At 54.2% G+C, this 55,091-nt stretch carries 59 protein-coding genes and 2 tRNA genes (1 of these 61 only partly in view); 32 read left to right on the top strand and 29 right to left on the bottom strand.

The window, feature by feature from the left end; all coding sequences use genetic code 11:
• On the bottom strand, positions 1 to 681 hold the 5' portion of the coding sequence (gene anmK / locus JTA15_RS05260) for an anhydro-N-acetylmuramic acid kinase (RefSeq protein ID WP_020884330.1). Its footprint begins 444 nt before the window's first position; 681 of the gene's 1,125 nt are visible here — the first part of the coding sequence; it begins with the start codon at positions 679 to 681; the stop codon falls past the left edge of the window.
• Positions 682 to 936: 255 nt separating this feature from the next.
• On the opposite strand from anmK, the gene slyB reads away from it, so the two are divergent.
• Together slyB and JTA15_RS05250 are read left to right on the top strand one after the other, a co-directional pair.
• On the top strand, positions 937 to 1,404 hold the full coding sequence (slyB, locus tag JTA15_RS05255) for an outer membrane lipoprotein SlyB (protein ID WP_014169789.1): 468 nt from the start codon (positions 937 to 939) through the stop codon (positions 1,402 to 1,404).
• Between the two features lie 248 nt (positions 1,405 to 1,652).
• The gene (locus JTA15_RS05250) at positions 1,653 to 3,014 is read left to right on the top strand and encodes a GGDEF domain-containing protein (RefSeq protein ID WP_219372932.1); all 1,362 of its coding nucleotides are present in this window, start codon (positions 1,653 to 1,655) and stop codon (positions 3,012 to 3,014) included.
• Between the two features lie 35 nt (positions 3,015 to 3,049).
• Here the strand turns inward: JTA15_RS05250 and slyA are convergent, their stop codons facing one another.
• Complete coding sequence (slyA, locus tag JTA15_RS05245) at positions 3,050 to 3,490, bottom strand: transcriptional regulator SlyA (RefSeq protein ID WP_014169785.1); 441 nt, start codon at positions 3,488 to 3,490, stop codon at positions 3,050 to 3,052.
• Between the two features lie 186 nt (positions 3,491 to 3,676).
• On the opposite strand from slyA, the gene JTA15_RS05240 reads away from it, so the two are divergent.
• From JTA15_RS05240 to JTA15_RS05230, 3 genes are read left to right on the top strand one after another with little or no spacing between them, the layout of a single operon-like run.
• On the top strand, positions 3,677 to 3,913 hold the full coding sequence (locus JTA15_RS05240; RefSeq protein ID WP_020884333.1) for a DUF1656 domain-containing protein: 237 nt from the start codon (positions 3,677 to 3,679) through the stop codon (positions 3,911 to 3,913).
• Between the two features lie 2 nt (positions 3,914 to 3,915).
• Positions 3,916 to 4,776: an HlyD family secretion protein gene (locus JTA15_RS05235; RefSeq protein ID WP_219373231.1), complete on the top strand. Its 861-nt coding sequence runs from the start codon at positions 3,916 to 3,918 to the stop codon at positions 4,774 to 4,776.
• Positions 4,776 to 6,809 carry an FUSC family protein gene (locus JTA15_RS05230; RefSeq protein ID WP_219372931.1) on the top strand — a complete coding sequence of 678 codons (2,034 nt, stop codon included), beginning with the start codon at positions 4,776 to 4,778 and terminating at the stop codon, positions 6,807 to 6,809. Before JTA15_RS05235 ends, JTA15_RS05230 begins: the two co-directional genes overlap by 1 nt.
• Here the strand turns inward: JTA15_RS05230 and sodC are convergent.
• The 3 genes from sodC to JTA15_RS05215 form a co-directional block, all read right to left on the bottom strand.
• Positions 6,788 to 7,306: a superoxide dismutase [Cu-Zn] SodC gene (sodC, locus tag JTA15_RS05225; RefSeq protein WP_020884336.1), complete on the bottom strand. Its 519-nt coding sequence runs from the start codon at positions 7,304 to 7,306 to the stop codon at positions 6,788 to 6,790. The genes JTA15_RS05230 and sodC overlap by 22 nt on opposite strands.
• Before the next feature lie 79 nt (positions 7,307 to 7,385).
• Entirely contained in the window at positions 7,386 to 8,282 is an 897-nt protein-coding gene (locus JTA15_RS05220; RefSeq protein WP_014169781.1) for an aldo/keto reductase family oxidoreductase, read from the bottom strand.
• Between the two features lie 48 nt (positions 8,283 to 8,330).
• Positions 8,331 to 8,570: a DUF1289 domain-containing protein gene (locus JTA15_RS05215; protein ID WP_020884337.1), complete on the bottom strand. Its 240-nt coding sequence runs from the start codon at positions 8,568 to 8,570 to the stop codon at positions 8,331 to 8,333.
• 149 nt (positions 8,571 to 8,719) lie between these two features.
• Between JTA15_RS05215 and eptA the strand changes: the two genes are divergently transcribed.
• The 5 genes from eptA (at position 8,720) to rnt (ending at position 13,392) form a co-directional block, all read left to right on the top strand.
• Complete coding sequence (gene eptA, locus JTA15_RS05210; RefSeq protein ID WP_040017306.1) at positions 8,720 to 10,345, top strand: phosphoethanolamine transferase EptA; 1,626 nt, start codon at positions 8,720 to 8,722, stop codon at positions 10,343 to 10,345.
• 41 nt (positions 10,346 to 10,386) lie between these two features.
• Entirely contained in the window at positions 10,387 to 10,986 is a 600-nt protein-coding gene (locus tag JTA15_RS05205) for a TetR/AcrR family transcriptional regulator (protein WP_014169778.1), read from the top strand.
• Between the two features lie 53 nt (positions 10,987 to 11,039).
• A complete protein-coding gene (locus tag JTA15_RS05200) occupies positions 11,040 to 12,137 on the top strand; it encodes an alkene reductase (protein WP_020884339.1) in 1,098 nt (365 codons plus the stop codon).
• 100 nt (positions 12,138 to 12,237) lie between these two features.
• Positions 12,238 to 12,645, top strand: coding sequence for a lactoylglutathione lyase (gloA, locus tag JTA15_RS05195; RefSeq protein ID WP_020884340.1), 408 nt, complete (start codon positions 12,238 to 12,240; stop codon positions 12,643 to 12,645).
• A gap of 96 nt (positions 12,646 to 12,741) precedes the next feature.
• Complete coding sequence (gene rnt, locus JTA15_RS05190; protein WP_025204356.1) at positions 12,742 to 13,392, top strand: ribonuclease T; 651 nt, start codon at positions 12,742 to 12,744, stop codon at positions 13,390 to 13,392.
• A 45-nt stretch (positions 13,393 to 13,437) separates the two neighbouring features.
• On the opposite strand, the gene grxD is transcribed toward rnt, so the two are convergent.
• Positions 13,438 to 13,785, bottom strand: coding sequence for a monothiol glutaredoxin 4 (grxD, locus tag JTA15_RS05185; RefSeq protein WP_003832760.1), 348 nt, complete (start codon positions 13,783 to 13,785; stop codon positions 13,438 to 13,440).
• Positions 13,786 to 14,124: 339 nt separating this feature from the next.
• Between grxD and JTA15_RS05180 the strand changes: the two genes are divergently transcribed.
• Positions 14,125 to 14,898 (top strand): C40 family peptidase, encoded by a 774-nt coding sequence (locus JTA15_RS05180; RefSeq protein ID WP_014169773.1) that lies wholly within the window; start codon positions 14,125 to 14,127, stop codon positions 14,896 to 14,898.
• A gap of 122 nt (positions 14,899 to 15,020) precedes the next feature.
• On the top strand, positions 15,021 to 15,602 hold the full coding sequence (gene sodB / locus JTA15_RS05175) for a superoxide dismutase [Fe] (RefSeq protein WP_020884341.1): 582 nt from the start codon (positions 15,021 to 15,023) through the stop codon (positions 15,600 to 15,602).
• A 38-nt stretch (positions 15,603 to 15,640) separates the two neighbouring features.
• Here sodB and JTA15_RS05170 read toward each other — a convergent pair whose 3' ends face one another.
• Positions 15,641 to 16,807, bottom strand: a complete 1,167-nt coding sequence (locus JTA15_RS05170; protein ID WP_219372930.1) for an MFS transporter — start codon at positions 16,805 to 16,807, stop codon at positions 15,641 to 15,643.
• 163 nt (positions 16,808 to 16,970) lie between these two features.
• Complete coding sequence (locus JTA15_RS05165) at positions 16,971 to 17,060, bottom strand: YnhF family membrane protein (protein WP_032670423.1); 90 nt, start codon at positions 17,058 to 17,060, stop codon at positions 16,971 to 16,973.
• A gap of 297 nt (positions 17,061 to 17,357) precedes the next feature.
• On the opposite strand from JTA15_RS05165, the gene purR reads away from it, so the two are divergent.
• Positions 17,358 to 18,383 (top strand): HTH-type transcriptional repressor PurR, encoded by a 1,026-nt coding sequence (gene purR, locus JTA15_RS05160; protein ID WP_014169769.1) that lies wholly within the window; start codon positions 17,358 to 17,360, stop codon positions 18,381 to 18,383.
• A gap of 16 nt (positions 18,384 to 18,399) precedes the next feature.
• Here the strand turns inward: purR and punR are convergent, their stop codons facing one another.
• Positions 18,400 to 19,311: a DNA-binding transcriptional activator PunR gene (punR, locus tag JTA15_RS05155; RefSeq protein WP_025204357.1), complete on the bottom strand. Its 912-nt coding sequence runs from the start codon at positions 19,309 to 19,311 to the stop codon at positions 18,400 to 18,402.
• Positions 19,312 to 19,426: 115 nt separating this feature from the next.
• On the opposite strand from punR, the gene punC reads away from it, so the two are divergent.
• A complete protein-coding gene (gene punC / locus JTA15_RS05150; RefSeq protein ID WP_014169767.1) occupies positions 19,427 to 20,626 on the top strand; it encodes a purine nucleoside transporter PunC in 1,200 nt (399 codons plus the stop codon).
• Between the two features lie 299 nt (positions 20,627 to 20,925).
• A complete protein-coding gene (gene cfa / locus JTA15_RS05145) occupies positions 20,926 to 22,074 on the top strand; it encodes a cyclopropane fatty acyl phospholipid synthase (RefSeq protein WP_219372929.1) in 1,149 nt (382 codons plus the stop codon).
• A gap of 27 nt (positions 22,075 to 22,101) precedes the next feature.
• Here cfa and JTA15_RS05140 read toward each other — a convergent pair whose 3' ends face one another.
• On the bottom strand, positions 22,102 to 22,743 hold the full coding sequence (locus JTA15_RS05140; RefSeq protein WP_020884345.1) for a riboflavin synthase: 642 nt from the start codon (positions 22,741 to 22,743) through the stop codon (positions 22,102 to 22,104).
• Positions 22,744 to 22,968: 225 nt separating this feature from the next.
• Between JTA15_RS05140 and mdtK the strand changes: the two genes are divergently transcribed.
• The 4 genes from mdtK to JTA15_RS05120 all read left to right on the top strand — a co-directional run bounded on the left by mdtK (position 22,969) and on the right by JTA15_RS05120 (position 26,367).
• Entirely contained in the window at positions 22,969 to 24,342 is a 1,374-nt protein-coding gene (gene mdtK / locus JTA15_RS05135; RefSeq protein WP_014169764.1) for an MdtK family multidrug efflux MATE transporter, read from the top strand.
• Between the two features lie 153 nt (positions 24,343 to 24,495).
• Positions 24,496 to 24,572 (top strand) — tRNA-Val (locus JTA15_RS05130).
• A gap of 4 nt (positions 24,573 to 24,576) precedes the next feature.
• Positions 24,577 to 24,653 (top strand) — tRNA-Val (locus JTA15_RS05125).
• A gap of 118 nt (positions 24,654 to 24,771) precedes the next feature.
• Positions 24,772 to 26,367, top strand: coding sequence for an FAD-NAD(P)-binding protein (locus JTA15_RS05120; protein WP_219372928.1), 1,596 nt, complete (start codon positions 24,772 to 24,774; stop codon positions 26,365 to 26,367).
• Between the two features lie 28 nt (positions 26,368 to 26,395).
• Here JTA15_RS05120 and JTA15_RS05115 read toward each other — a convergent pair whose 3' ends face one another.
• Together JTA15_RS05115 and JTA15_RS05110 are read right to left on the bottom strand one after the other, a co-directional pair.
• A complete protein-coding gene (locus tag JTA15_RS05115; protein WP_014169762.1) occupies positions 26,396 to 27,031 on the bottom strand; it encodes a carbonic anhydrase in 636 nt (211 codons plus the stop codon).
• 72 nt (positions 27,032 to 27,103) lie between these two features.
• The gene (locus tag JTA15_RS05110) at positions 27,104 to 27,886 is read right to left on the bottom strand and encodes an MBL fold metallo-hydrolase (protein WP_044857174.1); all 783 of its coding nucleotides are present in this window, start codon (positions 27,884 to 27,886) and stop codon (positions 27,104 to 27,106) included.
• Positions 27,887 to 28,011: 125 nt separating this feature from the next.
• Between JTA15_RS05110 and JTA15_RS05105 the strand changes: the two genes are divergently transcribed.
• The gene (locus tag JTA15_RS05105) at positions 28,012 to 28,152 is read left to right on the top strand and encodes a hypothetical protein (protein ID WP_020884349.1); all 141 of its coding nucleotides are present in this window, start codon (positions 28,012 to 28,014) and stop codon (positions 28,150 to 28,152) included.
• A 35-nt stretch (positions 28,153 to 28,187) separates the two neighbouring features.
• Here the strand turns inward: JTA15_RS05105 and JTA15_RS05100 are convergent, their stop codons facing one another.
• The 4 genes from JTA15_RS05100 to JTA15_RS05085 form a co-directional block, all read right to left on the bottom strand.
• Positions 28,188 to 28,667 (bottom strand): heme-binding protein, encoded by a 480-nt coding sequence (locus tag JTA15_RS05100; protein WP_020884350.1) that lies wholly within the window; start codon positions 28,665 to 28,667, stop codon positions 28,188 to 28,190.
• Positions 28,668 to 28,756: 89 nt separating this feature from the next.
• Complete coding sequence (locus JTA15_RS05095; RefSeq protein ID WP_014169758.1) at positions 28,757 to 29,368, bottom strand: response regulator transcription factor; 612 nt, start codon at positions 29,366 to 29,368, stop codon at positions 28,757 to 28,759.
• Entirely contained in the window at positions 29,361 to 30,686 is a 1,326-nt protein-coding gene (locus JTA15_RS05090) for a sensor histidine kinase (RefSeq protein WP_163304236.1), read from the bottom strand. The genes JTA15_RS05095 and JTA15_RS05090 overlap by 8 nt, the downstream gene beginning before the upstream one ends.
• A gap of 107 nt (positions 30,687 to 30,793) precedes the next feature.
• Entirely contained in the window at positions 30,794 to 30,961 is a 168-nt protein-coding gene (locus JTA15_RS05085; protein WP_014169756.1) for a hypothetical protein, read from the bottom strand.
• 244 nt (positions 30,962 to 31,205) lie between these two features.
• On the opposite strand from JTA15_RS05085, the gene JTA15_RS05080 reads away from it, so the two are divergent.
• The 4 genes from JTA15_RS05080 to JTA15_RS05065 are packed head-to-tail and all read left to right on the top strand — an operon-like array spanning position 31,206 to position 34,269.
• Positions 31,206 to 32,036: an ABC transporter substrate-binding protein gene (locus JTA15_RS05080; protein ID WP_150343758.1), complete on the top strand. Its 831-nt coding sequence runs from the start codon at positions 31,206 to 31,208 to the stop codon at positions 32,034 to 32,036.
• Between the two features lies 1 nt (position 32,037).
• Positions 32,038 to 32,853 carry an amino acid ABC transporter ATP-binding protein gene (locus JTA15_RS05075; RefSeq protein ID WP_014169754.1) on the top strand — a complete coding sequence of 272 codons (816 nt, stop codon included), beginning with the start codon at positions 32,038 to 32,040 and terminating at the stop codon, positions 32,851 to 32,853.
• A complete protein-coding gene (locus JTA15_RS05070; protein WP_108648409.1) occupies positions 32,853 to 33,599 on the top strand; it encodes an amino acid ABC transporter permease in 747 nt (248 codons plus the stop codon). Before JTA15_RS05075 ends, JTA15_RS05070 begins: the two co-directional genes overlap by 1 nt.
• Positions 33,583 to 34,269: an amino acid ABC transporter permease gene (locus JTA15_RS05065; RefSeq protein ID WP_219372927.1), complete on the top strand. Its 687-nt coding sequence runs from the start codon at positions 33,583 to 33,585 to the stop codon at positions 34,267 to 34,269. Before JTA15_RS05070 ends, JTA15_RS05065 begins: the two co-directional genes overlap by 17 nt.
• Here JTA15_RS05065 and fumD read toward each other — a convergent pair.
• From fumD to JTA15_RS05045, 4 genes are all read right to left on the bottom strand, one after another.
• Positions 34,250 to 34,459 (bottom strand): fumarate hydratase FumD, encoded by a 210-nt coding sequence (gene fumD / locus JTA15_RS05060; RefSeq protein ID WP_014831602.1) that lies wholly within the window; start codon positions 34,457 to 34,459, stop codon positions 34,250 to 34,252. The two genes, JTA15_RS05065 and fumD, sit on opposite strands and share 20 nt — an antisense overlap.
• 108 nt (positions 34,460 to 34,567) lie before the next feature.
• On the bottom strand, positions 34,568 to 35,380 hold the full coding sequence (locus JTA15_RS05055; RefSeq protein WP_014169750.1) for a MetQ/NlpA family ABC transporter substrate-binding protein: 813 nt from the start codon (positions 35,378 to 35,380) through the stop codon (positions 34,568 to 34,570).
• Between the two features lie 28 nt (positions 35,381 to 35,408).
• Positions 35,409 to 36,077 (bottom strand): methionine ABC transporter permease, encoded by a 669-nt coding sequence (locus JTA15_RS05050; protein WP_025204366.1) that lies wholly within the window; start codon positions 36,075 to 36,077, stop codon positions 35,409 to 35,411.
• A complete protein-coding gene (locus JTA15_RS05045) occupies positions 36,070 to 37,092 on the bottom strand; it encodes a methionine ABC transporter ATP-binding protein (protein ID WP_020884357.1) in 1,023 nt (340 codons plus the stop codon). Before JTA15_RS05045 ends, JTA15_RS05050 begins: the two co-directional genes overlap by 8 nt.
• Before the next feature lie 399 nt (positions 37,093 to 37,491).
• Between JTA15_RS05045 and JTA15_RS05040 the strand changes: the two genes are divergently transcribed.
• The 4 genes from JTA15_RS05040 (at position 37,492) to lpp (ending at position 42,356) form a co-directional block, all read left to right on the top strand.
• Entirely contained in the window at positions 37,492 to 38,862 is a 1,371-nt protein-coding gene (locus tag JTA15_RS05040) for a pyridoxal-phosphate dependent enzyme (RefSeq protein ID WP_063435084.1), read from the top strand.
• Positions 38,863 to 38,873: 11 nt separating this feature from the next.
• Positions 38,874 to 40,019, top strand: a complete 1,146-nt coding sequence (locus JTA15_RS05035; RefSeq protein WP_041162559.1) for a PLP-dependent aspartate aminotransferase family protein — start codon at positions 38,874 to 38,876, stop codon at positions 40,017 to 40,019.
• A gap of 377 nt (positions 40,020 to 40,396) precedes the next feature.
• On the top strand, positions 40,397 to 41,809 hold the full coding sequence (pykF, locus tag JTA15_RS05030; protein WP_014169744.1) for a pyruvate kinase PykF: 1,413 nt from the start codon (positions 40,397 to 40,399) through the stop codon (positions 41,807 to 41,809).
• Between the two features lie 310 nt (positions 41,810 to 42,119).
• Positions 42,120 to 42,356, top strand: a complete 237-nt coding sequence (gene lpp / locus JTA15_RS05025) for a murein lipoprotein Lpp (protein ID WP_001082307.1) — start codon at positions 42,120 to 42,122, stop codon at positions 42,354 to 42,356.
• Positions 42,357 to 42,416: 60 nt separating this feature from the next.
• Here the strand turns inward: lpp and JTA15_RS05020 are convergent, their stop codons facing one another.
• The 9 genes from JTA15_RS05020 to JTA15_RS04980 all read right to left on the bottom strand — a co-directional run bounded on the left by JTA15_RS05020 (position 42,417) and on the right by JTA15_RS04980 (position 51,495).
• The gene (locus tag JTA15_RS05020) at positions 42,417 to 43,430 is read right to left on the bottom strand and encodes a L,D-transpeptidase family protein (RefSeq protein ID WP_014169743.1); all 1,014 of its coding nucleotides are present in this window, start codon (positions 43,428 to 43,430) and stop codon (positions 42,417 to 42,419) included.
• Positions 43,431 to 43,527: 97 nt separating this feature from the next.
• On the bottom strand, positions 43,528 to 43,944 hold the full coding sequence (sufE, locus tag JTA15_RS05015) for a cysteine desulfuration protein SufE (RefSeq protein ID WP_025204370.1): 417 nt from the start codon (positions 43,942 to 43,944) through the stop codon (positions 43,528 to 43,530).
• A 14-nt stretch (positions 43,945 to 43,958) separates the two neighbouring features.
• Positions 43,959 to 45,179 (bottom strand): cysteine desulfurase SufS, encoded by a 1,221-nt coding sequence (gene sufS, locus JTA15_RS05010; protein WP_047357328.1) that lies wholly within the window; start codon positions 45,177 to 45,179, stop codon positions 43,959 to 43,961.
• Positions 45,176 to 46,447, bottom strand: a complete 1,272-nt coding sequence (sufD, locus tag JTA15_RS05005) for a Fe-S cluster assembly protein SufD (protein ID WP_138013766.1) — start codon at positions 46,445 to 46,447, stop codon at positions 45,176 to 45,178. Before sufD ends, sufS begins: the two co-directional genes overlap by 4 nt.
• On the bottom strand, positions 46,422 to 47,168 hold the full coding sequence (sufC, locus tag JTA15_RS05000) for a Fe-S cluster assembly ATPase SufC (RefSeq protein ID WP_020884365.1): 747 nt from the start codon (positions 47,166 to 47,168) through the stop codon (positions 46,422 to 46,424). The genes sufD and sufC overlap by 26 nt, the downstream gene beginning before the upstream one ends.
• Positions 47,169 to 47,177: 9 nt before the next feature.
• Complete coding sequence (sufB, locus tag JTA15_RS04995; RefSeq protein ID WP_020884366.1) at positions 47,178 to 48,668, bottom strand: Fe-S cluster assembly protein SufB; 1,491 nt, start codon at positions 48,666 to 48,668, stop codon at positions 47,178 to 47,180.
• An 8-nt stretch (positions 48,669 to 48,676) separates the two neighbouring features.
• Positions 48,677 to 49,045, bottom strand: a complete 369-nt coding sequence (gene sufA, locus JTA15_RS04990; RefSeq protein ID WP_008500631.1) for a Fe-S cluster assembly scaffold SufA — start codon at positions 49,043 to 49,045, stop codon at positions 48,677 to 48,679.
• Positions 49,046 to 49,357: 312 nt separating this feature from the next.
• Positions 49,358 to 50,086, bottom strand: coding sequence for a MerR family transcriptional regulator (locus tag JTA15_RS04985; protein ID WP_020884367.1), 729 nt, complete (start codon positions 50,084 to 50,086; stop codon positions 49,358 to 49,360).
• Positions 50,087 to 50,274: 188 nt separating this feature from the next.
• A complete protein-coding gene (locus JTA15_RS04980; protein ID WP_014169734.1) occupies positions 50,275 to 51,495 on the bottom strand; it encodes a diguanylate phosphodiesterase in 1,221 nt (406 codons plus the stop codon).
• Between the two features lie 341 nt (positions 51,496 to 51,836).
• Between JTA15_RS04980 and ycgZ the strand changes: the two genes are divergently transcribed.
• The 4 genes from ycgZ to fdhF all read left to right on the top strand — a co-directional run bounded on the left by ycgZ (position 51,837) and on the right by fdhF (position 55,052).
• Positions 51,837 to 52,076: a regulatory protein YcgZ gene (gene ycgZ, locus JTA15_RS04975; RefSeq protein WP_020884368.1), complete on the top strand. Its 240-nt coding sequence runs from the start codon at positions 51,837 to 51,839 to the stop codon at positions 52,074 to 52,076.
• Positions 52,077 to 52,080: 4 nt separating this feature from the next.
• A complete protein-coding gene (locus JTA15_RS04970) occupies positions 52,081 to 52,401 on the top strand; it encodes a hypothetical protein (protein ID WP_020884369.1) in 321 nt (106 codons plus the stop codon).
• Between the two features lie 29 nt (positions 52,402 to 52,430).
• Complete coding sequence (locus JTA15_RS04965; RefSeq protein WP_014169732.1) at positions 52,431 to 52,709, top strand: biofilm development regulator YmgB/AriR family protein; 279 nt, start codon at positions 52,431 to 52,433, stop codon at positions 52,707 to 52,709.
• A 192-nt stretch (positions 52,710 to 52,901) separates the two neighbouring features.
• The gene (gene fdhF / locus JTA15_RS04960; RefSeq protein ID WP_020884370.1) at positions 52,902 to 55,052 is read left to right on the top strand and encodes a formate dehydrogenase subunit alpha; all 2,151 of its coding nucleotides are present in this window, start codon (positions 52,902 to 52,904) and stop codon (positions 55,050 to 55,052) included.
• The last annotated feature ends 39 nt before the right edge of the window (positions 55,053 to 55,091 follow it).

Genomic DNA, 55,091 nt, shown 5'->3' with positions numbered 1-55,091 from the left:
CATGGACTGCAACAGCGGGATGATCACTTTGCCTTCGCTGGCCCACTGCGCGTCTTTATCATACGCCTGACCACGCTGACGCCAGATCCAGGCATCCATCAGCATGTTACCCGGGCCGGTGTCATAGCCGCGTACGGGTTGATCCGGGATAAGCAGAGACAGGTTGGCAATACCGCCAATGTTCAGCACCATTCGGCGCTCTGTCGGATGGGTCAACAATGCCTGATGAAAAGCGGGCACCAGCGGCGCGCCCTGCCCGCCAAGCGCAATATCGCGACGCCGAAAATCACCGACTACGGTTACGCCCGTCTTCGCCACAATCTGGTTATTGTCGCCGATTTGCAGGGTATGCGGTGCGTCGCCGACCGGCTCATGCCAGACCGTTTGTCCGTGACAGCCGATGGCGACGACATCCTGCGGGCGAAGCTTTTCTTTATGCATCAGGGCCAGTACCGCATCGGCAAACAGCGCCCCCAGCCGCACATCAAGCTGACCAAGCTGAGAAAGCGTCAGTTGTTGCCCCTGACAGACACTGAGAATGTCCTCTTTCAGCGCCAGGGGGATAGGCCAGGTCAGGCTCGCCTGCTGTGCCACCATGTTTTCATCAATAGCGGCCAGAACGACGTCTACGCCATCCAGACTGGTACCCGACATCACACCAATGTAGCGACCCGATTTCATGCGCTTTCCTTACGTTGCGTGGGCTAATGCTCTCCACTCAACCATAAACAGCGCCGCTTTGCTATCCGGCGATAATATTTTTTAACAATCTCAGAAAGGTAACCTGCCGGGTACCCGTTTATGTCTCGTTAAGTTAAATTCAAGTACAATTTTCTTATTGTTAGTGCAAAGATATGAACTATGGCCCCTTATGCCATATAATTTAGCCATAACGGATGCCCGCCATCGGGCGTTTTTGGTGAACAGGAGATTCAAATGATTTTACGTGTACTGGGCGTTTCGCTGATCGGTTTAACCCTTGCAGGCTGTGTGAATGACAGTTCACTTTCTGGCGACGTGTACAGCGCTTCTGAAGCCAAACAGGTTCAGAGCGTCACTTACGGTACCGTTGTTAACGCACGCCCTGTACAAATTCAGGGTGGCGATGACAGCAACGTGATGGGTGCCATCGGCGGTGCTGTGCTGGGTGGCTTCCTTGGTAATACCGTGGGCGGTGGCACGGGTCGTTCGCTGGCCACGGCAGCAGGTGCCGTTGCAGGTGGTGTTGCAGGCCAGGGCGTTCAGGGTGCAATGAACAAAAGCCAGGGCGTAGAACTGGAAATCCGTAAAGATGATGGCAGCACCATCATGGTAGTACAGAAACAAGGTAATACCCGTTTCTCTGCCGGCCAGCGCGTTGTTCTGGCGAGCAACGGAAGCCAGGTCACCGTTTCTCCACGCTAATTCAAACTGGATGTGGTCATCAGACCACATCCATTTAACAAATCCGTTTAGCGAAGCCAGTAAACAAAGCCAGTAAACAAATCTATTTACATATAATATAATTATCAGCAATATATTTACAAAAAACATTCCCGCCATGAATCATTAAGCGCGGTATATCTTGTTCCTGCGCAAAGTATTTACTCTCCACGCCTGTTACTCTCTTTCTTACTTTACATTTTTTAATTTTATTATTCCGTCAAATCCCTATGCTTGCACTACAACGATATTTTAAGAACCCTTATATTACATTCTGTTTTGGATGCATCGTCGTCGTTGGAATATTACAAGGTCTCTTTGTAAAACTGGTAGAATTAGTTCCTTCATTCTCACCGCTGCTATTCCCGACACTTACCATATTTTTGCTGGTATTCCACCTGTTTATTGCCTGCTTCATGGTCATGAAATACTGGTGCGACAGACGGCGGTTGTACCTTATCGCCCTCGCCTCGGCCTTCGCCGGGTCGACGATGCTGATGGCCGGTACCCTGTCCAGCTTCCCGTCATGGCTGGATCTCTATCAGTTCAATGTTGTCGACTATAACGACGCCATGATCTTCTTTATGTTCCGTCATATTCTTATGGCGGTGCTGATAATAGTCTCAGCTTTGCTCTATTCTATTCGGGATTATCCCCTTTCACGCCCCGCGCATATTGCCGTGGTTATCGGTACAATGCTGTTTACGGTTTCAATGGTCGCCCTGGCCTGGTTCTGCTCCAGCCACTCGGCACTGATAACACTGGATCTGGTGGATAATGAAACCCGGCAATTTATGGTTCTCTGGAGCCAGGTCATAAATATCTTTTTGATTCTTCTCTGGGTTGTGGCGTTAGCAACGTTAATGACGATTACCCGGGTGCGGAATCTTTTTTGGGTTGGCGGTAATTTCTTATGTGTCTGTTATGTCCTGACGCTCTCATTACTGTTAGCCGGCGGACATGCCGAGGACACGTCCTGGTATCACGCTCGCTTATTCGAAACCGTGGCGACGCTGATGATTATTTTTGTCCTGCTGTACGACGTCTTTAACCTGTATCGCGACTCGCACATGAAGTATCAGCAGTCTTATCAGAACTCGATCCGCGACCCGCTGACGCGCCTCTACAACCGCAGTTATTTTTACGACGCCTTAAATCAGGCACTCAGCATCAGCAAAGCCAACCACCCTGTGTCGGTTATCGTCAGCGATCTCGACCGTTTTAAGCGCATCAATGACTGCTACGGCCATCTGCAGGGAGACAAAGTATTGCAGTTTGTCGCCAACCTGCTGATGGATTCCGTCCGCCCGCAGGACATCGCGGCACGTATTGGCGGGGAAGAATTTGTCCTGATGCTGACCAATACTTCGTCGGAAGCAGCGTACCAGGTGGCTGAACGCATACGGCTAAAGCTGAGCAGTTTTGATAAGGTCAGCAGCGGGGGTCAGTTACCTGAATCCATCACGATTAGCATGGGGGTATTTACCGCCACCTCTCCGACGACGACCGCTGAAGCGTGCGTGGAGAATGCTGACAAGGCGATGTATGAAGCAAAAGAGACCGGGCGTAACCGCGTCGTTGTGTCGAGGTAAAAAAGGCCTTGCTGCTGCAAGGCCTTGTGATGGTGTCAGTCGCGTGACTGCAGCTCATGGATGTTCTGCTCAAGGCGTCCAATGAGGCTGATGAGCAGTTCAAGCTCTGCGGGTGAAACCCCGGAAAGGATTTCGCCGCGCGTTTTGGTGATAACGGCTTCCATTTCAGTAATGATAGGGGCCGCTTTCTCAGTGAGCTTAATCCGCTTAGCGCGACGATCGCTGGCGCAGGTTTGCCGGGAGATGAGTCCTTTCTCTTCCAGTTGGTCAAGCGTACGTACCAGTGACGGTTGCTCAATGCCGATCGCTTTTGCCAGTTGAATTTGTGACTGGTCGGGTGGCAGCTGATGAATGTTATGCAGCGTGACCCAGTGCGTCTGTGTCAATTCCAGAGGTTTCAGGCGATGGTCAATCAGAGCACGCCAGACGCGTACCAACCTTGCCAGATCAGAACCTAATGGCGATTCCAATTTCATCTCCTTATAATTAGCTTGCTAAGTTATTATACTGATTTTAGAATAGTGTGCAGCATTTGTATTGGCAAAACAAATGCAATACTGCATTCATCGAACTTAAAAGGATGACTTACACTGAATTGTGATGTTCCATCAGATTAAGACTCGCCCTCGCGGCATTTTGTTCACTGCAAAGGATCTCTGCCCGTGACGTTTTTTCAAAGCTCCGTGGGACTCCCCCTTCAGGACCTGATTTTCGGTGCGTCAGTCTACTTTCCGCCCTTGTTTAAGGCCGTCCTGGTCGGCTTTATGATTTGGCTCATAGCCCATCGCCTGCTTCGCGACTGGATGTACTCCGGCGAGATTTGGCACCCCATGTTAATGGATCTCTCCCTGTTTGCCCTTTCCGTATGCCTGGGCCTTGCTGTCTTGATTGTGTGGTGAATATGCCCCTGAAAACGCTGAAGTACTTTTCCACGCTGATTGTTCTTGCCCTAGCCCTGGTTGCCGGGTGGTGGCTCTGGAATTTTTATATGCAGTCACCCTGGACACGTGACGGCAAAGTGCGGGCTGAGCAGGTCAGCATTACCCCACAGGTGTCGGGCAGCATTACGACGCTTGTCGTGAAAGATAACCAGTACGTTAAAAAGGGTGACGTGTTATTCCGTATCGACGACACCCCCTATCATATTGCGATCCTTAACGCCCAGGCACAGCTGGCGAAGGCCCAGTCTGATTTAGCGAAAGCCAATAACGAAGCCAATCGCCGTCGACACTTGTCGCGCAGCTACATTTCCGCAGAAGATTTAGATACTGCCAATATCAACGTTAAGGCCATGCAGGCGAGCGTGAACGTCGCGGAGGCGACGCTCAAACAGGCGCAGTGGGAGCTGACACAAACCGTTATTACCGCGCCAGTCGATGGATGGATCACCAACCTGTCAGCCCGCGTGGGGAATTATGCCACCGCCGGGCAACCCGTTTTCGCCCTTGTCGACAGCCACTCGTTCTATGTGGTGGGTTATTTTGAAGAAACCAAGCTTCGCCATATTCGCGAAGGGTCTCCCGCTACCATTACGCTTTACAGCGGTTCGCAGAGGTTACAGGGTCACGTCTCCAGCATTGGCCGCGCCATTTACGATCAGAGTGTTGAAATGGATTCAGGCCTGGTACCGGACATCAAACCGAACGTGCCGTGGGTACGTCTGGCTCAGCGCGTACCGGTTCGTGTGGAGTTTGACCATTTACCGCAGGGCATAACGCTGGTCTCCGGCACAACCTGCACCGTCGCCATCGGGACCCGTTGATGAACCTGCAGGCCTTCTCCTGGCGAAATACGCCGTGGATGAAAGCGACACGTCCGCAGTGGCGCTATGCGCTGCGTAATGGCATTGCGATGTGTCTGGCGCTGACTGTCGCCTATTACCTCAACCTTGATCAGCCCTACTGGGCAATGACCTCTGCCGCGGTGGTGAGTTTCCCCACCGTCGGCGGGGTGATCAGCAAGAGTCTTGGACGTATTGCCGGCAGCCTGTTGGGTGCCACCGCAGCGTTAATCATTGCAGGTCATACGCTGAACGATCCGTGGCTTTTTTTGTTGAGCATGGCGATATGGCTGGGCTTTTGTACCTGGGCCTGCGCGCACTTTACGAATAACGTTGCCTATGCCTTCCAGCTGGCCGGCTATACCGCCGCCATTATCGCCTTTCCGGTGGTGAATGTGCTCGATACCACCGAGCTGTGGGACATCGCTCAGGCGCGCGTCTGCGAAGTGATTGTCGGTATTCTGAGCGGCGGTTTCATGATGATGATCCTGCCGAGCACTTCCGATGGCACCGCGCTTATTACTGCCCTGAAGACCATGCATACCCGTTTACTGGAGCATGCAAGCCTGCTCTGGCAACCGGATACCAACGACGACATCCGTCTTGCGCACGAAAAGGTGATCGGCCAGATCCTGACCATGAATCTGTTACGCATTCAGGCCTTCTGGAGCCACTATCGCTTTCGTCGTCAGAACACCCTGCTGAACTATCTGTTGCATCAGCAGTTGCGTATGACCAGTTCAATCTCCAGCCTGCGCCGGATGCTGCTCAACTGGCCCACGCCCCCTGCACATACGCGCGCCGTAATTGAAACGCTGCTCGCGGCGCTTGCACGCCCGGATGCCGACATCTACACCGTCGCGAAGATTATCGCCCCGCTCGCGCCAGTAGATGAGTACGATTACCGTCACCGCGCCTTCTGGCAGCGTCTCAACTATTTTTGCCGGTTGTATCTGCGCAGCAGCCGCTGGATTAACGCCGTGGAAAATGCCACCCCGGTCACCGAGTTCGCTGTCCCCGGTAGCCCGGCGCTGGCACGACACACAGACTCGATGGAGGCACTGTGGAGTGGTTTTCGTACCTTTTGCGCGCTCACGCTGGTTGGCGCGTGGAGTATCACCCCCCAGTGGGAGTCAGGCCCTGCGGCCCTGACGCTTGCGGCTATCAGCTGCGTGCTGTACTCCGTCGCCGCGTCACCGTTCAACTCCCTCACGCTGTTGCTGCGCACCCTGGTGCTGCTCTCGCTGTTTAGTTTTGCCGTGAAGTTTGGGTTGATGGTGCAGATAAGCGACCTGTGGCAGTTCCTTCTGTTCCTGTTCCCGCTGTTAACCACCATGCAGCTGCTGAAGCTGCAAATGCCCAAACTCGCGGGGCTGTGGGGACAGCTGATTGTGTTTATGGGCTCGTTTATCTCCGTCACTAACCCGCCGGTTTATGACTACGCCGATTTTCTCAATGACAATCTGGCGAAGATCCTTGGCGTTGGGCTGGCGTGGCTGGCATTTGCGGTGTTACGTCCGGGTTCAGATGCGCGCAAGAGTCGCCGGCATATCCGCGAGTTACGCAGAGGTTTTGTCGACCAGTTGAGTCGAAAACCGCATTTACGTGAAAGTGAGTATGAATCGCTGGTCTATCACTATGTCAGCCAGCTCAATAACAGCCAGGACTCCCTTTCGCGCCGCTGGCTGTTGCGCTGGGGCGTGGTGCTGTTGAACTGCTCTCACGTGGTCTGGCAACTTAGGGCATGGGAAACACGGTCCGACCCGCTGTCGCAGGTTCGTGATGTCTGCATCACCCTGCTACGCGATGTCATGAGCGAACGCGGTGTCCAGCAGCGGCCACTGGAAACCACGCTTGCTGAACTTCAGCGAATTTGCGATACCCTTGCGCACCACCACTCGCCTGCAGCACGAGATTTAGCCTCGATAATCTGGCGCCTGCACTGCTCGCTGTCGCAGCTGGAACAGGCACCGGCTCCGGGTACAATTGGGGATCACATCACCCCGCAGGCATAGCGAGCCCCGCCACCGCCAAGCGGTTTTGGCTGATCGGACATATTGTCGCCGCCGACGTGGATCATCAGCGCCTTGCCTTTCACTTCATCCAGCTTTTTCAGCCGCGGCGCGACAACGGGATCCGTGGCTTTGCCGTCGTTATTCACCACCAGCACCGGCAAATCGCCCAGATGTCCCATGCCGTCAGGACCTTCATGCTTACCGGTATGTTGTGGGTCGAGGTGGCCGCCTGCCGCCTCCGCAGCCGAGGCTTTACCCTCTTTTAATGCGGGCTGACAGCTACCGTTGGCATGGACATGGAAACCATGTTCGCCAGGAGGAAGGGCTTTGAGATTGGGCGCGAATTCCAGTCCCTTGTCGGTTTCAGTGATTTTCACCGTGCCGATGGACTGACCTACACCCTGAGAGGTGACGAGATTCATTTCCACTTCATCACTGGCCGCCTGCGCACCTGCACAGACCACCAGCGTGACGAGAGCCAGAGTAAAACGCTTCATATGACCTCCACGGGTTGTTTTTTGCCCCTTAAGTTTATACCAGGGGCAAAGATTTCACCGGAAAGTCACGTTTTACCGGTTACGGTACGTCGTAACCCAGCGCCGCTTTGCGGATGCGGAACCACTGCTGACGGGTCATCTGCAACTCTTCCGCGGCAATGGCGGCGCGTACGCGTTCAATTTTGCCCGAGCCAATGATTGGCAGTGGTTTTGACGGCAGACGCAGGATCCACGCGTACACCACCTGTTCGATGCTTCCGGCATTCAGTTCGCGGGCAATGGTCTCAAGCTCAGTGCGCAGCGGCTGGAATTCATCATCATTAAACAGGCGTCCGCCGCCCAGGCACGACCACGCCATCGGACGGATACGCAATTGCTGAAGCTGATCGAGCGTGCCATCCAGCAGCAGCGGCTGATGAACCGGAGAAATTTCAACCTGGTTGGTGGCCAGGGTAAACGGCAGACGAGACTGCAGCAGCGCAAACTGTGCAGGGGTAAAGTTTGATACGCCGAAATGACGCACTTTGCCGCTTTGATGCAGATTCAGAAACGCTTCGGCCACCTCATCGGCATCCATCAACGGATCAGGGCGGTGGATCAGTAGCAGATCGATATGATCGGTCGCCAGATTAACCAGCGACTGTTCGGCGCTCTTAATGATGTGCGCGCTGTCGGTAATGTAATGGCCGAGAGCATGTTCCGGTTTTGCCGTCGTGGCAATCCCGCATTTGGTGACGATCTCCATGCGTTCGCGTAACGCAGGAACCAGTTTGAGTGCCTCGCCGAACGCGGCTTCACACTGATAGCCACCGTAAATATCAGCGTGATCGACCGTGGTGATCCCTAAGTCGAGATGCTCTTCAATAAAGCTTGCCAGCTGGAGGGGGGACATATTCCAGTCCATCAGGCGCCAGTAGCCCATCACAAAGCGGGAGAATTCTGGCCCCTGGGGGGCAAGGGTAATTCGCTGAACCATAACATTTTCCTCAAGGACGTGATGTCATGAGTATACGCAATTACCGTGTTAAAACAGTGAAGGTTGCTGGGGTTCTTCGGTGTCACCGGCTTTGTTTGCGCGTATTTTGCGCAGAAGTCGCTGTCGACAGAGACGGAGCACCTCCTGTTTCTGCGTGTCGCTGAAGTGTTGCCAGTTAAAACGCTCATCGCGCGTGCGCATGCAGCCACGGCAATATCCGCGTTCATCCACCTGACAAATACCCCGGCACGGGCTCTGGATGGGGAAAAACTCCAGTTGCTCTGCCACACTCACCTCCCGATAACGACTATCACCTACAGTGAAGACGCTAAACGTCCCGCGTGCAAGGGCTTTACCACAGTTTTGTGGCATTAAGGTTTCACTAATCTTCGTTCTCTATACTCGCCCCATCATTAAAATTGCAGGTTTTCTGATCGATGTGGCTAATCAAAAAGTTACAATGTAACGATATAAAATTTACTCTGGGCTGTGCACTTTTCTTTACCGTATTAAACGCGCTGTTTATTCAGCGTAGCTGGGCTATTATCGCGCCCGCGCATATCCATGACGTCCTCTTTGCCGCGTCCGTTCCACTGGTGCTGTTTTGCGGCTGGGTCATTGTTTTTAGTCTGCTTAATATCCCGTTTATCCGTAAGCCGCTGCTGATTGTCTTGACCGTCGGATGCGCCGCCGCGACTTACTTTATGTATACCTACGGCGCGGTTATCGATCAGAACATGATTGTTAACGTGTTCGAAACCAACTCTCAGGAAGCCACTGCCCTGGTGACGCCGCAGATGATCCTGTGGATTGTCGTTGCCGGTCTTGTTCCGTCCGTGGTGCTGGCCATGATCCGCATTCGCACCGGGAAATGGTGGTACGCCCTGCTGACCCGTTTTGCCGCAATGCTCGGCGCCCTGCTGGTTATCATCCTCATCGCCGCCCTGTTTTATAAAGACTACGCGTCGCTGTTTCGCAATAACAAAAGCATCGTCAAAATGGTGACCCCCGCAAACTATGTCAGCGCGATGGTCAAATACAGCAAAATGCGCTGGTTTGCAGGCGATCAAACGCTGGTCCGGATCGGTGAAGATGCCCATAAAGGGCCGCTGATTGCAGGCCAACAAAAGAAAACCGTGCTGGTGCTGGTCATCGGCGAAGCGTCACGCGCCGCGAACTACTCCTTGAATGGCTACGGGCGTGAAACAAACCCCGAGCTGAAAAAGCAGGATGTGATTAACTTCCCGCAGGCCTCCTCCTGCGGCACCGAAACAGCCGTTTCCGTGCCCTGCATGTTCTCCGGTATGACGCGCAGTAAATACGATGCCGACCTGGCCCATCACCAGGAAGGGTTGCTGGACGTGCTCGCCCATGCGGGGATCAATATGCTGTGGCGTGACAATGATGGCGGTTGTAAAGGCGCCTGCGATCGCGTTCCCCATACCGACATGACCCAGTGGAAACTCGATCAGTTCTGCAAAGACAACTCCTGCATTGACGATGTGAACTTCACCCGTCTGGACAATGTTCTGGATGGCCTGAAGCAGGACTCCGTACTGGTCATCCACCTGATGGGCAGCCACGGCCCGGCATACTATCGCCGTTATCCGGATAATTTCCGCAAATTTACGCCAACCTGCGATACCAATGAAATTCAGGATTGCGATCACCAGGCGCTGATGAATACCTATGACAACACCATCCTGTATACCGACAGCATGGTCAGTAAAACCATCGATGCCCTAAAAGCGCGTCAGGCGAGCATGAATACCGCCCTGATTTACCTTTCGGATCACGGGGAGTCGCTGGGCGAAAGCGGGATTTATCTGCACGGCACGCCGTATATGCTGGCCCCAGAGCAACAAACGCACATTCCGTTTATGTTCTGGTTATCACCAGACTATGCGAAAAATTTCGGCGTCAACGCGCAGTGTTTACGTGACCATGCAGCAAAAAATGCGGTTTCGCAGGACAATTTGTTCTCTACCGTATTGGGTATGATGGACATTAAATCAAAGGTTTACCAACAACAGCTGGATATTCTGAACGCATGTCGCCACTGAACACGCTTGCAATAGACCGAACGGTCTATTAGAGTGCGGCCATGAGCAGAAATACAGAACACGATACCCGAGAACATTTACTGGCGACCGGCGAGCGACTTTGCATGCATCGCGGGTTTACCGGTATGGGGTTGAGCGAGTTATTAAAAACCGCTGAGGTACCGAAGGGGTCGTTTTATCACTACTTCCGGTCCAAAGAGGCGTTTGGCGTGGCAATGCTGGAGCGGCACTATGCCAGCTACCATCAGCGCCTGGCAGCGCACTTCGCCACGGGCGAAGGTAATTATCGCGATCGTGTTCTGCACTTCTATCAGGAAACGCTGAACCAGTTCTGTCAGCAGGGCATCATCAGCGGTTGCCTGACGGTAAAACTTTCTGCCGAAGTGTGCGATCTTTCAGAAGATATGCGCACAGCAATGGATAAAGGGGCCCGCGGGGTTATCGCCCTCATGGCACAGGCGCTGGAGAAAGGCCGCGATGAAAAAACGCTGACTTTTCCCGGCGAACCTTTAACCCAGGCGCAGGTTTTATACGCCCTCTGGTTAGGCGCGAACCTGCAGGCCAAGATTTCACGCAGTGCGGTGCCGCTTGAAAGCGCACTGGCACATGTAAAAAGTAGCATTACTACGCCTCGCGTATAGCAGGCGTTTTTATTTACGTAATTACTAGACGACTGGTCTACTCAGGAGCCTTTATGTCCGCTGAAAAATTATTTACCCCCTTGAAAGTGGGTGCCGTTACCGCGCCAAACCGTGTGTTCATGGCCCCGCTTACCCGTCTGCGCAGCATTGAGCCGGGTGATATCCCTACCCCGTTGATGGGTGAATATTACCGTCAGCGCGCAAGCTCTGGCCTGATCATCACCGAGGCCACTCAGATTTCTGCTCAGGCTAAGGGTTACGCTGGCGCACCAGGTCTGCACAGCCCGGAACAGATTGCCGCGTGGAAAAAAATCACGGCTGGCGTTCACGCTGAAGAGGGTCGTATTGCCGTCCAGCTGTGGCATACCGGTCGTATCTCTCACAGCAGCATCCAGCCTGGCGGTCAGGCACCGGTTTCCGCCTCTGCCCTGAGCGCGAACACCCGCACCTCCCTGCGCGATGAAAACGGCAATGCGATCCGCGTTGATACGTCTATGCCGCGCGCTCTTGAACTGGACGAGATCCCGGGGATTGTTAACGATTTCCGCCAGGCCGTGGCGAATGCGCGTGAAGCCGGTTTCGACCTGGTTGAACTGCACTCCGCGCATGGTTATCTGCTGCACCAGTTCCTGTCACCGTCCTCTAACCATCGTACCGACCAGTACGGCGGCAGCGTTGAAAACCGTGCGCGCCTGGTGCTGGAAGTGGTGGATGCCGTATGTCAGGAGTGGAGCCCGGACCGCATTGGTATCCGCGTTTCCCCGATTGGTTCTTTCCAGAACGTTGATAACGGCCCGGACGAAGAAGCGGATGCCCTTTATCTGATTGAAGAGCTGGCAAAACGGGGTATCGCGTATCTGCATATGTCCGAGCCAGACTGGGCCGGTGGTCAGCCTTACACTGAAGCCTTCCGTCAGAAAGTACGCGAACGCTTCCACGGTGTGATCATCGGTGCAGGGGCATATACCCCTGAGAAAGCTGAAGATCTGATTAGCAAAGGTTTGATCGACGCCGTTGCATTTGGTCGCGATTTTATCGCTAACCCTGATCTGGTCGCCCGTCTGCAGCAGAAAGCCGCGCTGAACCCTCAGCGTCCGGAAAGCTTCTACGGCGGCGGCGCTGAAGGTTATACCGACTACCCTACCCTGTAATCTCTTCATTGCTCATTGATAGCGGCGACCTTTCGCCGCTATACTAAAACATCGTTTCTGTTCAAATAGATATTCTATTCCATTGGTTAATGAGGAAATTATGCGCCTACTTCACACCATGCTGCGCGTTGGCGATCTGCAACGTTCTGTCGATTTCTACACTAACGTACTGGGTATGAAACTGCTGCGCACCAGCGAAAACCCGGAATATAAATACTCGCTGGCGTTTGTGGGTTACGGCCCGGAAACGGACGAAGCGGTCATCGAACTGACCTACAACTGGGGCGTGGACAGCTATGAGCTGGGCACCGCTTATGGTCATATCGCGCTGGAAGTGGACAACGCAGCCGAAGCCTGTGAACGTATCCGCAGCAACGGCGGTAACGTGACGCGCGAAGCTGGCCCGGTCAAAGGCGGCACCACCGTGATCGCGTTTGTTGAAGATCCGGACGGTTACAAAATCGAGCTGATTGAAGCCAAAGACGCTGGTCGCGGTCTGGGCAACTGATCCCGCAGGGCGCAACATGCGCCCGTACTTTTACTGCATCCCCATCCAAAATTTGCCATAATGCGCACTGCTTTTTTCCCCATGTAAGAGACCCTGATGTCCGATAACGCTCAATTTAGCGGTCTGTGCGACCGTTTTCGTGGTTTTTATCCTGTTGTGATCGATGTTGAAACAGCTGGATTTAACGCTAAAACCGATGCGCTGCTTGAAATTGCCGCCATCACGCTGAAGATGGATGAACAGGGATGGCTTACACCGGACACCACGCTGCATTTCCACGTTGAACCGTTTGAAGGGGCCAACTTACAGCCCGAGGCGCTGGCCTTTAACGGCATCGATCCGCATAACCCGCTGCGTGGTGCGGTAAGTGAATATGACGCGCTGCACGCCATTTTTAAAATGGTGCGTAAAGGCATGAAAGAGAGCAACTGCAGCCGCGCCATTATGGTGGCGCATAACGCCACGTTCGATCACACCTTTACCATGGCCGCCGCCGAGCGCGCGTCGCTCAAGCGTAACCCCTTCCACCCGTTTGTGACCTTCGATACCGCGGCACTGAGCGGTCTGGCGTTGGGACAAACGGTATTATCAAAGGCCTGTATTACGGCAGGCATTGAGTTTGACGGTACGCAGGCGCATTCCGCACTTTATGACACCGAGCGGACGGCGGAGCTGTTTTGCGAAATTGTGAACCGCTGGAAGCGTCTGGGTGGCTGGCCGCTGCCGATGGGTGACAATGAAGAATAAAAAAAAGCGACCTCATGAGGTCGCTTTTTTGTCTTCGCAGATAACTTACTCCGCGTCTGGCTCTTCCGTTTTGTACTTCGCAGCCGTTTCTTTGATCAGCTGCTGCAGTTCACCGCGCTGATACATTTCGATCAGGATATCGCAACCGCCGACCAGCTCACCGTCTACCCACAGCTGTGGGAACGTCGGCCAGTTAGCGTATTTAGGCAGCTCAGCGCGGATGTCCGGGTTCTGCAGGATATCAACGTAAGCAAAACGCTCACCACAGGCAGACAGCGCCTGAACCGCTTGCGCGGAGAAGCCACAGCTTGGCAGCTTCGGAGAACCTTTCATATACAGCAGAATCGGGTTTTCAGCGATCTGGCGCTGGATTTTTTCAATAGTGGTGCTCATGTCTTGCTTCCTTTAACTTCTGTTACGGCATTCGTCTGTCATTGTAGCGGTTCAGACTGCCATCGGAAAATAACATTTTTGTCACGTCTTTCTTATTTTACCGCGAGTGATGAAAAGTTGCATTGCAAATGGTGTTTAACCCTGCGGCACTCAGGGTTTTGTTTAGGGAGTGAACAATAGTGCGACAGATTGATGAATTTTTTTGCACTTGCTAACGAAACAGGATTGTAGATTGAAAAATGCTATTAACTTATCGGGTTTTTATAGATTAGAATCGACGGGCTTTGTAAATCATTCGCGGGTATTATTGATGACCTGCATTTATCAGGGGACTGCCCAGTGGCGCGGATAAATAAAATCTCGATCACGCTCTGTGCTTTACTGTTTACAACACTCACTTTCACGCCAGTGGCGAACGCCTCTCAACAGGCGCGGCACTCTGCTGTACAAAAAACGCATCTGGCCAAAACCACAGACCGTAAGAAAAAAACCACCAGCAAGAACGACAAGAAAAAGACCACCACCCAGACTAAAAAGACCGCCTCCAGCAAGACGAAAACAAAACCTTCCCGCACTGCCCACGCAACCAAAAGCAAAGCCTCGCAAACTGCAGCTAATCTCGTGACGGAAAAATGCATCCCCCGCAAAGGTCATAAAGCGAAATGCACGAAGGTCACGAAAATAGCGGAAGTGCATAAGGTTCGCGTGCAGAAAGCGCAAAAAACGGCGTTGAATAAACTGATGGGGCAGATCGGCAAACCCTATCGCTGGGGCGGCAGCTCACCGCGTACCGGTTTCGACTGCAGCGGCCTCGTCTATTACGCCTACAAAGATCTGGTGAAGTTCCGAATTCCACGTACCGCCAATGAGATGTATCACCTGCGCGACGCGTCACCGGTCAACCGCGGTGAACTGGAGAATGGCGATCTCGTCTTCTTCCGCACTCAGGGGCGCGGCACGGCTGACCACGTTGGCGTATATGTAGGCAACGGGAAATTTATCCAGTCCCCACGTAGCGGCCAGGACATCCAGATAACCTCTCTCAGTGAAGACTACTGGGTACGTCACTATGTCGGCGCACGCCGCGTGATGACGCCAAAAACCATTCGCTAACCCCTGCCCTGCCACAGCCGTGGCAGGGTAAGTTCCTCTTTTGCATACCCTTTCAATTTGCTATTCTGTCCCTGTTGTCTGTGTGGTTATTGGCAACATAAAAAACAATAAGGAGAGAAGCAATGTCGTTCGAATTACCTGCACTACCATATGCAAAAGACGCCCTGGCCCCGCACATTTCTGCGGAAACCCTGGAGTATCACTACGGCAAACATCACCAGACGTACGTCACCAATCTGAACAACCTGATCAAGGGCACCGATTTTGAAGGCAAAACGCTGGAAGAAATCGTCCGCAGTTCAGAGGGCGGTGTCTTTAACAATGCCGCTCAGGTGTGGAACCACACCTTCTACTGGCACTGCCTGGCACCGAATGCAGGCGGCGAACCTACGGGTGAACTGGCTGGCGCGATTAACGCGGCATTTGGCAGCTTTGCTGATTTTAAAGCGAAGTTTACGGATGCTGCAGTCAAGAACTTCGGTTCTGGCTGGACGTGGCTGGTGAAAGACGCGGATGGCAAACTGGCTATCGTTTCCACCTCGAACGCGGGTACGCCACTGACCACCAGCGCAACGCCGCTGATGACCGTGGACGTCTGGGAACACGCTTACTACATTGATTACCGTAACGCACGCCCGAACTACCTGGAGCACTTCTGGGCACTGGTTAACTGGGCGTTTGTGGCGAAGAACTTCGCCGCGTAAGAGACACGCAGAAGGGTTTGCCCTTCTGCGTTTTTTCATTATTCAGCAGCGCACACTGCTTCCGGCTGTTTACGGCCAGACATCATTACTAACAGCAGGCCGAGCGCGGCAATTATCGCCCCCATCACCGGCACAAAGCTGTATCCCAGGCCACCAGAAATGACGGCACCACCGGCAGCGGCACCGAGCGCATTGCCAAGGTTAAACGCGCCAATATTGACCGACGACGAGAGACCCGGTGCCTCATGGGCAACGCGCATCACGCGCATCTGCAGCGGCGGAACCACGGCAAAGGTCGCAGCCCCCCAGACAACCATCGCCATCGCCGCCCCGACTTCATTACGCGCCAGCCACGGAATGGCGATCATGATGACAATCAGCAGCGTTAAAAAGCCTTTCAGCGTCCCGCTCACGGAACGATCGGCGAATTTCCCGCCGAGATAGTTGCCTATAGAGAACCCGACACCAATCAGCACCAGCATCGCGGTCACAAAGAGAGGCGTCGCGTGGGTGATATCGTGCAACACCGGTGAAATATAGGTGTACAGGGTAAACATGGCGCCCGCCCCCAGTACGGTGGTCAGCAGTGCGGAGAGCACCTGCGGGCACATCAGTACCGACAGCTCTTTGCGGACGTCAGGACGTTCACCAGCGCTGCCTTTCGGCAAGGAGAAGTACAACGCCACCATGGCGATAACACCCAGCACGGCCGTCGCCAGGAACGACATGCGCCAGCCGATCGCCTCACCCAGCCAGGTTGCGGCAGGTACACCGCCAATGTTGGCAATTGTCAGACCCATAAACATGGTTGCCACGGCACTCGCCTGCTTGTGTTTTGGCACTACGCTTGCGGCCACAACCGATCCCAGCCCAAAGAACGCGCCGTGGTTAAGACTGGTCAGAATGCGGGACAACATCAGGGTGGTGTAATCCGGAGCAATCGCGGAGAGCACGTTGCCCAGCGTAAATATCGCCATCAGGAAAATGAGCGCATTGCGGCGCGCGCGGTGTGAAAGCAGAAGCGTCATGAGCGGTGCCCCCACCATCACGCCAATGGCGTAGGCGCTGATGAGCATCCCGGCCGCCGGGATAGAAACATCCACGCCCCGGGCGATAACAGGCAGTAACCCCATCGGGGAGAATTCAGTGGTGCCAATCCCAAAAGCGCCAATCGCCAGGGCAAGCAGGGGAAAATTGATTTTCATGCGTCAACTCCGGATGCCGTGTCATGTCGTGACACAGAACAAAGAAGCCGAAAGCATGACATCAATCACAAAAAATGAGAAGTTAACAAATTGGCAAAAGATTTTTGCCGCAGGCGTAACAATCAGGAAAACTGAGAGGGAGAGAGCTCTCCCTCCGTGTAAATCAGTGCAATGCAGCCGTCAGACCCGCCGCAACAATCAGAGCCAGTACAATAACGGTGGTCACCAGCGAAAACTTCAGATCGTAGCTCATCAATTTTTCTCCTTTTAATCTCCCCACGAAAAGTGAGCCTGCTCATTTTTACACAGTTTAGTTCAAAAATCTTCCTGGATTTAAACTGATAACCACTTTAGCTCTTCCCCTTTTCATCAAGATAGGACAAAATTCCACGCTAAATTTATTAGCGTACCGGCCATTGACCCCCTCCTGACGTCCTGTGTCGTTTTCCCGGCGTGCCGCAATTCAAGATTGCGTGATAAGGGTGAGAGAAGGCAAACGTTTACCTTCAAGTTTTTCAGGAGTTTAGGATGTGGTCTGGAGTGACATTTAATGGCAACAATTAAAGACGTAGCAAAACGCGCAAACGTTTCCACTACAACCGTATCACATGTAATTAACAAAACCCGCTTTGTGGCGGAAGAGACGCGCAACGCCGTCTGGGCGGCAATCAAAGAATTACACTATTCACCGAGTGCGGTGGCGCGCAGCCTCAAAGTTAATCACACCAAATCCATTGGTTTGCTGGCTACCAGCAGTGAAGCGGCCTATTTTGCCGAGATCATTGAAGCGGTCGAGAAAAACTGCTTCCAGAAAGGCTATACCCTGATTCTGGGCAACGCGTGGAACAGCATTGAAAAACAGCGCGCTTATCTCTCCATGATGGCGCAAAAGCGTGTGGATGGCCTGCTGGTGATGTGTTCAGAGTATCCGGAGTCCGTGCTTTCCATGCTGGAAGAGTACCGCCATATTCCTATGGTGGTCATGGACTGGGGCGAAGCGCGTGCAGACTTCACCGACTCCGTCATCGATAACGCGTTTGAAGGCGGCTATATGGCAGGCCGTTATCTGATTGAACGCGGTCACCGTGAGATTGGTGTGATCCCGGGTCCACTGGAGCGCAACACCGGAGCCGGGCGTCTGGCCGGGTTTATGAAAGCAATGGAAGAGGCGCTGATTACCGTGCCGGAAAACTGGATCGTGCAGGGTGACTTTGAACCGGAATCCGGTTACCGCGCAATGCAGCAGATTGTCTCACAGTCGCATCGCCCGACAGCCGTTTTCTGTGGCGGTGACATTATGGCGATGGGAGCTCTCTGTGCCGCCGATGAACTGGGTCTGCGCGTGCCGCAGGACATTTCCGTGATCGGGTATGACAACGTGCGCAACGCGCGCTTCTTTACCCCGGCGCTGACCACCATCCACCAGCCAAAAGACTCGCTGGGTGAAACGGCCTTCAATATGCTGATGGACAGGATCGTCAACAAGCGTGAAGAGTCTCAGTCCATTGAAGTTCACCCGCGTCTTATCGAACGCCGTTCCGTTGCGGATGGTCCGTTCCGCGACTACCGTCGTTAATCTTTTACGGGGCCAGTTATACTGGCTCCCGTAGCCATTCCCGGTTAAGCGTCTCACTGTCCCCCAGGTAATCCAGAAGCCAGGCCATTGCGGGCGACACATCATTTTGTTGCCAGGTGAGGCAACAGGCAGCATCCGGAAAAGGATTTTCCAGCGTCAGTTCAACCCATTCACCGGTATCGATTCGGGGCCGTGCAAAATGGCCAGGGACCATGGCAACGCACAGCCCGGCGCTGAGGCATGTTGCTGAGGATTCCCAGTCCGGCGCAACCACCCGTCGCTGGTTATCCAGCAGCCAGGTAATGCGTTTGGGCAACGAACGCGAGGTATCTTCCAGCACCAGCGAGGGCCAGTTACGGAGCGTTTCGTCGCTGAGCGGCCCGTCCAGGTCAGCCAGCGGATGATCGCTTGCCACCACACATTTCCAGCTGAGCATGCCCATGTCGCGAAAGGCAAAGCGTCCTCCAACCGGAATCGCCTGCGTGGCACCGATCGCCATCTCTGCCCTGCCATCTGCCAGCGCATCCCATACTCCGTTAAACACTTCCTGGGATACCCGCAATTCGACATCCGAGAAATGGCGATAGAAATCGACAATCATCTGCCGGGTACGTTCCGGTTTTACGATGTTATCCACGGCAATGGAAAGATGTCCTCGCCAGCCGTTAGCGATCTGCTGACACTGTTCGCGGGTGATCTGCATTTTTTTGATAACAGAACGCCCTTCTTTCAAAAACCATGCCCCGGCGGGCGTTAATTCCACATCACGGTGACGCCGTTCAAACAGCGGAACGGCCAGCCATTCCTCAAGCTGACGCACCGTATAGCTGATTGCCGAGGGGACGCGGTGCAACTCCTGCGCTGCACCGCTAAAGCTGCCGTTGCGCGCAACAGCATCGACCACTTCAAGAGAATAATCTGACCACATTTTCTGCCTGCAAAAATTTTGAATGCACTCGCCAAATATTAGCGTTTCACAAGCTGCTTTGCACTCCCTACACTCTGCGCAAACATAGACCTGCCTCCCTCAGGAGAAAAAAACAATGCAACCCAGGAAAGGATTTTTAGTCTGGCTCGGTGGTTTAAGCGTGCTGGGCTTTTTAGCCACTGATATGTACCTGCCCGCCTTCGCCGCAATGCAGGAAGATTTACAGACCCCGGCGGCAGCCATCAGCGCCAGCCTGAGCTTATTCCTCGCGGGCTTTGCCTTCGCGCAGCTGCTCTGGGGGCCTCTCTCTGACCGCTTTGGCCGTAAACCGGTGCTGTTGCTGGGGCTGGCTATCTTTGCCGTCGGCTGTCTGGGAATGTTATGGGTACGCGATGCAACCTGGCTGCTGGTACTGCGCTTCGTGCAGGCCGTTGGCGTCTGTGCTGCCGCGGTGACCTGGCAGGCGCTGGTCACCGACTACTATCCGGCCAACCGGACAAACCGCATTTTCGCCACCATTATGCCGCTGGTAGGGCTTTCGCCTGCCCTCGCCCCGCTGCTCGGGAGTTGGATCCTGGCGCATTTCGACTGGCAGGCCATTTTCGCTACGCTGTTTGCCATCACGCTGGTCCTGATGATCCCGGCATTCACACTCAAAGCGGCACATAAGAAAGAGACGCCTGCTGACACAACACCGGTGACCTTTACCTCTCTGCTGAGCACCAAAGCGTACCGCGGTAATGTCCTGATTTATGCCGCCTGCTCGGCGAGTTTCTTCGCGTGGCTGACCGGTTCGCCGTTCATTCTTCACGATATGGGTTACAGCCCGGCCGCCATCGGTCTGAGCTATGTCCCGCAGACCATCGCGTTTCTGGTCGGGGGTTATGGCTGTCGCGCGGCGCTGCAAAAATGGGAAGGCCAGCAGATGCTGCCCTGGCTGCTGGTGCTCTACGCGCTGAGCGTGATCGCCACCTGGGCTGTGGGCTTTATCCCGGGCGCAGGTCTGGCAGAAATTCTGATTCCCTTCTGCGTGATGGCCGTGGCGAACGGTGCGATTTACCCTATCGTGGTAGCCCAGGCATTACGTCCGTTCCCACAGGCAACAGGCCGTGCGGCTGCGCTTCAGAATACCCTGCAGCTGGGTCTGTGCTTCCTGGCAAGCCTGGTTGTCTCTGCGCTGATTGCCACGCCGCTCCTGACCACCACCAGCGTCATGCTGGTTACGGTTGCACTGGCCCTTCTGGGATACCGTATGCAGTCAGCGGCACAACGTGAGCAGGATGACCGCGCAGAGGTGAAAACCTCGCATGCATAATCGCGCCAGAAATTATGTTAAATATCAGTGATTAGGTTGCTAAGAATTTTCTATTGAATCACCAAATTTTGAGGCCTATACTAAATTTGGTTCGATTAAATACGATAAATATTAAGTGTTAACGGGAGCCGGAGCGCTCCCGTTTTACCATGGAAGGCATTTCGGCAAGGGTTATCTCCCTTCCTCTGTTCTACGTCGGATACTAGCCTCACGGGGAAATACCGTGAGATTTCTCACAAACCATAAAAAGCGTCTACGCTGTTTGAAGGTTCTGATCACAGTAAGGTGATGGAGAAGCTATGAGTTCATCGTGTATAGAAGAAGTCAGCGTTCCGGACGATAACTGGTCCCGGATCGTCAGTGAACTGTTAGGTCGTGCAGGCATCACTATTAATGGATCTTCGCCATCCGATCCACAGGTTAAGCATCCCGACTTTTTTAAACGCGTATTGCGAGAGGGATCGTTAGGCCTGGGGGAAAGTTATATGGACGGCTGGTGGGAGTGTGAACGGCTGGATATGTTTTTCTCCAGCGTGTTACGTGCCGGTCTGGAAAACCAGCTCCCCCGCAATCTGAAAGATACATTACGTGTCGCCTCCGCCCGGCTGTTTAATCTGCAAAGCAAAAAACGGGCGTGGATCGTCGGCAGGGAGCATTACGACCTCGGTAATGACCTGTTCAGCCGCATGCTTGATCCTTTCATGCAATATTCCTGCGCCTACTGGAAAGAGGCCTCAACCCTTGAAGAAGCACAGCAGGCTAAGCTGCGTCTGATTTGTGAAAAACTGCAGCTACAGCCGGGCATGCGTGTGCTGGATATCGGCTGTGGATGGGGTGGTCTGGCCTATTTTATGGCGAAGCATTATGGTGCCAGCGTGGTCGGTGTGACCATTTCAGCCGAACAGCAAAAAATGGCACGGGAGCGCTGCCAGGGCCTTGATGTGGATATTCGCCTTCAGGATTATCGCGACCTGAATGAGCAGTTTGATCGCATAGTCTCCGTCGGCATGTTCGAACACGTGGGGCCGAAAAACTATGACACCTACTTCAGCGTGGTGGACCGTAACTTGAAACCTGACGGCATCTTCCTGCTGCACACCATTGGTTCTAAGCGCACCGACAATAACGTCGATCCGTGGATCAACAAATACATCTTTCCGAATGGCTGTTTGCCGTCCGTTCGCCAGATTGCTAACGCCAGTGAACCTCATTTCATTATGGAAGACTGGCATAACTTTGGCGCGGATTATGACACCACGTTGATGGCATGGCATTCACGTTTCCAGGAAGCCTGGCCAGAAATTGAGGACAACTATTCTGAACGGTTTAAACGGATGTTCAGCTATTATCTCAATGCCTGCGCAGGCGCCTTTCGCGCGCGTGATATTCAACTTTGGCAGGTTGTTTTCAGCCGAGGGATAGAACACGGTTTGCGGGTCGCACGCTAAAAAAACCCCGGATTTCCGGGGTTCATTTTATTCTTCTTCTGCGGTCTTTATTATTGCGGCTTCTTTTGCCGCCAACAGCCGCTCAACGGTATCCACAACCGCCTGAGTCTGCGGATCGATTTCGATATTAACCCGATGCCCCAGTTTTTTCGCTCCCAGGGTTGTACGCTGGAGAGTTTCAGGAATTAAATGCACGCAGAAACGGGTCGGCGTCACTTCCCCAACCGTCAGGCTAATCCCATCAATACCAATAAATCCTTTATACAGGATGTATTTCATTAATGAAGGATCCTGCACTTTAAACCAGATTTGACGGTTATTTTCCGAGGTGACAATCTTCGCCACTTCCGCGGTGGTCATAATATGGCCTGACATCAGATGGCCGCCAATCTCATCGCTAAACCTGGCCGCACGCTCTACGTTTACGGTATCCCCCACCACCAGCTCGCCCAGGTTGGTGATGCGCAGCGTCTCTTTCATTAAATCAAAGCTAATCTGGTTACCGTTAATTTCGGTTACCGTCAGGCAACAGCCGTTATGTGCAATCGAGGCGCCAGTTTCAATGCCATCAAGCATATATTCCGGAAGCTCAACCACATGAGTTCGGAAATTAGGTTTTTCATCAATGGACACCACTTTGGCGGTGCCCTGCACAATACCAGTAAACATGCTTACAACTCCTGTTTTTTCCGGACGGTGGTGACACCGTTTAATCCCACCACAATAACAGTTGGAAAAACAGGTTGCCAGCGGAGCGCATTTTGTGGCGATTTTTTCACTAGATAAATAGCTAAACCCCGCTACAATAGCTGGCACCCCCCTGCATTTTCTTCTTGCTGCCAGTTACGGCGGCCTTTTTAGTCTCTCAAATAACTAGAATATAAAGGTGTTCACGTGCAGAAGTACATGAATGAAGCGCGCCAGTTATTGGCACTGGCTATACCAGTGATCATCGCGCAAGTGGCCCAGACCGCAATGGGATTTGTGGATACGGTAATGGCGGGTGGCTACAGCGCCACCGATATGGCCGCCGTGGCAATAGGCACCTCGATCTGGCTTCCGGCCATCCTGTTTGGCCACGGCCTGCTGCTCGCCCTCACCCCGGTTATCGCTCAGCTAAATGGCTCAGGGCGACGTGAACGTATTGCCCATCAGGTTCGACAGGGGTTCTGGCTGGCAGGATTTGTCTCCGTGCTGATAATGGTTGTGCTGTGGAATGCCGGTCATATCATCCGCGCCATGCATAATATTGACCCGGCTCTGGCTGACAAAGCCGTCGGCTACCTGCGGGCCCTGCTGTGGGGTGCGCCTGGCTATCTGTTCTTCCAGGTCGCGCGTAACCAGTGTGAAGGTCTGGCGAAAACCAAGCCCGGAATGGTAATGGGCTTTATCGGCTTGCTGGTGAATATTCCGGTGAACTACATCTTCATCTATGGTCACTTCGGTATGCCGGAGCTCGGCGGCGTCGGCTGCGGCGTGGCGACGGCTGCCGTCTATTGGGTGATGTTCTTCAGTATGATCTCCTATGTGAAACGTGCTCGTTCAATGCGCGATATCCGCAATGAACGTTCGTTCAGCACGCCGGACTGGAACATCATGACGCGTCTGGTGCAGTTAGGCCTGCCGATTGCGCTGGCGCTGTTCTTTGAAGTGACGCTGTTTGCCGTGGTCGCCCTGCTGGTTTCTCCGCTCGGCATTGTGAACGTAGCCGGTCACCAGATTGCGCTGAACTTCAGTTCCCTGATGTTCGTATTGCCGATGTCGCTGGCCGCAGCGGTGACCATTCGCGTGGGCTTTCGTCTGGGGCAAGGTTCGACGCTGGATGCGCAAACGGCGGCCCGCACAGGGCTTGGCGTCGGTGTCTGTATGGCCATCTGTACGGCACTGTTTACCATCACGCTGCGTGAGCAAATTGCCCTGCTTTACAACGATAACCCGGAAGTGGTGGCCCTGGCCTCCCACCTGATGCTGCTTGCCGCGGTGTACCAGATCTCCGACTCCATACAGGTGATTGGCAGCGGCGTACTGCGTGGGTATAAAGATACGCGTTCGATCTTCTTTATCACCTTCATCGCTTACTGGGTGCTGGGTCTGCCGTGTGGTTATATCCTGGCGCTTACCGATCTGGTGGTTGACCGCATGGGGCCGGCAGGATTTTGGATGGGCTTTATCATCGGCTTAACCTCTGCGGCAATTATGATGATGCTGCGCATGCGCTTCCTGCAACGCCAGTCATCCTCGGTAATATTGCAACGTGCTGCACGTTAAATACGCAGTAGCCGCCAGCTGGCGGCTACTTTCTCTTCACTTTGCGCGGTAATAAAGCAATCGCGTGAAATCAGAGAGAAAAATGCATTTTCCCTCTTGCCTCAACGATGCTGTGCCGCTAATATTCGTCCCCGTTGTCACCGACAACACGTTGCGTTCATAGCTCAGTTGGTTAGAGCACCACCTTGACATGGTGGGGGTCGTTGGTTCGAGTCCAATTGAACGCACCATTCTGCGTCCGTAGCTCAGTTGGTTAGAGCACCACCTTGACATGGTGGGGGTCGGTGGTTCGAGTCCACTCGGACGCACCATTTCAGTCCTGAAATGGTGCAAATCCTCTTCTTAATGCCTGATTTTTCTTAATACCCCAATTTCATCATTATTCTCCTGCTACGCTTTTCTTATGGAAAAAAAACAGGAAGACTGTCGATGAAGAAAATCGCCATTATCGGCTCCGGCCCTACAGGGATTTACACCTTTTATTCTCTTCTTAAGAACGCGTCGCCGCTCTCTGTCTCCGTTTTTGAACAGGCAGACGAAGCTGGCGTAGGAATGCCCTACAACGACGACGATAACTCTCGCCTGATGCTGGCCAACATTGCCAGCATTGAAATCCCGCCCCTTTTTATGACCTACCTCGACTGGCTTAAGCGCCAGAGTGAAGCCCATCTGGCGCGCTTTAAGGTTGATAAAGCCGCCTTGCATGACAGACAGTTTTTGCCCCGTATTCTGCTGGGCGAGTATTTTCGCGACAGTTTCCAGACGATTGTCCAGGAAGCTAAGAGGCGGGGATTTCAGGTTGAGATCCACACGTCTGCCAGCGTCACCGATGTTGCCCCGTCCTCCTCCGGCGTGACGCTTTCGGTCAATGACACGCCGTTTCCGGAACGATTCGATCTCGCCGTGATCGCCACCGGGCATGTCTGGCCAGAAGAAGAGGAAGCCACGCGCGCGTATTTCCCAAGCCCGTGGTCAGGGTTGATGGATGCCCGTATCCGCCCCTGCCGCGTCGGTATTATGGGAACATCCTTAAGCGGGCTGGACGCGGCGATGGCCGTGGTCATGCAGCACGGTGAGTTTCGCGACGGCACATTCCTCCTCGATAAAGGAAGTGAAGCGTTAAAAATTGTACTCATGTCCAGGACCGGGATTCTGCCAGAGGCCGATTTTTACTGCCCTATTCCGTACGAACCGCTGTTGGTATTAACCGAATCGGTACTCGAAGCCGAAATCGCCAAAGGATCAGACGGTCTGCTTGACCGCATTTTCGCCCTGATGGTGAAAGAGCTTGAACTCGCCGACCCGGCCTGGTGTGAGAAAATATCGCTGCGCATGCAGACGGCGGACAGCCTTCGCGAAGCGTGGTTTGAGGATCGAAAACAGCACGGTCCGTTTACCTGGGCTGAAGAGAACCTGATTGAGGTCGAGCGGAACAAACGTGACCGGCGCACGGTGGACTGGCGCTACACCGTGCTTCGGCTGCATGAAGTGGTCCAGGAGATGGTTCCTCATCTTACCGAAAAGGACGCTGAACGCTTTAAAAACGGGCTGGCACGCGTCTTTATCGACAACTATGCCGCCATTCCCCCGCAGTCGATTCGCAGGCTTCTCGCGCTTCGTGAGGCCGGCATCATTAGTGTTGTGGCGCTGGGTGATGATTACACGCTGGATATTGGCAGTGCGCAGACGGTCATCGCCACAAAAGAAACGACCTACCGTTTCGACGTCTTTATTGATGCCCGCGGGCAAAAGCCGCTTAAAACAAAAGATCTGCCCTTCCCGACGCTGCGCAAGCAGCTACAGGCGACGGGCGATGAGATCCCGGATATTGGCGAGGATTACACGTTAAAAGCGCCGGAAACGCTTCGCGGACGCATTGCATTTGGCGCAATCCCGTGGCTGATGCACGATCGCCCTTTTGTTCAGGGACTGGCGGAATGTGCAGAGATAGCAGAGGCGATGGCAAAAGCCGCAGAGAAAACCGCATCGGGTTCAAGACGGAAATTACCGTACAGTGATGACTGACAGGGCATCCGTGCCCTGCAACGCGGGATTACTCGAAGTAAACCTGCGGGTTATCGGATAAAGAGACGAAGGTTTTCGTCTCTTTATCCAGTGCAAGAATTTTGCCGCTTTCAATGTCATACACCCAGCCGTGAAGGCGGATGGCGTTGTTGCGCAGGCCCACCGCCACTGACGGGTGAGTCTTAATGTTGCTCAGCTGCGCAAACACGTTTTCCTGCACCATCGCATTCACTTTATCGATTGGCTTATCCCAGGTTTTCTTCTCAACCACCGCTTTTGCCGCATCGGAATAGCGTAACCAGTGAGAAACCGCCGGCATAGGTTCGAGGTCCGCATTGTCGGCAATGGCTTTCATCGCCCCACAGTTGGAGTGGCCGCAGATAACAATATCGGTCACGCCCAGCGCGACAACCGCGTATTCAATCGTTGCGGAGACACCGCCTGGCTCAGGGCCGAACGGTGGCACGATGTTGCCAGCATTACGAATGACAAAGAGTTGTCCTGGCTCTTGCTGAGTGACCAGTTCTGGGACCAGACGGCTGTCAGAGCATGAGATGAACAGCGCTTTGGGATTCTGGCTGGACGCTAAACTGCGGAAGAGCTCTTTACGTTGCGGGAAAATCTCTTTTTGAAAGCTGAGAAAACCTTCAATGATATGTTGCATAGCAATTTCTCTTTTATCTGTTTTAGTTTAGGTATGATCGGGATCACACAAGTAAAGTTTACCCACCGGACTTTACTTCAGACAAGCAATATATTTCTGGCCCGACCGCTGCACAATCTCATCCGCATTCGCCAGGATATTTTGCCCTTCAAAAGCGCCGTACAGGCGAGCGAATTTTTTCCCCACCAGCCGCCCGGTCACGTCTTCGACGCTGCGGGCGGGCAACGGCAGCATATTCGGATAGCTCCACATAAACGAGACAGCATCTTTGCCCGGCGTGACCTGTAGAATATCGCCTGCCAGTAAGACACCATCACCCTCCTGCCAGTGCAGCACCGTTCCGCCAGCGAAATGTCCTCCGAGGCGTAATAACGTTACCGCGGGGAAAATGTCCAGCGTATCGCCCTGCCAGAAGTGGAGCATCGGGCTGTCGCGCATAACCCACTCGCGATCGTTCGCGTGCAGGTAAACCGGCGCATCGAAAGCCCCGGCCCACTCCTGCATTGTGGTGTAGTAGTGAGGATGTGAAATCGCGATCGCGCTGATGCCGCCGAGCGCCGTGATGATGGTTCTGGTTGCCGGGTCGAGATTCGCAATGCAATCCCAAAGGATATTGCCGTGGGGGGTACGCAGAAGCAGCGCGCGCTGGTTGATGGCAAAAGCGGGCACCGTTTTGATACTGAGCAGCTGCGGCTCCAGCTGCTGCCATTTATTGCTGTGTGTGGCCGTCACCGTCGCAAAATCACTCCACGCCTGGCCGCTGGCCGGAACATACTGGCGTTCATCCTCGCACACAGGGCATCGCGCCGGCGTTGCGTCATAAGAGGTACCGCAGGTTTTACACAGTATAATCATGAGCTCTCCTCAGCGATAAAGCACTGAGTATGGCAGGGATTATCGTTATGTGCTGCGCGGTACATTGCCGGCTCTTTTTGCCCTATACTGTGCCAGTATCAAAAACCGAACAAAGCAGGTGCCATATGGAAATTGATCTCGAAAACTTGGTCTTTAACGGGCTGGATGAAGCTGAAGAGCGTAACGCGGAACGTCTCGACGACGCTGATAAAAAAGCGCAGTCGATTATCGCCGATGACGACTGCGGTGATGCCTGCAAGATCTGATGATAAAGCACCGGAAAACCCGGTGCTTTTTTATATTATTTCTTCAGCCCGTCAATCGCCGCCTGCGCGCACGCTTCATCCAGATGACCACCCGGCGCACCGCCGATCCCTATTGCGCCGATCACCTCATCCCCCTCTTTCACCGGCAGACCACCGGCCAGCAGCAGGAAGCCCGGAATATCACGCATGTTTTGTGCGCCGGCATTGCTCTGCGCGGCTTCCATAACCTTGCCTGACGCATTTTTTGCACTCAGCGCGGTATAGGCTTTCATTTCGCTGGCTTTTACCGTGTGGGGCCCGGCATTGTCGGTACGCTGCACCGCTTTGACCACACCGGCGCGGTCCACCACGGTGACCGTCACCTGGTAGTTTTTCGCTACGCAGGCCTGAATGGCGGAGGTCGCCAGCGCGTTGGCCTGCGCCAGGGAGAGATTTTTCTGGTTCAATGCGTCGGCCTGTGCCGTCAGGCTTACGCTACCGGCGACAAGCGCGGCTGCCATCATTACTTTTTTCATCGCACGTCCTCGAATGATTGAATACCGTTCGATCGTACTCAGACGCGCGATGAAGCGTAATTCGGTTGATTACGCAATTATCCTGGTAGTTATACGGATTGTAATTTGTCGTAATCGCGGATTGCCTGCACCAGGCTGGTCACGCCAAGCTTGGCGAACGCCGCGGCCCGGTGCGCTTCAACCGTTCTGGGCGAGAGGTTCAACTGCAGGGCCACCTCTTTATTGCTGCGTCCTTCCATCAGCACCGCCAGCACCTCGTGCTCACGCGCCGTCAGTTGTTCGAAACGCGCTTTAATCCGCGACGTTTCCTGCCAGCGGGTCAGTCGTCTCTGGCTCTCTTCGAAGGCGAGCCCTACCGTTTCAATGAGCTTATCGGCATCCAGCGGCTTGGTGAAAAACTCAAAGACGCCATTGCGAAAGGCGCGGCGGCAGGCATCAACGGTGCCGTGTCCGGTCATGACGATAACCGGCAGCAGCGGCCAGGGCCATTTGCCCTCCTCCAGCCAGGTCAGCCCGCCTTTTCCCGGCATGCGCATATCCAGCAGCAGACAGCCGACGAGCGCCGCGCGCCCACCGTGCGCTGACGTAAACGCGTCCACGCTTTCAAACCCATTGACCTGCCAGCCCATTCCCGAGAGTAAGAAGGCCAGCGACTCACGGATGGATTCATCGTCATCAATCAGCCAGACTGTGTTATCCACGTGTATTTACCTCTCCACTCGCCAGTTGTAACCGGACCTGCGCCCCGCCCTGGGGCGCATTGCCCAGCGTAATTGATCCATTCATGCGCGTCATCAACGACTCCGTTAACGTCATTCCCAGCCCTATTCCCTCCGTCCGCCCGCTGTAAAACGGCATAAAGGCGTTCTGCAAGGCCTCCGGGCTAAAGCCAGGTCCGCCATCGGTGAGGGTGATATAAATCCAGTTTTCCCGTTTCTCGCTGGTTATTTTCACCCACCCTTGCGCGCACTCTTGCTGGGCCTGAATGGCATTACTGAGCAGATTATGCAGCACCTGTTCAAGCCAGAGTCGGTCTGCCAGAACCCGCGTGGCACCTGCCGCGAACGCATGGCTCACCGCGATATGCTCAGAGCGGCGTTCATGTTCCAGGAGATCGACCACCTGCTGCCAGCACGGTTTCAGGTCGATATCGCGCAAGGTGACTTTTTCCTGAACCACATGTTCGCGAAAGCGGGTTAAGAGCGCGCTGATACGCTGGGTTTGTACCAGCGCGGCAGCCAGCGCCTGCGATACGGCCTGCGGATTCGCCTGCTGTTGCTGGCGCTGAGCACCCTGGATCCAGGTCTGAACGGCAGTCAGCGGCTGGTTTATCTCATGCACGATCCCAGCGGTGATCTCTCCCAGGGTGTTGAGCCTTGCATGCTGGTAATAGTGTGCGCGCTGTTCGGCGTGCTGGCGCTGCCGCCGTTGCCAGAGCAGCAGGCTGGCCGCGGCGATAAGCACCGCCCAGCCGAAGAACAGGAACGGATATACCCACCAGGAGACGGCCAGCCAGTGCGGCTTTGCCGTGGCCATAAGGGTAAAAGGTTGTGTGGGTTGCGTGAAGGTCCGCTGCCAGTGCCAGAAAGCCCCGGCAGGGGGCGCGTTATCTGCGTCATTGAAGCGAATGGCAAGTGCATCAAAGGTATGTTGGGTGCTGAGCAGCGGCGCAAGATCGATAAGTACGCGGATCTGACGCCAGGGATTATACAGCCAGTACTGACAATCGCGGGTCGATTCCACACGGGCAGCGTTCAGCGCACGGCCTGAAGTTTTCTCAAGGGCGAGGATGTGCGGGAATTTTTTGCGCAGGGCCGCGAGGTCTTCCTCACCGTTGAGTAACGGCAAAACAGATTCATTTTGCGTCAGTACGGCGCTAAGGGTGGAATAGCGTGTCGAAAACTCACGATCGCGTTCCCAGAACTGGCGGCGGATCTGTTCGGCATAAAGCAAAACGCCGCTGATGAGGCACGCCAGCAGCCAGACAATAACCGTGCGCCTGAAAAGAGTGTTATTCATTCCGTTAACGGGTCAGGAGATTCATCCTGCCGACATTAGCAGTTAACCGTTGTCAGAACAAAATTTCGCACAGCTCATTCCAGTACATTTCGCGCGTGCGGCGCAGTTCAGCGTGACGTTTTATCATGGAACCACTCCGGATCAATGTTGGCAACGTCTACGCCATACAGGCTGGCGACAGGCAGTACGGACTCAAGAACACGTTGCGCGCTGTTCTCCGCATTCGCTGGTCGGGTCGCAAAAAACCGCCGTAACGTGTTTATCCACTTTTTCATCGTCTTTCCCCCTTTCGCTTCACTTGCCCTAAGTTAAACACCCAACACCCGCGCAGGGGAAATACCAAAATCCACTGTCGATGTGCAGGATTTGCAAATAGCCTTCCATTCTTTTACTCACCATTAACACCTTGTTCACTAATGCTTTTTTGCTAATAGCAAAGAACGATTTCTTATTTGGCGAGAGCTTTCGCTTATGGGAGCGTAACGGGGTAAAACAAAAACAACGGGATGAACAATCACTATGGCAGCAAACACGAAAGGGTTTAAAAAAAGGACACTGGTGCTGGGCTTACTGGCGGCAGGCGGTCTGTTCTCGATGCAGGTGCAGGCCGATAAACTGGCGGATATTAAAGCCGCAGGCGTGGTCAAAGTTGCCACCTTTGATGCCAATCCACCGTTTGGCTCCATCGATGCAAAGACCCATGAGATTGTCGGCTACGACGTCGATTTCGCCAGAGCGCTTGCCAGTGCACTTGGCGTGAAGCTTGAACTGGTCGCCACCAACCCGGCTAACCGCATTCCCCTCCTGCAGTCCGGTAAGGCGGATTTGATTGTGGCAGATATCACCATTACCCCGGAACGGGCGCAGGTAGTTGATTTCTCCCTTCCCTATTTCGTGACCGGCCAGCAGTTCCTGGTACCGGTAAAAGCTGCCGATACGCTTGAGGCCTATAGCCGGGCGCGCATTGGCGCGGTAAAAGGCACAACGGGTGAGCAGGCGCTGCACCAGCGTTTCCCGCACGCCCGCGTGCTCTCTTATGACGATATTCCGCTGGCGCTGACGGCCCTGCGCAACGGTAACGTGCAGGCTATCACTCAGGACAGTACGATTCTGGCCGGTCTGCTGGCGCAGGCGCCGGACAAGGCGAACTTCAAAATCCTGCCCGATCTGCTCAGCAAAGAAGAGATTGGCGTGGGGGTAAAAAAAGGCGAAACCGCACTGCTGAAAGCCGTCAACGACGAGCTTGTTAACCTTGAGAAGAACGGTCAGGCGGCAAAAATCTATGACGTCTGGTTCGGTCCGGATACCCCCTCCCCACAGCCTCGTGCCTTTAAAATAGAAGCTCAGTAATATGCTCTCAGCGCTTTTTTCACACTCCGCGGCCGGTGCCGCGGATTTTTCACATCTGGAACACGCCAGCGTCGAGTTTCGCGATGTGCAGAAACATTACGGTAACCATCAGGTCTTAAAGGGCATTAACCTCACCATCACGCCAGGTGAAGTGGTGGCCATTCTCGGGCCTTCGGGTTCCGGTAAATCTACCCTGATCCGGCTTATCAATCAGCTTGAAACCCTGAGCGGTGGCGAGATCCTGATCGATAACAAACCCACCGGACGGCTCTCCGGTACCGCGCTGCGTCAGTTGCGCAGCCGCGTCGGGTTTGTGTTTCAGCAGTTCAATCTTTACGCCCACCTCACCGCCAGTCAAAACATCACTCTGGCGCTGGAGCATGTTCACGGCTGGAAGGCCCAGCCAGCTCAGGCGCGGGCGCTGGCACTGCTGGAAAAAGTGGGGATGCTGGAAAAAGCACACCATTTTCCTGCCGAACTTTCCGGCGGTCAGCAACAGCGCGTGGCGATTGCCCGCGCGCTGGCCTCTTCACCGCAAATCATTTTGTTCGATGAGCCGACCTCCGCGCTTGACCCGGAGATGATTGGCGAAGTGCTGTTCGTGATGAAGGCGCTTGCGCACAGCGGGATCACCATGATTGTGGTGACGCATGAGATGCAATTTGCCCGGGAAATTGCCGACCGGATTGTGTTTATCGACGCCGGGCACGTTCTTGAAACCGCGCCACCGGAGCAATTTTTCAGGCAACCGTCGCACCCACGCGCTCAGCGATTCCTGCAAAAAGTCCTGAACCCGCTGCATCAGGAGCATCTCTAATGCCCGCACTTGACTGGCAGGGCGTGCTGACCGGACAGCCCCTGCAGTGGATCGTATCCGGATTTCTCACCACCTTGTGGGTGACGCTCGCGGGGATGCTGCTGGCAACCCTGCTCACGCTGCTTTTTCTGCTTCTGCGCCTGACGGGTGGACGTGTCGGGAACGCGGTCGTCAGTAGCTGGGTGTCGCTGTTTCGCAATACGCCGCTGCTGGTGCAACTGCTGTTCTGGTATTTCGCCGCCTGGAACGGGTTACCGCAGGCGTTCCGGGATGCCGTGAATGCGGATCACCGCTGGTCCGTTTTACCCGGTGACGTCTGGTGGTTTACCCCTGAGTTTTTATGCTCTGCATGGGGGTTAGGCGTATTCACCTCGGCTTTCTTGATTGAGGAAGTGGCATCGGGACTACGTTCAGTCCCTGCCGGGCAACGGGAAGCGGCGCTCGCACAGGGATTTTCCGCGTGGCGCTTGTTTCGTTACATCCTTCTGCCGCAAGGGCTGGCCAACGCCTGGCAACCCGTTGTCGGGCAGTATCTCAATCTGATGAAACTCTCATCGCTCGCCAGCGGCATTGGCTTTGCCGAACTGACCTATCAGGTGAGACAGATTGAAAGCTACAACGCCCATGCGCTGGAGGCGTTTACCGTCGGCACCGTCCTGTACCTGCTTACCGGTATGCTGATGGGGGCGGTGCTGGTGCGCCTCGGCCCAATCTCAGGGAGGGGAAACCATGCTTGCCGGACTTAATGTCATTACCGATAACCTGGATTACCTGCTCTGGGGACGTGCAGCAGTCGGTGAGCCTGGCGGGGTCTTGCTCTCGTTGCTGATGGCGCTGGGCGCGGCGGCTCTCGCCCTGCCCGGTGGAATTGCTCTCGCGTGCCTGGCCTGGCGTTTTACGGGGCTTGTGCCCAAGGCGCTCTTTGTATGGGCGGAGTTAATTCGCGGGATCCCGTTAATCTTTGTGATTTTCTGGATGTGGTATCTGCTGCCGCTCATCACCGGCGGCGATCTCCCGGGGGCGCTCACCGTCACGCTGGCCCTGGCCTGGTTTACCACGGCTTCGGTTATGCATTCAGTACTGGCCGGACTCAGCGCCTTACCGTCAGGGCAGTACGAGGCCGCCCTGTCTCAGGGTTTCAGTACCCGGCAAACGCTGTCGCGCGTGCTGCTGCCGCAGGCGCTGCGCAATATTCTGCCGTCACTGGTGGGGATTTTTATCAGCCTGCTGAAGGATACGTCGCTGGCGTTTATTGTGAATGTCCCTGAGCTCACCACGGTGGCCGGCCAGGTGAACAACCGGGTGCAAATTTACCCGGCGGCCATTTTTATCTTTACGGGTGTGGTCTATTACCTGCTCTGCTGCTCCCTTGAGCAGCTTGCGAAACGCTGGCGCTTCAACCGGCCAGCGCTTTGACCACGGTTTCCATCGCCTGGGTGGTTAACTCGCTACGTTTTACGCGCTGGTTCGCCAGCGCCGTACGCAGCACCCCCGCAATGACAATATGCTTCGGCTCCTGCCCCAAATCACGCATCTCCAGAACGACCTTCCCGACCACCCGACACATCTCCTGATACAGCGCTTCGTCTTTGGTCACATTACCCATCGTCATCACTCCATTGCCCTAAACTCTCAGCTTAAATGATTCATCGCCCGGATACAAAAAAGAAGCCCGGCGAGAGTCCCGCCGGGCTTCATTCGTAAAATCAATAAATTAGTTGTTTACCGGGATCACTGCGCCTTTGTATTTGGTGCGGATCCAGTCCTGAATCGCTTTGGAGTGCAGAACGTTCACCAGCGCGACGATATCTTTCTTCTTCTCGTCACCACGATGCACGGTAATGATGTTGGCATACGGGTTATTTTCACCACTCTCTACCGCAATCGGGTCATGTACAGGATCAAGGCCCGCATCAATCGCGTAGTTGGCGTTAATCACGACCGCGTCACCTTCGTCGTTGTTGTACATCTGTGGCAGCAGAGAGGCTTCCACGTTAGGCGTGAACTGCAGTTTTTTCGGGTTTTCCACGATATCGCTGATACGCGCGGTCACTTTGTCGATGCCCGGCTTCAGTTTGATCACCCCCTCTTTTTCGAAGATAGAGAGAATACGGCCCTCTTCAGATACAGCATCACGCATGATGATTTTGCCGCCCTGCGGCAGATCTTTCAGGGATTTGTATTTTTTGGAGTAGATCCCGATTGGCTCGATGTGGATCGCGCCCGCGCTGACAAAATCATAATCCTTATCACCGGCGTGATCTTTCAGCACGCTGTTCAGGTAAGGAATATGCTGGAAATAGTTAGCGTCAATATCATGACCCGCCAGCGCGGTGTTGGGCAGAATGTAGTCCTGGAAAGGTTTGATCTCCAGATCGATACCCTGCTTCGCCAGGATAGGCTTCGCCTGCTCCAGAATTTCGGCGTGCGGCGTGTTGGATGCCCCCACGGTCAGGGTATCAGCCCAGGTGGCAAAGCTCAGGGCGCTCAGGGTTGCTGCGGCGATCAGTGTCAGTGTTTTTTTCATGATGATGGTTCCTGTGTGTTATTAGAGATTATCGTTTATCTAACAGTGAGGTCAGGACGTCGCCGCAGAACTGGATAATGAAAACGATGATCAGAATGGTCACCGTCGCCACCAGCGTGACGTCGCCATGGTTGCGCTGGAATCCTTCCAGATAAGCCAGATTTCCCAAACCGCCTGCGCCAATCACCCCCGCCATGGCGCTGTAACTCACCAGCGCAATCAGCGTTACCGTAATACCTGATACCAGTGCAGGGGATGACTCCGGCAGTAAAACCCGAAACACCAGAGTGCTCAGTCGTGCGCCCATTGAGCGCGTGGCCTCAATAACCCCCTTGTCCACTTCACGCAGGGCAATTTCGACCAGGCGTGCGTAGAACGGTGCCGCACCGACAATCAGAGCCGGCAGCGCCGCGTTTGCGCCAAGAATGGTGCCGACAAGGGTTTTCGTGAACGGGATCAACAGCACAATCAGAATGATGAACGGGATAGAACGAAACACGTTCACCACAATTGAAATCACGCTGTAGACCGCGCGGTTGTGGAACAACCCGCCGCGCGCGGTTAAAAACAGCGCCAGGCCAAGGACGATCCCAAGAACAAAGGTTGCCACGCCGGAAAGCGCAGTCATGTACAGCGTTTCCAGCGTCGCCGCCCAGAGTTGCTCCCACTTCAGATGAGGAAAAAGCGTCTCAGCCATGTTTAATTACCTCGCCTTCAATATCGCTGTGCTTCAGGTCGGCGAGGATATTGCTCAGTTGTTCATCCGATGCCACGACGTGTACCCAGAGTTGCCCAAATACGCCGTGGGCCGTTTGGGTCATTTTTCCGTGCAGAATGTTAAACGGCAGGCCGTAGCGCAGAGTCAGCTCGCCCACGATCGGCTTATGGGTGCTGTGGCCCGTAAAGGTCAACCTGATGACGCTACCTTCAAGGTCCGCTGCCAGCTCCGTATTAAACGTCTCTTCCTCGGCATACTGGCTCACCTGGCGGACAAACTGCTGAGTGATAGGCTGCTGCGGACGGGTAAAGACGCTCAGCACCTCCCCCTCCTCCACCACTTTGCCGTTCTCCATCACCGCCACGCGGTCGCAAATTTTGCGCACCACGTGCATCTCGTGCGTGATCAGCACAATGGTCAGCCTGAAGCGGCGGTTAATGTCCAGCAGCAGATCGAGGATTTGATCGGTGGTCTGCGGATCGAGGGCTGACGTGGCTTCATCGCAAAGCAATACGTCGGGGTTATTGGCCAATGCACGTGCAATCCCCACACGCTGTTTTTGCCCGCCACTCAGCTGCGAGGGATAGGCGTTCTCGCGTCCCTTCAGCCCAACGAGATCGACCAGTTCGGCCACGCGGGCCTTAATGTTGGCTTTTGGCACACCGGCGATTTGCATTGAGAACGCGATATTCTCACTCACCGTGCGCGACCAAAGCAGATTGAAGTGCTGGAAGACCATGCTGATCTTCAGACGCGCCTGGCGCAGTGCTTCGCCCTTTGCGGCAGAAATGTCCTGTCCGTTGATGGTCACACTGCCGCGAGTGGGTTTTTCCAGTCCATTCAGCAAACGAATAAGAGTACTTTTACCCGCGCCGCTGTAACCGATAATGCCGTATATCTGCCCCTGCTCTATCGTCAAATTGACGTTATCAACGGCAGTGAGTGCAACCTTCCCGTTGTCAAAAACCTTCGAAATATTGCTGAGTACAATCATTCTTATGTGTAATCCGTCCCGCGCATGGCGGTTTAGCAGTATGGATGTCCAAATGATAGTAAACAGGCGTTATCACCTTTTAAATGAACAAAAAGGAATTTGTTATAACTTGCAGGAATAAATAGCGATTTTCGTACCGGCAGGCATTTAGACCAATTTCAGAAATGATTATCTGGCATGTGCATATCAGTGGTTCATCACCTGATGAAAACGGTTAATTTTTCAGCATTTTTGACTGATATAGCCATCCTCACATCCAGAGCACTTTACGTCTTGCTATCCCTCCATCCAAAAACGGCATTTATATTCTTTTCTGTTCTAAAACGGAGTGAAGGATTCTTTAAGGGGTTAATTTCCCCGCCCTATCATCCTGTCATGACCTCCTGAAAGGAAAACACCATGACGATTTACCACTCCGTCACCGAACTGATTGGCCACACCCCGCTTATCCAGCTGCATAAGCTTGATACCGCTCTCTGCTCGTTGTTTCTGAAGCTGGAAAACCAGAACCCGGGCGGTTCGATTAAAGACCGCGTTGCACTGTCGATGATTAACGAAGCGGAGCGCAACGGTCAGCTGCAGCCAGGCGGTACCATCATTGAGGCGACGGCGGGAAATACCGGTCTTGGCCTGGCCTTGATCGCCGCGCAGAAAGGCTATTCGCTGATCCTGGTGGTGCCAGACAAAATGAGCCGCGAGAAGATTTTCCACCTGCGGGCACTGGGGGCTCAGGTGGTACTGACCCGCTCCGATGTCAATAAGGGCCACCCTGCCTACTATCAGGATTACGCGCAACGTCTGGCGAATGAACTGCCGGGGGCGTATTACATCGATCAGTTTAATAACGAAGCCAACCCGCTGGCGCACCGCACCACCACCGCGCCTGAATTGTATGAACAGCTTGACGGTAAGATTGACGCCATCGTCGTCGGCGTGGGGTCTGGCGGGACGCTGGGTGGGCTACAGGCGTGGTTCGCTGAGCACTCACCGCAGACTGAATTTGTACTGGCCGACCCGGCCGGTTCGGTCCTGGCCGATCAGGTAGAAACGGGACGCTATCAGGATGCGGGTTCGTGGCTGGTTGAGGGGATTGGTGAAGACTTTATTCCTCCGCTGGCACACATCGAAGGGGTGAATCGTGCCTGGCGCATCACCGATCGCGAAGCTTTCACCACCGCCCGCGAGCTGCTGAAAACGGAAGGCATCCTGGCAGGCTCCTCCAGCGGCACCCTGCTGGCGGCTGCGCTGAAATATTGCCAGGCCCAGACCACCCCGAAACGGGTTGTGACCTTCGCCTGCGACAGTGGCAACAAATATCTCTCAAAGATGTTCAACGATGACTGGATGCGCCAGCAGGGTTTGATCTCCCGGCCGCAGGCTGGAGATCTCTCCGACTATATTGCCCTGCGCCACGATGAAGGCGCAACCGTCACCGCCGCGCCGGATGACACCCTCTCCACCGTACTGGCGCGGATGCGTTTGTATGACATCTCCCAGCTGCCGGTCCTGGAGAACGGTCAGGTCGTGGGCATCATCGACGAGTGGGATCTTCTGCGCCATATCGGTGGCGATGGCGACCGCTTCTCGCTTCCCGTGACCGCGGCAATGACCCGTCAGGTGGAGTTCCTCGATAAAAACGCCCCGGAAAGCGCCCTGAACGCCATTTTCGATCGCGGTCTGGTGGCGGTCATTAATGACAATGACCGCTTCCTGGGCCTGATTACGCGCAGCGATGTTCTTACCGCCTGGCGCAACCGTCTTCAGCAATAAAGGAATACATGATGAAAAATCTGGCAACCCTGAGCGTACACAGCGGTGAGTTTAACGATCGGCATGGCGCGGTCATGCCCCCGATTTACGCCACCTCCACGTTTGCGCAACCGTCACCCGGCGAGCACACCGGCTATGAATATTCGCGCAGCGGCAACCCGACCCGCCATGCGCTGGAAACCGCCATCGCCGAACTGGAAGGCGGGACCCGCGGCTATGCCTTCGCTTCCGGCCTCGCCGCCATCTCTACCGTGCTTGAACTGCTGGATAAAGACAGCCATATCGTCGCCATTGACGATGTCTACGGCGGGACCTGGCGCCTGATTGAAAATGTGCGTAAACGTAGCACCGGCCTGCAGGTGAGCTGGGTCAAGCCGGACGATTTGGCCGGTCTTGAAGCCGCCATCCGGCCGGATACGCGAATGGTATGGGTTGAAACGCCAACCAATCCGTTGCTTAAACTGGCGGATCTGGCGGCTATCGCCGACATCGCCCGTCGTCATCACGTCATCAGCGTGGCCGATAACACCTTCGCGTCGCCCGTCATCCATCGCCCGCTGGAAACGGGTTTCGACATCGTCGTGCACTCTGCCACCAAATACCTGAATGGTCACTCGGACGTGGTCGCCGGACTGGCGGTTGTGGGAAATAACGCCGCGCTGGCGGACAAGCTTGCCTACCTGCAGAACGCGGTCGGCGGTGTACTGGATCCGTTTAGCAGCTTCCTGACGCTGCGCGGTATTCGTACGCTGTCGCTGCGGGTAGAAAAACACAGCACCAACGCACTGGCCATTGCGCAATGGCTGGAGCAACAGCCGCAGGTCGAAAAGGTATTTTATCCGGGGCTGGAATCACACCCGCAATATTCGCTTGCCCGCACGCAGATGGCGCTGCCGGGCGGCATGATTTCTCTGGTGGTGAAAGGCGATGCGCAACGGGCCACAGAGGTGATCCGCTCACTGAAATTATTCACCCTCGCCGAAAGCCTGGGTGGCGTGGAAAGTCTGGTCAGCCAGCCTTACAGCATGACTCACGCTTCGATTCCGCTTGAGCAGCGGCTGGCCAACGGCATCGTACCGCAGCTGATTCGCCTGTCCGTGGGCATTGAAGATGCCAAAGACCTGATTGCCGACCTCAGCCAGGCGCTGAAAAACTAAGCAAAACGCGGCAGGTCACGCACCTGCCGCCATAAGATGTCATCTAACCTTAACGCCTTGATAACAATCTCATGTGGATCTGCACAGATTATTTTTGAAACGCTGTTTTCATTTTCCTTTTATCTTAAAATCAGCGTATAATGCGCGCCTAATCCCTGGTGAATGGTTTCAGCGCTTGGAATACAAAAAACAACGTACAACTACTCCTCTCCTTCGTTGGGCTGTCACTCAGGCACACTTTCTTCTGCACGCTCATTTGATGTCTCCTATCCTTAGTGCGTGTCATATACTCTTTTGCAACACAGGTTTGACTCCGCGGCGGTGCGCCCCCGGAGCGAGATTTCCATATCCTTCCCAACTTAAAGACTAAGACTGTCATGAAAAAGACGAAAATTGTTTGTACTATCGGCCCGAAAACCGAATCTGAAGAGATGCTGAGCAAAATGCTGGACGCCGGCATGAACGTTATGCGTCTGAACTTCTCCCACGGTGACTATGCTGAACACGGTCAGCGTATTCAGAACTTGCGCAACGTGATGAGCAAGACCGGTAAAAAAGCAGCCATCCTGCTGGATACCAAAGGTCCAGAAATCCGCACCATCAAACTGGAAGGCGGTAACGACGTCTCTCTGAAAGCGGGCCAGACCTTCACCTTCACCACTGACAAGACTGTTGTCGGTAACAACGAAATCGTTGCGGTCACCTATGAAGGTTTCACCAGCGACCTGTCCGTTGGCAACACCGTGCTGGTAGACGATGGTCTGATCGGCATGGAAGTGACCGCCATCGAAGGTAACAAGGTTATCTGTAAAGTGCTGAACAACGGCGACCTGGGTGAAAACAAAGGCGTTAACCTGCCAGGCGTTTCCATCGCGCTGCCAGCCCTGGCTGAAAAAGACAAACAAGACCTGATCTTTGGTTGCGAGCAAGGCGTCGACTTCGTTGCGGCATCCTTCATCCGTAAACGTTCCGACGTGGTTGAAATCCGTGAGCACCTGAAAGCGCACGGCGGCGAGAAGATCCAGATCATCTCCAAAATCGAAAACCAGGAAGGCCTGAACAACTTCGACGAAATCCTCGAAGCGTCAGACGGCATCATGGTTGCACGTGGTGACCTGGGTGTTGAAATCCCGGTTGAAGAAGTTATCTTCGCGCAGAAGATGATGATCGAGAAGTGTGTTCGCGCGCGTAAAGTGGTTATCACCGCAACGCAGATGCTGGACTCCATGATCAAAAACCCACGCCCAACCCGCGCAGAAGCTGGCGACGTGGCTAACGCCATCCTCGACGGTACCGATGCAGTCATGCTGTCCGGCGAATCCGCGAAAGGTAAATACCCGCTGGAAGCCGTTGGCATCATGGCGACCATTTGCGAACGTACTGACCGCGTGATGACCAGCCGTCTGGACTTCAACAACGACAGCCGCAAACTGCGTATTACCGAAGCAGTCTGCCGCGGTGCGGTAGAAACCGCTGAGAAACTGGAAGCGCCTCTGATTGTGGTTGCCACCCAAGGCGGTAAATCTGCTCGCGCAGTCCGTAAATACTTCCCGGACGCGACGATCCTGGCGCTGACCACCAACGAAACCACTGCCCGTCAGCTGGTGCTGAGCAAAGGCGTGGTTGCGCATCTGGTGAAAGAAATCGCGTCTACCGACGATTTCTACATTCAGGGTAAAGCGCTGGCGCTGGAAAGCGGCCTGGCACAGAAAGGCGACGTTGTGGTCATGGTTTCTGGTGCGCTGGTACCAAGCGGAACCACCAACACAGCATCTGTTCACGTGCTGTAATAATTCCCGAACGAATTAATTTTCATAAAAAGCGTCCTCCGGGACGCTTTTTTTATTTCATGCATTAGCCAAAGTCATTCAAAAAGCAAATCGGGTTTCTCTATTTAATTGCGAATTATCTAAGATGAATCCGATGAAAAATGCCTTTTTTTACAGAGCTTTTTGCCAAAAAAGGGCCGATTCGATGCTTCTTTGAGCGAACGATCAAAAATAGGCGTATTCCCATCAAAAAAATATTCTCAACCTAAAAAACTTTGTGTAATACTTGTAACGCTACATGGAGATTAACTCAATCTAGAGGGTATTAATAATGAATCGTACTAAACTGGTACTGGGCGCGGTAATCCTGGGTTCTACTCTGCTGGCTGGTTGCTCCAGCAACGCTAAAATCGATCAGCTGTCTTCTGACGTTCAGACTCTGAACGCTAAAGTTGACCAGCTGAGCAACGACGTGAACGCAATGCGTTCCGACGTTCAGGCTGCTAAAGACGACGCAGCTCGCGCTAACCAGCGTCTGGACAACCAGGCTACTAAATACCGTAAGTAATAGTACCTGTTAATAAAATGGCGCACATTGTGCGCCATTTTTTTTGTCTGCGTCAAACCCCTACTGCGTCACCTTCTCACCGTCATTTTCCGCGACCACAGCGGATGTCCGACTGTTCTGTACTGACAACACGTTCTGACGCGCTGACGCGCCGTTATCGGCCGACACGGCTACCGGGATCCCCGCGCGGCGTGACAAGGCTTTATCGATAAGCGCTTTATCACTTCCTGACTGCGAGACAAACGTCGCAAAGTCTGCGGAATGCGAAATGGGTGTCATCTGGGGGTTTTCACCCTCAACCTGCGCCAGCGGACGATGCACTTCAATATAGCGTTTACCGTCAGGCTCGACGGAGAACTTCACCGGCTCATTAATGATTTGCACCCGCGTGCCGACCCGCACCTGCTCAAACAGCGCTTTAATATCCGGCGCGTTCATGCGCATACAGCCGGAGCTGACCCGCAGGCCAACGCTGTCCGGCGCGCTGGTGCCGTGGATCAGGTATTCCCCGTGACCCACGCCTAAACGCAATGCAAAGCGTCCTAGCGGGTTATTTGGCCCGGCCGGGACCACGGGCGGCAATTTAATGCCCTGCTCCAGAGAGCGCGCTCTGATGCCCGGTGTTGGGGTCCAGGTAGGATTAGGGATCTTCTGGCTGACCCGGGTGGTGGTGACCGGCGTTTCCAGTCCCAGTTGCCCAATGCCGAGCGGGAAAACCTGAACGATGTTTTCGCCCGGCGGGAAGTAGTAAAGCCGCAGCTCCGCCAGGTTCACGACAATCCCCTCACGGGGCGTGTCGGGCAACAGCATCTGCGAAGGGATCGTGATCACCGTCCCCGGCGCAGGGTTTACCGGCGCAATAGTATTATTGGCTTCAAGGATAAGCTGTGCTGCAGTATTAAACCGGCGAGCGATGGTCTGAAGTTTATTATCCCCTTCCTGTATCGTGTAGGTTTGATTTTGCCCAATCAGACGGCTGCCTGCGGGCGGCAACGGGTAATCCATCGCGCGGGCCGAATTAAGAGCACCGAGCGAACCCAGGAGTAATAGAGTTATTAGAGACGCGCGCTTCATGCTGAGATTCCTTATTCACTGGCCGGATGCCAGAAAGCTGAAAAACCAGCGAGGCGGGAACCACCTCGCGAAACAGAATGAATGCTGTTCTGTAAGTCTAGCTAAGGATTGCAGCTTTGGCGCGGATGGCGCGAATCATCGCTTCCAGCCCCTGGGAACGGGACGGGGTGAGGTGTTGGGTCAGGGCCATTTTTTCAAACCACGGGCGGACATCAAAAGCGACAATATCCTGCGCTGACATCTGGTGATAGAGAATAAATACCACCGCAATAAGCCCTTTCACAATAGCGGCATCGCTGTCGCCCTGTAATTCGATCACGCCGTCGCGCGTCTGCTCCATCACAATCCAGACCTGGCTCTGACAGCCCTGAATAATATTTTCCGGGTTGTGTGCCTCTTCGCTGAGCGGCGGTAAACGCTGGCCCAGTTCAATGATATAGAGGTATTTCTCTTCCCAGTTTGCGCAACGCCCGAAGTTACGCAGTAATTTTTCTTTATCCGGCAAATCTGCCATCTTTCGCCTCTCCGTTAGCCCAGCAACTGGTGAATGCGTTTAAGCCCCGCCACCAGCCTGTCGACCTCTTCCGTTGTGTTGTACATCACCAGCGATGCGCGGCACATCGCCGGCACCTGGTAAAACGCCATCAACGGCATAGCACAGTGGTGTCCGGTACGCACGGCCACGCCGTAGTTATCGAGGAAACTGCCCACATCGTATGCATGGTGTTTACCGAGATTGAACGCAATCACCCCCTGGCGGTCCGCCGGACCATACAGGGTCAGCGCCGGTACGCTGGCAAGCTCCTGCAGCGCGTAGTGCATCAGCAGGTGTTCGTACTCCTGAATCGCGTCAAGGCCAACAGACGTGACATAGGCGATGGCCGCCCCCAGCCCGATAATCCCGCCGGTATTCGGCGTGCCAGCTTCAAAGCGCCACGGCGCGCGTGCATAGGTGGTCCCTTCCGAGAGACTGACGGTCGCGATCATCGAGCCGCCCCCTTCCCACGGTGGCATCGCCTGCAGAATATCTTCTTTCACGTACAGCACGCCAATCCCGGTCGGCCCATAGAGTTTGTGCCCGGAGAAGACGTAGAAATCGCAGTCCAGCGCCTGGACGTCGACCGCGTGGTGCATGACCGCCTGCGCACCATCAATCAGCACCTTCGCGCCAGCCTGGTGGGCTTTCTCAATAATCGCTGCCACCGGGTTCTCGGTTCCCAGCACGTTAGAAACCTGGGTCACGGCCACCAGCCGCGTACGCGCATCCAGCAACGCGTCAAGTTGCTCAAGCTGCAGGGTGCCATCAACGTTCAATGGGATCACCCTCAGTTGCGCACCGACACGCTCACAGAGCATCTGCCACGGTACGATATTGGCATGGTGCTCCATCTGGGTGATGATGATGTTATCCCCCGCGTGGACCTGCGCGTTGCCCCAGCTGTTGGCAACAAGGTTGATCCCCTCGGTGGTACCACGCACAAACACCAGTTCCTCTGGCGAGCGTGCATTGAGGAAAGCGGCGATTTGGGTACGCACATTTTCCATACGCTGGGTCGCCTCCGCACTCAGGGTGTGGATCCCCCGGTGCACGGCAGCATAACCGTGGCGGTAGAATTCCGCTTCCGCTTCGATCACCTGATTCGGTTTCTGCGCGCTGGCCGCACTGTCCAGATACGCCAGGGGCAGACCGTTCACTTCACGGGTCAGAACCGGAAAATCTGCCCGTACTTTCTCTACGGGAAAACTCATGCTTCTCCTCCAGGCAGACGCTGCCCGATACGGGCCAGCACCTGCTGTTTTAACAGGCCATCGTGCAGCGCTTCCGTCAGTTCAGCGGCAAACGCATAGATAATCATTTGCTGCGCCGCCTGCTGGTCGATACCGCGGGAGCGTAAATAGAACATCTGTTCGTCATCAATTCGCCCGACCGTCGCGCCATGGCTGCATTTCACGTCATCAGCATAGATTTCAAGCTGTGGTTTGGTGTCCACTTCCGCCAGGCGTCCTAATAACAGGTTGTTGTTGGTCATCTGCCCATCGGTTTTAATCGCGTGCTGCGCCACGTTAATCAGGCCGTTAAACACCGCCCGCCCTTTGTCGCTGACAATGGTTTTGTGCAGCTGGCGACTGTTACAGTAACCTTTGTTGTGCTCAAGCCAGGTGCGTGTATCGCACACTTGCGTTTTAACCGGCATCGCCAGGCTGTTGATGCGAAGCGTTGTATTCTCGCCGTTAAGCTGCGTGCTGGTGTTGTGGCGCAGTACCGCGCCGCCGAGCAAAAAGCTGTGGCTGTATGCCGCGGCATCTTGTCCAAGCAGCATGTCGTTATGCGCAAAGTGGTGGCTCTGCGGGTTTTCAAACGCCAGTTTGATATGGTGAAGTTGGGCATTGGCGGCAACATGCATTGTCAAACGCGCCCCGGTAAAGTGCCGGGTATCGTTGAGGCTGACGTAATGCTCAATCACCGTGGCCTCCGCCCCTTCCGCCAGCTCAAGATGGTGGCGGTAATGAGCAGTGTTGATCTCGTCGCCGTCTGCTCCCTGAGTGATGTGCATCAGCAGCAGTGGTTTTACCGGACGCTGGTTACGCTTAACGCGAATATGCGTCACGCTCCGCGCCAGGCTCTCGGTGAGATGCAGGAAGACCTCGGGCTGTACCGGGGCGCTCAGGTTCTGACGGTCATCGTTAATGGCAATCTCAAATCCACAGTCCTGGGTGCTGTCACTCAGCTCAGGGCGGAACTGACCATCGACGAAGACCAGACGCACGGCATCCACGGTCAATGCCAGGGCATCGCGCTGCGCCGGGCTGATGTCTGCCAGGCGGGTGACAAACTCGCCGTTCAGCAGGCCATCAAGCGGCGTGTATTTCCAGTTCTCCTGCTTGCGTGACGGCAAACCGAGACGCAGCATCTGCTGCAGGTGCTGTTGCGCCTGTTCCGAGCGCGTATTGCCCTGCGCTTCAAACAGACGGTGCCACTGCTGGAGCGCATTACTGCTGTTCGGTAAGCCAGCCATAACCCTGCTCCTCCAGTTGTTTAACCAGCGTGAAATCACCGGATTTCACAATACGCCCCTGGTAAAGCACATGGACGTAATCCGGCTTGATGTAATCCAGAATACGCTGGTAGTGAGTGACGATGATGAACGCGCGTTTGCCGTCGCGCAGGGAGTTCACCCCGTCGGCGACAATCTTCAGGGCATCGATATCCAGACCGGAGTCGGTCTCATCCAGAATACACAGTTCAGGCTCAAGGACCGCCATCTGCAGAATGTCGTTACGCTTTTTCTCACCGCCTGAGAAACCGACGTTGACCGAGCGGGTCAGCAGGTCTTCCGGCATTTTCAGCAACTTAATCTTCTCTTCCATCAGGTCCTGGAAATCAAAGCGGTCCAGCGCTTCCAGTCCGCGATATTTACGTACCGCGTTCAGCGCCGTTTGCAGAAAGAACTGGTTACTCACCCCCGGGATCTCCACCGGATACTGAAAGGCCATAAAGATACCTTCACCGGCCCGCTCTTCCACCGACATCTCCAGCAAATCTTTGCCGTTAAACTCGACCGACCCGTGGGTCACTTCGTAATCTTCGCGCCCTGCCAGCGTCGCGGAGAGCGTACTTTTCCCGGAGCCATTGGGCCCCATAATGGCGTGGACTTCACCCGGTTTGACGTCAAAATTGAGACCACGCAGGATCTCTTTGTCTTCCACGCTAACCTGTAAATCTTTAATACTTAACATGTGCTTTCCTTAACCGACGCTGTGTTCAAGACTAATGGCGAGGAGTTTCTGGGCTTCAACGGCAAATTCCAGCGGCAGTTCAGAGAACACATCCTTACAGAAGCCGTTCACAATCATTGAGATGGCATCTTCCTCACTGATCCCGCGCTGCAGGCAGTAGAAGAGCTGATCTTCCCCAATACGTGACGTCGTCGCCTCGTGCTCAAGCTGGGCGGTATTGTTACGGCATTCAACGTACGGGAAGGTGTGTGCCCCGCAGTCTGCGCCAATTAACATTGAGTCACACTGGGTAAAGTTTCGGGCATTGGTGGCCGTCGGCATGATTTTGACCAGCCCACGATAGCTGTTCTGACTGTGCCCGGCGGAGATGCCTTTGGAAATAATGGTCGACCGGGTGTTTTTACCGATGTGGATCATCTTGGTACCCGTATCTGCCTGCTGATGGCCGCTGGTCAGCGCCACGGAGTAGAACTCACCGATCGAGTTATCCCCACGCAGAATACAGCTCGGGTATTTCCAGGTGATCGCAGAGCCGGTTTCCGACTGGGTCCAGGACATTTTGCTGTTTTCGCCTTCGCACAGCGCACGCTTGGTCACGAAGTTCAGAATACCGCCGGTGTTGCCATCGCCCGGGAACCAGTTCTGCACCGTGGAGTATTTTACCTCGGCATCTTTATGGATGATGACTTCAACCACCGCGGCGTGAAGCTGGTAGCTGTCACGGACCGGTGCGGAGCAGCCTTCAATGTAACTGACGTAGCTGCCTTCATCGGCCACCAGAATGGTGCGTTCGAACTGACCGGTTTTTTCCGCGTTGATGCGGAAATACGTCGACAACTCCATCGGGCAGCGAACGCCTTTTGGCACGTAGATAAAGGTGCCATCAGACGCTACCGCCGCATTAAGCGCGGCAAAAAAGTTATCGTTACTTGGCACCACAGTGCCGATGTACTTTTTCACCAGCTCAGGGTGCTCGTGAATCGCTTCGCCGAAGGAGCAGAAAATAATCCCCTGCTCTGCCAGTTTTTCACGGTAGGTTGTCGCCACTGAGACGGAGTCAAAAATGGCGTCCACCGCCACCTCTTTCCCTTCGCGAACGGGCACACCCAGCTGGTTAAATGCCTCTTCCACTTCTTTGCTCAGGAAGCTGTTGTCCGCACCGGTTTGCTGCACCGCGCCAGGCTGTGAGGCGCAGGTGTCGTCGCAACTCCCGCAGGATGGCGCAGAGTAGTAGCTGTAATCCTGATAGTTCAGCTTGTCATAATGCGCTTTCAGCCAGTGAGGTTCTTCCATTTCCAGCCAGGCCCGGAAGGCGCTCAGACGAAACTCCAGCATCCACTCAGGTTCATTGCGTTTGGCCGAGATCGCCCGGACGACATCTTCATTGATGCCTTTCGCCAGTTCATCGGTCTGCAGCTGGGTAAAGAACCCCTCTTTATAATTGAGGTGGCCGCCACTCCAGGTGTTAACATCACTCGTTGCTTCAGTATTACGAGACATAGTACCGCCTATACCCCAAAGCTTTCGCCGCACCCACATTCGTTCTGGGCTTTCGGGTTATGAAATTTGAATAACTGGTTTAAACCTTCACGTACGTAGTCCACTTCCGTGCCGTCAATAAACGGCATGGCCTGCAGGGCGACATACAATTTTGCGCCGTCAGTTTCGAATACCAGATCATCCTTCTCGGGTTCTGTGACGGTATCGAGCACGTAACCGAATCCTGCGCAGCCGGTCTGTTTCACCCCCAGGCGCACGCCGAGGATCTCTGGCTTTTTCGCCACCAGTTCGTGAATATGTGCCGCCGCCGCTGGCGTGAGCGTTAAGCCACGCCAGGCAAAGTCGGCAGGATTGAAGGTTTCTGAATGCAGTTCCATAGGTCCACCTCATCTAATAAGCCCCAGGGCATAACACCATGTTAGTGATAACGATTATCACTTCAACCCTCTGTCAGCAGGGGCATTGGGCTAAATCGCCCTTTTTGCATACTTTTATTAAGCATAGACCCTGTCAGCGGATGCGGGCGGGATGGATTTAATTGTTCATTACTTTGAAAAATAATGGGTTATCGAATCAGAAAAGCGGAGTAAAGGGGAAAAGTAAAATATGCATCGGAAATGCCTATTTTTAAGATAGATTTTATCCAGAGAAACGACGGGCAAAAAAAAGGCCTTCAAGGCCTGCGGAAATTAATGATGAAAGGAGACAACAAAACCCTGTTCACGCCAGTGGTCAAGCAGTTCCTGCTGACGCGGCGTCGGCGCTTTACCGGTCCAGACGAAAATTCTTTGCCCAGGAAAAAGCTCCGGACGAGGGGAATCAATCGGGTCGGCCAGCACGTCAATATGCCATCCCTTCTGTGCCAGACGCGCAGCCTCAAGCCACAGGTGTGTCCGGTCATCGCACTCCCAGCCAATAAGCAGAGCATCTTTACCGGCTTTCTTACGTGACTCCGCCAGGCTTGCGACAGCAAACTCTATCAGCACACCGTCAAGCAGGCTCGCCATATGACGCACCGTATTTTGATCCTGATTCATTCGCTGACGAACGGGAGAAATAATATTATCGATAAGCGCATCCATCGCGTGATCGCGGCGGAACTCGCCTATTTTGGCGCGCAGCTTTGCCGGGCTGGCATAACGCAAAACCGTCATCATCTCTTCCTGGATTGATGCCCAGTTACCCTGAGTCATCACTTCTTTGTTTTCCAGCAAGCCTTTGACTTTGCCGACCGAAACGCCGCTTTTCATCAGGCGTTTGATCTCTTCAATACGCAGGATATCTTCATCGTCAAACTGACGATGGCCCCCTTCGCTTCGCTGCGGCTTCAACAATCCATAACGGCGCTGCCAGGCACGCAGCGTAACGGGGTTGATACCGCATCGTTCGGCCACTTCGCCGATACTGTAATAGGCCATTAACTCCCTCACGCTTAGAACTTCCATACCCAACCAGACCAACCTTATCAGATTGTACAAACCATTTGTATAACTAAGGCCTCTTTTTGAGCGGGTGAAGGGTATACAAGTTCCTTCACCCGTTAATGTATTGTTGTACAAATTTTGCCGCGCGTACAGTCAAGCTTGCAGGTTTATGTACAGCTTTCTCAAAATTCAAACTTCTTCTCTGGCCACGCGATCGCCGGAATTCCCCCGTGACGCGGGCTGGCAAACAGGTGCCCCTGGAACTGGGAAATGCCTGCAGACTCCAGCCACATCCACTCTTCAGGCTTCTCAACGCCGACGGCACAGAACTGGATCTCCAGCGAGGAACAGCAGGTGATAATCGCCTGAATGATGGCCTGCCGCGGGCCGCTTTTGTGCACATTCGCGACCAGATCGCGGTTAATCTTAATTCTGTCAGGCTGGAATTGCGCCAGTAACTGTAGACCGGCAAAACCGGCACCAAAGTGATCGATGGTTACGCTGATACCGGCACTTTTTAACTGCCTGACCGAATGGGTAAACTCTTCAAAACGGGAAATCGCTTCGCTCTCGGTGAATTCCACCACAATCTGCTCCGGCACAAAGCCATTTGCGTCAATGGCCGTCAGCAGGAAATCCACGGCGCCAGGCACGTTGACCAGCGTCATGGGCAGCAGGTTAATGGATAATGTCTGATCCTGTAATCCCAGAGCGCTCGCCATGGAGAGCGCAACCTGCTTGCTTTTCAAATCAGAGGCGTACACCTCTTCACGAGGAATTTGGGCAAAATAGGTTCCGGGCGATTCACCGGTGGGCGTGCGGATCAAGGCCTCCCAGGAGACGACCTGCTGCATAAACGGATCCACGATAGGCTGGAACGCAAAGCTGCAATCCGCACCTTTAGCCACCACCTCCGGTTGCGCCGATAAAGGCGTCTCTTCCGGGATAAAATCCCAGGCATCTGCAGGCGGCAGTTCAAAATAGTTGGCTTTCTCCGTGGCCTCCACGAAGGTGCGGAAAAACTGCAGGGCGCGATCGCTATATGTCAGTTGATACCTGCTGGTGCCTTTGTCAAGAACCTGCTGAAGCACCTCTTCCCTGTCGAACTGACGCAAGTCAAAAAGCTCCATGCCAACCTTGCCGAAGCGTCGGGAGGGGCCGTGATCGCGCATCAGCTCCACCACGTTATGGTGGCGCGTGTCCTGGCAAATCTGCTCGTAAATGGATGAAACGTTTTCCGCTGGGCCTTCGAGCAACTGAAAAAAATGCGTGCCGTTAAACAGCAAGATCCCCGTGACATTGGATTGCCGGTTTTTACTATTTGCAGCAGCTACCATGTTTTCCAGCGCTTTCACTGGAACGTCCTCGCAGATATGACTGCGGTATATGATGGTTGTAAGCATGCTTATCCTGAAGGGGGTTAGGGGTTGGCCACAAAAACACGTCGGTAAACATCTGTTATAGCATATTAATTACGTGACAAATAATTTACATCTCAACCATTTACGGCACCTAACGCATCCGTTTCCTGCGTTGTACAACTTATCCATCACCGTGCGTATTGTACAATATATTCTGTAACGGAAATGCTTCATTTTCATGACCCAACCACCTGATAAACATAGAATTTATAAAATATATCACAATTATTTTAAAAAATTGTACATTTTCTATGTACAGATTTGGAAATTGTGTATACCTTAAATGTAACGTTAGTGATTACATTTTTTTACAGGAGCGAAACATGCAGCAGAAGGATTATGTCGCAGATTCAGCAGCAGCGATCGCGCACTACTTCGAGAAGGCCGCGCTTCCTACCCAACAGGAGACGCTCGGTCAGGTCGTGGTTGAGATTCTTAGCGACGGGCGAAATCTGAATCGCAAATCGCTCTGTACCAAACTCTTAAGCCGCCTCGAAAAGGCCGATGGGCCTGAAGAGGAACAGCATTACCACATGCTGCTTGGTCTGCTTTTCGAACGGTAATGTTATGAACAGCAGTGATGCAGACCGACTGATTGACCAGCTTATCGGTGAAGCCGTTCTTTCTCTTTTGAAAGAGCGAGGCCCCGTCACAACCGAAGCTCTGGTTCAGCGTCTGCGGGATATGAAAGCGCATGAAAAGGATCCCCAGCGGCGGGAGACACTTGCGATGGTGATTGCCGATATCGGTTCAAACAACATCGCCCTGAAACGTCGCAGAACCGCGCAAGGACGAACGGATAGAGAGGGATCTCTCAACGTTAAAAGAGACAATGTAGTGCCGTTATTTGGAAATGGAAAACCGTCCGATCCCAGAAAAATACATTGACTGCAATTTTACAGCTACGGTGAGAACAAATGAGACAAAATATTCAGCTTCAACCCGAATACCATTCCGCTTTTTTAGAAAGCGCGCTGTCGGAATATTTCCGTCACGCAGGCGATCGTTTTGCTGAAGAGTCCGCTGTTTTTTCTACTGCAGTACGCTGTGTTCTGGCTTCTGAAGGACACCTGTCCAATAAAGCGATCATTCTGTGGCTGATCCAGACGCTGGAATCCACAAACGACGTTGTGCAGGCAGATGTCATTCGTAAGACCCTGGAAATCGTTGTGGGTCACACCATGGACGATCTCTAAAAACCCTCCCCTCTGTGAAGGCTAACGTGTCATCGTCAAAACTGACGATCGGGCTGACGATGACACGTTCCCTCCTCGTATAACACCCTGTAAAACCTACAAAGTAAATGTGGCATGGTTCCTGCTTACTCCCGTTTACGGGACTGGGCTATCCAGTCAACTTTGCTTCATTTCTTAACAGGTCTGTTATTGATGAAAAAAATCGCCAGCGTCTGCCCCTACTGTGGTGCAGGCTGCAAATTAAACCTTGTCGTCGAAAATAACCGTATCCTCCGTGCCGAAGCGGCCGAAGGCGTAACAAACCAGGGCACCCTGTGCCTGAAAGGCTTTTATGGCTGGGACTTCCTGAACGATACGCGTCTGCTTACCCCCCGTCTGACTCAGCCCATGATCCGCTACCACAAGGGAGAGGCTTTTACCCCCGTCACCTGGGAAGAGGCTATCCGCTATACCGCCCATAAACTCAGGAGCATAAAAGAGCAGTATGGCCCACGGTCCATCATGACCACCGGTTCCTCCCGGGGAACAGGGAATGAAACGAACTATGTGATGCAAAAATTTGCCCGTGCGGTGCTGAATACCAACAACGTGGACTGCTGCGCGCGCGTCTGTCACGGCCCTTCTGTTGCCGGGTTACAGGAAACTCTCGGCAACGGTGCAATGAGCAATTCCATTAACGATATTGAAAACTCAAAATGCCTGCTGGTGTTTGGCTATAACTGCGCCGATTCGCACCCCATCGTCGCCCGTCGGGTCTTAAAAGCCCGCGAAAATGGCGCGAAAATCATCGTCTGCGATCCCCGTCGCATTGAAACCGCACGCATTGCCGACCAGCACCTGCAGCTGAAAAACGGCAGCAACATGGCGCTGGTCAATGCGTTTGGCTATGTCCTTCTGGAAGAGGAGCTGTACGACAAAAACTACGTCGCGCGCTTCACCGAAGGGCTTGACGCTTATCGGGAAACGGTCAAAGACTACGCGCCCGAAAACGTCGAACATCTCACCGGCATTCCAGCCCGGGATGTGCGTCAGGCGATGCGGACGTTCGCGGCTGCGCCTTCCGCCACCGTCATGTGGGGCATGGGCGTAACGCAGTTTGGTCAGGCTGTAGACGTGGTCAAAGGTCTCTCCAGCCTGGCACTGCTGACCGGAAATCTTGGTCGACCTGCTGTCGGCGTTGGGCCAGTACGTGGTCAAAACAACGTTCAGGGCGCGTGTGATATGGGCGTTCTGCCCAATATGTTCCCGGGGTATCAGGACGTTACGAACCCGGCGGTCCGGCAGAAATTCGCCGCTGCCTGGGGAATCGATGTCGGGATTATGGACAAAGAGGTTGGAACGCGTATCACCGAAGTCCCTCACCTTGCGCTGGAAGGCAAGGTAAAAGCCTATTACATCATGGGCGAGGATCCGCTGCAGACTGAAGCCGATCTGGGGCTGGTGCGCCGCGGTTTTGAAGCACTCGATTTCGTGGTGGTTCAGGACATCTTTATGACGAAAACGGCGGAAGTGGCGGATGTTCTGTTACCTGCCACATCGTGGGGAGAACACGGTGGCGTCTTTACCTGTGCCGACCGTGGTTTCCAGCGTTTCGGTAAAGCCATTGAGGCCAGCGGCAACGTGAAACGTGACTGGGAGATCATCAGCCTGCTTGCTACCGAAATGGGCTATCCGATGCATTACGCATCCAACCAGCAGATCTGGGACGAGATGCGCGAGCTCTGTCCGCTGTTCTATGGCGTGACATACGAAAAAATGGGTGAAATGGGCCATGTGCAATGGCCGTGTCCAACGCTCGATCACCCGGGGACGCCGTATCTCTATAAAGATAACCAGTTCGATACGCCGAGCGGCAAAGGCCAGCTTTTTGCGGCAGCCTGGCGCGCGCCAGCCGAGATACCGGACGAAACGTATCCGCTGGTGCTCTGCACCGTGCGTGAGGTCGGCCACTACTCCTGCCGTTCAATGACCGGCAATTGCGCCGCGCTGCAAAGCCTTGCCGACGAACCAGGCCGTGTACAAATGAACCCCCTTGATGCGGACAACCTGGGCATTAAAGACGGACAGCTGGTGTGGGTGCATTCCCGTCGGGGCAAAGTCATTACCCGTGCCAGCATCAGCGAGCGCATCAACGCCGGTGCGGTTTATATGACCTACCAGTGGTGGATTGGTGCCTGTAACGAACTGACGCAGGATAACCTTGACCCGGTCTCCAAAACCCCAGAAACCAAGTATTGTGCGGTTAAGCTTGAGGCGATTGAAGACCAACGCTGGGCGGAAGACTTTGCGGCGTCGTCTTATCAGACCATGAAGACGCGGTTAATCACGGCAGTAAACGTCTGAGGAAAAAGAGGCTCGCCACGGCGAGCCTCGTTATACGTT

It is taken from the genome of Enterobacter sp. BIDMC 29 (assembly GCF_019378755.1).
Classification (GTDB): Bacteria; Pseudomonadota; Gammaproteobacteria; order Enterobacterales; family Enterobacteriaceae; genus Enterobacter; species Enterobacter ludwigii.
This window is presented reverse-complemented; position numbering and strand designations above follow the sequence as displayed.

What these genes read in the sequence shown, in the direction of transcription:
- JTA15_RS05110 (WP_044857174.1), bottom strand. Translation starts at nt 27,886, where the DNA reads ATGATTATACTGTGTAAAACCTGCGGTACCTCTTATGACGCAACGCCG.
- JTA15_RS05035 (WP_041162559.1), top strand. Translation starts at nt 38,874, where the DNA reads ATGAAAAATCTGGCAACCCTGAGCGTACACAGCGGTGAGTTTAACGAT.
- cfa (WP_219372929.1), top strand. Translation starts at nt 20,926, where the DNA reads ATGAGTTCATCGTGTATAGAAGAAGTCAGCGTTCCGGACGATAACTGG.
- lpp (WP_001082307.1), top strand. Translation starts at nt 42,120, where the DNA reads ATGAATCGTACTAAACTGGTACTGGGCGCGGTAATCCTGGGTTCTACT.
- punR (WP_025204357.1), bottom strand. Translation starts at nt 19,311, where the DNA reads ATGTGGTCAGATTATTCTCTTGAAGTGGTCGATGCTGTTGCGCGCAAC.
- JTA15_RS05250 (WP_219372932.1), top strand. Translation starts at nt 1,653, where the DNA reads ATGCTTGCACTACAACGATATTTTAAGAACCCTTATATTACATTCTGT.
- sufD (WP_138013766.1), bottom strand. Translation starts at nt 46,447, where the DNA reads ATGGCTGGCTTACCGAACAGCAGTAATGCGCTCCAGCAGTGGCACCGT.
- JTA15_RS05200 (WP_020884339.1), top strand. Translation starts at nt 11,040, where the DNA reads ATGTCCGCTGAAAAATTATTTACCCCCTTGAAAGTGGGTGCCGTTACC.
- JTA15_RS05040 (WP_063435084.1), top strand. Translation starts at nt 37,492, where the DNA reads ATGACGATTTACCACTCCGTCACCGAACTGATTGGCCACACCCCGCTT.
- sufA (WP_008500631.1), bottom strand. Translation starts at nt 49,045, where the DNA reads ATGGAACTGCATTCAGAAACCTTCAATCCTGCCGACTTTGCCTGGCGT.
- JTA15_RS05085 (WP_014169756.1), bottom strand. Translation starts at nt 30,961, where the DNA reads ATGAAAAAGTGGATAAACACGTTACGGCGGTTTTTTGCGACCCGACCA.
- JTA15_RS05230 (WP_219372931.1), top strand. Translation starts at nt 4,776, where the DNA reads ATGAACCTGCAGGCCTTCTCCTGGCGAAATACGCCGTGGATGAAAGCG.
- JTA15_RS04965 (WP_014169732.1), top strand. Translation starts at nt 52,431, where the DNA reads ATGAGACAAAATATTCAGCTTCAACCCGAATACCATTCCGCTTTTTTA.
- JTA15_RS05165 (WP_032670423.1), bottom strand. Translation starts at nt 17,060, where the DNA reads ATGAGCTACGATCTGAAGTTTTCGCTGGTGACCACCGTTATTGTACTG.
- JTA15_RS05235 (WP_219373231.1), top strand. Translation starts at nt 3,916, where the DNA reads ATGCCCCTGAAAACGCTGAAGTACTTTTCCACGCTGATTGTTCTTGCC.
- JTA15_RS05070 (WP_108648409.1), top strand. Translation starts at nt 32,853, where the DNA reads ATGCCCGCACTTGACTGGCAGGGCGTGCTGACCGGACAGCCCCTGCAG.
- slyA (WP_014169785.1), bottom strand. Translation starts at nt 3,490, where the DNA reads ATGAAATTGGAATCGCCATTAGGTTCTGATCTGGCAAGGTTGGTACGC.
- JTA15_RS05055 (WP_014169750.1), bottom strand. Translation starts at nt 35,380, where the DNA reads ATGAAAAAAACACTGACACTGATCGCCGCAGCAACCCTGAGCGCCCTG.
- JTA15_RS05075 (WP_014169754.1), top strand. Translation starts at nt 32,038, where the DNA reads ATGCTCTCAGCGCTTTTTTCACACTCCGCGGCCGGTGCCGCGGATTTT.
- sufE (WP_025204370.1), bottom strand. Translation starts at nt 43,944, where the DNA reads ATGGCAGATTTGCCGGATAAAGAAAAATTACTGCGTAACTTCGGGCGT.
- JTA15_RS05170 (WP_219372930.1), bottom strand. Translation starts at nt 16,807, where the DNA reads ATGAAAATCAATTTTCCCCTGCTTGCCCTGGCGATTGGCGCTTTTGGG.
- purR (WP_014169769.1), top strand. Translation starts at nt 17,358, where the DNA reads ATGGCAACAATTAAAGACGTAGCAAAACGCGCAAACGTTTCCACTACA.
- JTA15_RS05080 (WP_150343758.1), top strand. Translation starts at nt 31,206, where the DNA reads ATGGCAGCAAACACGAAAGGGTTTAAAAAAAGGACACTGGTGCTGGGC.
- JTA15_RS05020 (WP_014169743.1), bottom strand. Translation starts at nt 43,430, where the DNA reads ATGAAGCGCGCGTCTCTAATAACTCTATTACTCCTGGGTTCGCTCGGT.
- pykF (WP_014169744.1), top strand. Translation starts at nt 40,397, where the DNA reads ATGAAAAAGACGAAAATTGTTTGTACTATCGGCCCGAAAACCGAATCT.
- JTA15_RS05100 (WP_020884350.1), bottom strand. Translation starts at nt 28,667, where the DNA reads ATGAAAAAAGTAATGATGGCAGCCGCGCTTGTCGCCGGTAGCGTAAGC.
- fdhF (WP_020884370.1), top strand. Translation starts at nt 52,902, where the DNA reads ATGAAAAAAATCGCCAGCGTCTGCCCCTACTGTGGTGCAGGCTGCAAA.
- JTA15_RS04985 (WP_020884367.1), bottom strand. Translation starts at nt 50,086, where the DNA reads ATGGCCTATTACAGTATCGGCGAAGTGGCCGAACGATGCGGTATCAAC.
- ycgZ (WP_020884368.1), top strand. Translation starts at nt 51,837, where the DNA reads ATGCAGCAGAAGGATTATGTCGCAGATTCAGCAGCAGCGATCGCGCAC.
- sufB (WP_020884366.1), bottom strand. Translation starts at nt 48,668, where the DNA reads ATGTCTCGTAATACTGAAGCAACGAGTGATGTTAACACCTGGAGTGGC.
- JTA15_RS05205 (WP_014169778.1), top strand. Translation starts at nt 10,387, where the DNA reads ATGAGCAGAAATACAGAACACGATACCCGAGAACATTTACTGGCGACC.
- JTA15_RS05105 (WP_020884349.1), top strand. Translation starts at nt 28,012, where the DNA reads ATGGAAATTGATCTCGAAAACTTGGTCTTTAACGGGCTGGATGAAGCT.
- sufS (WP_047357328.1), bottom strand. Translation starts at nt 45,179, where the DNA reads ATGAGTTTTCCCGTAGAGAAAGTACGGGCAGATTTTCCGGTTCTGACC.
- slyB (WP_014169789.1), top strand. Translation starts at nt 937, where the DNA reads ATGATTTTACGTGTACTGGGCGTTTCGCTGATCGGTTTAACCCTTGCA.
- JTA15_RS05050 (WP_025204366.1), bottom strand. Translation starts at nt 36,077, where the DNA reads ATGGCTGAGACGCTTTTTCCTCATCTGAAGTGGGAGCAACTCTGGGCG.
- fumD (WP_014831602.1), bottom strand. Translation starts at nt 34,459, where the DNA reads ATGGGTAATGTGACCAAAGACGAAGCGCTGTATCAGGAGATGTGTCGG.
- punC (WP_014169767.1), top strand. Translation starts at nt 19,427, where the DNA reads ATGCAACCCAGGAAAGGATTTTTAGTCTGGCTCGGTGGTTTAAGCGTG.
- JTA15_RS05140 (WP_020884345.1), bottom strand. Translation starts at nt 22,743, where the DNA reads ATGTTTACTGGTATTGTGCAGGGCACCGCCAAAGTGGTGTCCATTGAT.
- JTA15_RS05120 (WP_219372928.1), top strand. Translation starts at nt 24,772, where the DNA reads ATGAAGAAAATCGCCATTATCGGCTCCGGCCCTACAGGGATTTACACC.
- eptA (WP_040017306.1), top strand. Translation starts at nt 8,720, where the DNA reads ATGTGGCTAATCAAAAAGTTACAATGTAACGATATAAAATTTACTCTG.
- JTA15_RS04970 (WP_020884369.1), top strand. Translation starts at nt 52,081, where the DNA reads ATGAACAGCAGTGATGCAGACCGACTGATTGACCAGCTTATCGGTGAA.
- JTA15_RS05220 (WP_014169781.1), bottom strand. Translation starts at nt 8,282, where the DNA reads ATGGTTCAGCGAATTACCCTTGCCCCCCAGGGGCCAGAATTCTCCCGC.
- rnt (WP_025204356.1), top strand. Translation starts at nt 12,742, where the DNA reads ATGTCCGATAACGCTCAATTTAGCGGTCTGTGCGACCGTTTTCGTGGT.
- gloA (WP_020884340.1), top strand. Translation starts at nt 12,238, where the DNA reads ATGCGCCTACTTCACACCATGCTGCGCGTTGGCGATCTGCAACGTTCT.
- grxD (WP_003832760.1), bottom strand. Translation starts at nt 13,785, where the DNA reads ATGAGCACCACTATTGAAAAAATCCAGCGCCAGATCGCTGAAAACCCG.
- JTA15_RS05045 (WP_020884357.1), bottom strand. Translation starts at nt 37,092, where the DNA reads ATGATTGTACTCAGCAATATTTCGAAGGTTTTTGACAACGGGAAGGTT.
- JTA15_RS05090 (WP_163304236.1), bottom strand. Translation starts at nt 30,686, where the DNA reads ATGAATAACACTCTTTTCAGGCGCACGGTTATTGTCTGGCTGCTGGCG.
- JTA15_RS04980 (WP_014169734.1), bottom strand. Translation starts at nt 51,495, where the DNA reads ATGCTTACAACCATCATATACCGCAGTCATATCTGCGAGGACGTTCCA.
- sodB (WP_020884341.1), top strand. Translation starts at nt 15,021, where the DNA reads ATGTCGTTCGAATTACCTGCACTACCATATGCAAAAGACGCCCTGGCC.
- sufC (WP_020884365.1), bottom strand. Translation starts at nt 47,168, where the DNA reads ATGTTAAGTATTAAAGATTTACAGGTTAGCGTGGAAGACAAAGAGATC.
- JTA15_RS05065 (WP_219372927.1), top strand. Translation starts at nt 33,583, where the DNA reads ATGCTTGCCGGACTTAATGTCATTACCGATAACCTGGATTACCTGCTC.
- sodC (WP_020884336.1), bottom strand. Translation starts at nt 7,306, where the DNA reads ATGAAGCGTTTTACTCTGGCTCTCGTCACGCTGGTGGTCTGTGCAGGT.
- JTA15_RS05115 (WP_014169762.1), bottom strand. Translation starts at nt 27,031, where the DNA reads ATGCAACATATCATTGAAGGTTTTCTCAGCTTTCAAAAAGAGATTTTC.